51 protein-coding genes and 1 tRNA gene (2 of these 52 running past the window's edge) are annotated in these 57,671 nt (G+C 70.3%); 36 read left to right on the top strand and 16 right to left on the bottom strand.

The features are described from left to right. The 4 genes in view from AC4NN1_RS08340 to AC4NN1_RS08325 are tightly spaced (at most 37 nt apart) and all read left to right on the top strand, a layout consistent with a single transcriptional unit that may run on beyond the window. Positions 1-642, top strand: the 3' portion of a protein-coding gene (locus AC4NN1_RS08340) for a sulfite exporter TauE/SafE family protein (protein WP_018186919.1). It extends 156 nt beyond the left edge of the window; the window shows 642 of its 798 coding nt (coding positions 157-798); its start codon lies off the left edge, out of view; it ends in the stop codon at positions 640-642. Between the two features lie 37 nt (positions 643-679). Beyond that, complete coding sequence (locus tag AC4NN1_RS08335) at positions 680-1,126, top strand: FAS1-like dehydratase domain-containing protein (RefSeq protein WP_036324300.1); 447 nt, start codon at positions 680-682, stop codon at positions 1,124-1,126. Next, on the top strand, positions 1,123-1,530 hold the full coding sequence (locus AC4NN1_RS08330; RefSeq protein WP_018186921.1) for a MaoC/PaaZ C-terminal domain-containing protein: 408 nt from the start codon (positions 1,123-1,125) through the stop codon (positions 1,528-1,530). Before AC4NN1_RS08335 ends, AC4NN1_RS08330 begins: the two co-directional genes overlap by 4 nt. Beyond that, positions 1,530-2,666, top strand: a complete 1,137-nt coding sequence (locus AC4NN1_RS08325) for a UDP-N-acetylmuramate dehydrogenase (RefSeq protein ID WP_491955013.1) — start codon at positions 1,530-1,532, stop codon at positions 2,664-2,666. The genes AC4NN1_RS08330 and AC4NN1_RS08325 overlap by 1 nt, the downstream gene beginning before the upstream one ends. Before the next feature lie 101 nt (positions 2,667-2,767). On the opposite strand, the gene AC4NN1_RS08320 is transcribed toward AC4NN1_RS08325, so the two are convergent. The 5 genes from AC4NN1_RS08320 to AC4NN1_RS08300 are packed head-to-tail and all read right to left on the bottom strand — an operon-like array spanning position 2,768 to position 9,101. Next, positions 2,768-3,967: a pyridoxal phosphate-dependent aminotransferase gene (locus tag AC4NN1_RS08320; protein ID WP_491955012.1), complete on the bottom strand. Its 1,200-nt coding sequence runs from the start codon at positions 3,965-3,967 to the stop codon at positions 2,768-2,770. Between the two features lie 50 nt (positions 3,968-4,017). Then, positions 4,018-5,934, bottom strand: coding sequence for a glycoside hydrolase family 127 protein (locus AC4NN1_RS08315; protein ID WP_491955011.1), 1,917 nt, complete (start codon positions 5,932-5,934; stop codon positions 4,018-4,020). Positions 5,935-5,936: 2 nt separating this feature from the next. Further along, entirely contained in the window at positions 5,937-6,824 is an 888-nt protein-coding gene (locus AC4NN1_RS08310) for a carbohydrate ABC transporter permease (RefSeq protein ID WP_026302866.1), read from the bottom strand. Positions 6,825-6,834: 10 nt separating this feature from the next. Beyond that, the gene (locus AC4NN1_RS08305; RefSeq protein ID WP_491955010.1) at positions 6,835-7,806 is read right to left on the bottom strand and encodes a carbohydrate ABC transporter permease; all 972 of its coding nucleotides are present in this window, start codon (positions 7,804-7,806) and stop codon (positions 6,835-6,837) included. Beyond that, positions 7,803-9,101, bottom strand: coding sequence for an ABC transporter substrate-binding protein (locus tag AC4NN1_RS08300; RefSeq protein ID WP_018186927.1), 1,299 nt, complete (start codon positions 9,099-9,101; stop codon positions 7,803-7,805). The genes AC4NN1_RS08305 and AC4NN1_RS08300 overlap by 4 nt, the downstream gene beginning before the upstream one ends. 164 nt (positions 9,102-9,265) lie before the next feature. On the opposite strand from AC4NN1_RS08300, the gene AC4NN1_RS08295 reads away from it, so the two are divergent. Next, positions 9,266-10,291, top strand: coding sequence for a LacI family DNA-binding transcriptional regulator (locus tag AC4NN1_RS08295; protein ID WP_336126225.1), 1,026 nt, complete (start codon positions 9,266-9,268; stop codon positions 10,289-10,291). A gap of 3 nt (positions 10,292-10,294) precedes the next feature. Here the strand turns inward: AC4NN1_RS08295 and map are convergent, their stop codons facing one another. After that, positions 10,295-11,068 carry a type I methionyl aminopeptidase gene (gene map / locus AC4NN1_RS08290; RefSeq protein ID WP_020098103.1) on the bottom strand — a complete coding sequence of 258 codons (774 nt, stop codon included), beginning with the start codon at positions 11,066-11,068 and terminating at the stop codon, positions 10,295-10,297. A gap of 97 nt (positions 11,069-11,165) precedes the next feature. Between map and pnuC the strand changes: the two genes are divergently transcribed. Genes pnuC through AC4NN1_RS08240 form a run of 10 tightly spaced genes read left to right on the top strand, consistent with a single transcriptional unit; the run spans position 11,166 to position 20,709 of the window. Then, on the top strand, positions 11,166-11,771 hold the full coding sequence (gene pnuC / locus AC4NN1_RS08285; protein WP_491955009.1) for a nicotinamide riboside transporter PnuC: 606 nt from the start codon (positions 11,166-11,168) through the stop codon (positions 11,769-11,771). Then, entirely contained in the window at positions 11,764-12,846 is a 1,083-nt protein-coding gene (locus AC4NN1_RS08280) for an AAA family ATPase (RefSeq protein ID WP_491955008.1), read from the top strand. Before pnuC ends, AC4NN1_RS08280 begins: the two co-directional genes overlap by 8 nt. A gap of 9 nt (positions 12,847-12,855) precedes the next feature. Beyond that, positions 12,856-13,743, top strand: a complete 888-nt coding sequence (locus AC4NN1_RS08275) for a hypothetical protein (protein ID WP_491955007.1) — start codon at positions 12,856-12,858, stop codon at positions 13,741-13,743. Further along, positions 13,736-14,428, top strand: a complete 693-nt coding sequence (locus tag AC4NN1_RS08270; RefSeq protein ID WP_491955211.1) for a hypothetical protein — start codon at positions 13,736-13,738, stop codon at positions 14,426-14,428. Before AC4NN1_RS08275 ends, AC4NN1_RS08270 begins: the two co-directional genes overlap by 8 nt. Continuing rightward, positions 14,425-15,060 (top strand): potassium transporter Kef, encoded by a 636-nt coding sequence (locus tag AC4NN1_RS08265; protein ID WP_491955006.1) that lies wholly within the window; start codon positions 14,425-14,427, stop codon positions 15,058-15,060. The genes AC4NN1_RS08270 and AC4NN1_RS08265 overlap by 4 nt, the downstream gene beginning before the upstream one ends. Continuing rightward, positions 15,057-16,778: a VWA domain-containing protein gene (locus AC4NN1_RS08260; protein ID WP_491955005.1), complete on the top strand. Its 1,722-nt coding sequence runs from the start codon at positions 15,057-15,059 to the stop codon at positions 16,776-16,778. Before AC4NN1_RS08265 ends, AC4NN1_RS08260 begins: the two co-directional genes overlap by 4 nt. Further along, on the top strand, positions 16,712-16,921 hold the full coding sequence (locus tag AC4NN1_RS08255) for a hypothetical protein (protein WP_491955004.1): 210 nt from the start codon (positions 16,712-16,714) through the stop codon (positions 16,919-16,921). The genes AC4NN1_RS08260 and AC4NN1_RS08255 overlap by 67 nt, the downstream gene beginning before the upstream one ends. Beyond that, the gene (locus AC4NN1_RS08250; protein ID WP_491955003.1) at positions 16,914-17,525 is read left to right on the top strand and encodes a phosphohydrolase; all 612 of its coding nucleotides are present in this window, start codon (positions 16,914-16,916) and stop codon (positions 17,523-17,525) included. The genes AC4NN1_RS08255 and AC4NN1_RS08250 overlap by 8 nt, the downstream gene beginning before the upstream one ends. Beyond that, entirely contained in the window at positions 17,518-18,867 is a 1,350-nt protein-coding gene (locus AC4NN1_RS08245) for an AMP-binding protein (RefSeq protein WP_491955002.1), read from the top strand. The genes AC4NN1_RS08250 and AC4NN1_RS08245 overlap by 8 nt, the downstream gene beginning before the upstream one ends. Before the next feature lie 42 nt (positions 18,868-18,909). Next, positions 18,910-20,709, top strand: a complete 1,800-nt coding sequence (locus AC4NN1_RS08240; protein ID WP_020098110.1) for a DEAD/DEAH box helicase — start codon at positions 18,910-18,912, stop codon at positions 20,707-20,709. A gap of 356 nt (positions 20,710-21,065) precedes the next feature. Here AC4NN1_RS08240 and AC4NN1_RS08235 read toward each other — a convergent pair whose 3' ends face one another. After that, positions 21,066-22,877, bottom strand: coding sequence for a glycoside hydrolase family 2 protein (locus AC4NN1_RS08235; protein ID WP_491955001.1), 1,812 nt, complete (start codon positions 22,875-22,877; stop codon positions 21,066-21,068). Between the two features lie 48 nt (positions 22,878-22,925). Then, positions 22,926-23,897 carry a LacI family DNA-binding transcriptional regulator gene (locus tag AC4NN1_RS08230; protein ID WP_491955000.1) on the bottom strand — a complete coding sequence of 324 codons (972 nt, stop codon included), beginning with the start codon at positions 23,895-23,897 and terminating at the stop codon, positions 22,926-22,928. A 217-nt stretch (positions 23,898-24,114) separates the two neighbouring features. Between AC4NN1_RS08230 and AC4NN1_RS08225 the strand changes: the two genes are divergently transcribed. Genes AC4NN1_RS08225 through AC4NN1_RS08210 form a run of 4 tightly spaced genes read left to right on the top strand, consistent with a single transcriptional unit; the run spans position 24,115 to position 28,241 of the window. Beyond that, complete coding sequence (locus AC4NN1_RS08225) at positions 24,115-25,416, top strand: ABC transporter substrate-binding protein (RefSeq protein WP_311859128.1); 1,302 nt, start codon at positions 24,115-24,117, stop codon at positions 25,414-25,416. Then, entirely contained in the window at positions 25,406-26,386 is a 981-nt protein-coding gene (locus AC4NN1_RS08220; RefSeq protein WP_018186941.1) for a carbohydrate ABC transporter permease, read from the top strand. Before AC4NN1_RS08225 ends, AC4NN1_RS08220 begins: the two co-directional genes overlap by 11 nt. After that, on the top strand, positions 26,383-27,267 hold the full coding sequence (locus AC4NN1_RS08215; RefSeq protein ID WP_018186942.1) for a carbohydrate ABC transporter permease: 885 nt from the start codon (positions 26,383-26,385) through the stop codon (positions 27,265-27,267). Before AC4NN1_RS08220 ends, AC4NN1_RS08215 begins: the two co-directional genes overlap by 4 nt. A gap of 47 nt (positions 27,268-27,314) precedes the next feature. After that, entirely contained in the window at positions 27,315-28,241 is a 927-nt protein-coding gene (locus AC4NN1_RS08210) for a glycoside hydrolase family 43 protein (protein WP_231370957.1), read from the top strand. 19 nt (positions 28,242-28,260) lie between these two features. Here AC4NN1_RS08210 and aceB read toward each other — a convergent pair whose 3' ends face one another. Together aceB and aceA are read right to left on the bottom strand one after the other, a co-directional pair. Continuing rightward, positions 28,261-29,886, bottom strand: coding sequence for a malate synthase A (gene aceB, locus AC4NN1_RS08205; protein WP_491954999.1), 1,626 nt, complete (start codon positions 29,884-29,886; stop codon positions 28,261-28,263). Between the two features lie 43 nt (positions 29,887-29,929). Beyond that, a complete protein-coding gene (gene aceA / locus AC4NN1_RS08200) occupies positions 29,930-31,246 on the bottom strand; it encodes an isocitrate lyase (RefSeq protein ID WP_491954998.1) in 1,317 nt (438 codons plus the stop codon). A 123-nt stretch (positions 31,247-31,369) separates the two neighbouring features. On the opposite strand from aceA, the gene AC4NN1_RS08195 reads away from it, so the two are divergent. Then, positions 31,370-32,842 (top strand): helix-turn-helix domain-containing protein, encoded by a 1,473-nt coding sequence (locus AC4NN1_RS08195; RefSeq protein WP_311859136.1) that lies wholly within the window; start codon positions 31,370-31,372, stop codon positions 32,840-32,842. A gap of 94 nt (positions 32,843-32,936) precedes the next feature. On the opposite strand, the gene AC4NN1_RS08190 is transcribed toward AC4NN1_RS08195, so the two are convergent. Both AC4NN1_RS08190 and AC4NN1_RS08185 read right to left on the bottom strand, forming a co-directional pair. Then, complete coding sequence (locus AC4NN1_RS08190) at positions 32,937-33,761, bottom strand: endonuclease domain-containing protein (RefSeq protein WP_491954997.1); 825 nt, start codon at positions 33,759-33,761, stop codon at positions 32,937-32,939. A 215-nt stretch (positions 33,762-33,976) separates the two neighbouring features. Next, entirely contained in the window at positions 33,977-35,509 is a 1,533-nt protein-coding gene (locus tag AC4NN1_RS08185; protein WP_491955210.1) for a PucR family transcriptional regulator, read from the bottom strand. A 94-nt stretch (positions 35,510-35,603) separates the two neighbouring features. Between AC4NN1_RS08185 and gabT the strand changes: the two genes are divergently transcribed. The 7 genes from gabT to AC4NN1_RS08150 are packed head-to-tail and all read left to right on the top strand — an operon-like array spanning position 35,604 to position 45,118. Further along, positions 35,604-36,962: a 4-aminobutyrate--2-oxoglutarate transaminase gene (gene gabT / locus AC4NN1_RS08180; protein ID WP_491954996.1), complete on the top strand. Its 1,359-nt coding sequence runs from the start codon at positions 35,604-35,606 to the stop codon at positions 36,960-36,962. Between the two features lie 2 nt (positions 36,963-36,964). Further along, a complete protein-coding gene (locus AC4NN1_RS08175) occupies positions 36,965-38,446 on the top strand; it encodes an amino acid permease (protein WP_491954995.1) in 1,482 nt (493 codons plus the stop codon). After that, positions 38,439-39,797 (top strand): flavin monoamine oxidase family protein, encoded by a 1,359-nt coding sequence (locus AC4NN1_RS08170; protein ID WP_491954994.1) that lies wholly within the window; start codon positions 38,439-38,441, stop codon positions 39,795-39,797. Before AC4NN1_RS08175 ends, AC4NN1_RS08170 begins: the two co-directional genes overlap by 8 nt. Beyond that, positions 39,794-40,678 (top strand): universal stress protein, encoded by an 885-nt coding sequence (locus tag AC4NN1_RS08165; protein WP_018186952.1) that lies wholly within the window; start codon positions 39,794-39,796, stop codon positions 40,676-40,678. The genes AC4NN1_RS08170 and AC4NN1_RS08165 overlap by 4 nt, the downstream gene beginning before the upstream one ends. A gap of 17 nt (positions 40,679-40,695) precedes the next feature. Next, the gene (locus tag AC4NN1_RS08160; RefSeq protein WP_491954993.1) at positions 40,696-42,258 is read left to right on the top strand and encodes an APC family permease; all 1,563 of its coding nucleotides are present in this window, start codon (positions 40,696-40,698) and stop codon (positions 42,256-42,258) included. Next, a complete protein-coding gene (locus tag AC4NN1_RS08155) occupies positions 42,255-43,715 on the top strand; it encodes an NAD-dependent succinate-semialdehyde dehydrogenase (RefSeq protein ID WP_018186954.1) in 1,461 nt (486 codons plus the stop codon). Before AC4NN1_RS08160 ends, AC4NN1_RS08155 begins: the two co-directional genes overlap by 4 nt. Positions 43,716-43,753: 38 nt before the next feature. Next, a complete protein-coding gene (locus tag AC4NN1_RS08150; protein ID WP_116228244.1) occupies positions 43,754-45,118 on the top strand; it encodes an NAD-dependent succinate-semialdehyde dehydrogenase in 1,365 nt (454 codons plus the stop codon). Between the two features lie 52 nt (positions 45,119-45,170). Here the strand turns inward: AC4NN1_RS08150 and AC4NN1_RS08145 are convergent, their stop codons facing one another. Both AC4NN1_RS08145 and AC4NN1_RS08140 read right to left on the bottom strand, forming a co-directional pair. Next, positions 45,171-47,969, bottom strand: coding sequence for a hypothetical protein (locus AC4NN1_RS08145; RefSeq protein WP_491954992.1), 2,799 nt, complete (start codon positions 47,967-47,969; stop codon positions 45,171-45,173). Beyond that, on the bottom strand, positions 47,966-49,783 hold the full coding sequence (locus AC4NN1_RS08140; protein WP_491954991.1) for an HSP90 family protein: 1,818 nt from the start codon (positions 49,781-49,783) through the stop codon (positions 47,966-47,968). The genes AC4NN1_RS08145 and AC4NN1_RS08140 overlap by 4 nt, the downstream gene beginning before the upstream one ends. 220 nt (positions 49,784-50,003) lie before the next feature. Between AC4NN1_RS08140 and AC4NN1_RS08135 the strand changes: the two genes are divergently transcribed. The 9 genes from AC4NN1_RS08135 to AC4NN1_RS08095 all read left to right on the top strand — a co-directional run bounded on the left by AC4NN1_RS08135 (position 50,004) and on the right by AC4NN1_RS08095 (position 56,370). Next, a tRNA-Trp gene (locus tag AC4NN1_RS08135) sits at positions 50,004-50,076 on the top strand. 44 nt (positions 50,077-50,120) lie between these two features. Next, on the top strand, positions 50,121-50,387 hold the full coding sequence (gene secE, locus AC4NN1_RS08130; protein ID WP_018186958.1) for a preprotein translocase subunit SecE: 267 nt from the start codon (positions 50,121-50,123) through the stop codon (positions 50,385-50,387). A gap of 106 nt (positions 50,388-50,493) precedes the next feature. Next, the gene (gene nusG, locus AC4NN1_RS08125) at positions 50,494-51,501 is read left to right on the top strand and encodes a transcription termination/antitermination protein NusG (protein WP_026302872.1); all 1,008 of its coding nucleotides are present in this window, start codon (positions 50,494-50,496) and stop codon (positions 51,499-51,501) included. A 186-nt stretch (positions 51,502-51,687) separates the two neighbouring features. Continuing rightward, positions 51,688-52,119 carry a 50S ribosomal protein L11 gene (gene rplK, locus AC4NN1_RS08120; RefSeq protein WP_018186960.1) on the top strand — a complete coding sequence of 144 codons (432 nt, stop codon included), beginning with the start codon at positions 51,688-51,690 and terminating at the stop codon, positions 52,117-52,119. Positions 52,120-52,132: 13 nt separating this feature from the next. Next, positions 52,133-52,822: a 50S ribosomal protein L1 gene (rplA, locus tag AC4NN1_RS08115; protein ID WP_018186961.1), complete on the top strand. Its 690-nt coding sequence runs from the start codon at positions 52,133-52,135 to the stop codon at positions 52,820-52,822. A 73-nt stretch (positions 52,823-52,895) separates the two neighbouring features. Then, positions 52,896-53,945, top strand: a complete 1,050-nt coding sequence (locus AC4NN1_RS08110; RefSeq protein WP_018186962.1) for an NAD(P)H-dependent flavin oxidoreductase — start codon at positions 52,896-52,898, stop codon at positions 53,943-53,945. Between the two features lie 110 nt (positions 53,946-54,055). Continuing rightward, entirely contained in the window at positions 54,056-54,853 is a 798-nt protein-coding gene (locus tag AC4NN1_RS08105; protein WP_363457240.1) for an amino acid ABC transporter substrate-binding protein, read from the top strand. A 76-nt stretch (positions 54,854-54,929) separates the two neighbouring features. Continuing rightward, the gene (locus AC4NN1_RS08100) at positions 54,930-55,598 is read left to right on the top strand and encodes an amino acid ABC transporter permease (RefSeq protein WP_491954990.1); all 669 of its coding nucleotides are present in this window, start codon (positions 54,930-54,932) and stop codon (positions 55,596-55,598) included. Next, a complete protein-coding gene (locus AC4NN1_RS08095; protein WP_491954989.1) occupies positions 55,585-56,370 on the top strand; it encodes an amino acid ABC transporter ATP-binding protein in 786 nt (261 codons plus the stop codon). The genes AC4NN1_RS08100 and AC4NN1_RS08095 overlap by 14 nt, the downstream gene beginning before the upstream one ends. Before the next feature lie 3 nt (positions 56,371-56,373). On the opposite strand, the gene AC4NN1_RS08090 is transcribed toward AC4NN1_RS08095, so the two are convergent. Together AC4NN1_RS08090 and AC4NN1_RS08085 are read right to left on the bottom strand one after the other, a co-directional pair. Then, positions 56,374-56,652 carry an acylphosphatase gene (locus AC4NN1_RS08090; RefSeq protein WP_018186966.1) on the bottom strand — a complete coding sequence of 93 codons (279 nt, stop codon included), beginning with the start codon at positions 56,650-56,652 and terminating at the stop codon, positions 56,374-56,376. Continuing rightward, positions 56,652-57,671 carry the 3' portion of an NADP-dependent oxidoreductase gene (locus tag AC4NN1_RS08085; RefSeq protein ID WP_491954988.1) on the bottom strand. It continues 12 nt past the right edge of the window, so only the last 1,020 of its 1,032 coding nucleotides appear in the window; its start codon lies beyond the right edge, outside the window; it ends in the stop codon at positions 56,652-56,654. The genes AC4NN1_RS08090 and AC4NN1_RS08085 overlap by 1 nt, the downstream gene beginning before the upstream one ends.

Raw genomic sequence — 57,671 nt, 5'->3', positions numbered from 1 at the left:
CGCGCCGCAGGCACGTCGCTCGCCGCCATCGTCCCGACCGCCGCCGTCGGCGTCATCTCGTACGCCGCTGTCGGCGCGGTGGCGTGGATCCCCGCGCTCATCCTCGCCGCGGCCGCCGTCATCGGTGCGCAGGTCGGCACCTGGCTGCTCGCGCGGCTGCCGCAGAACGCGATCCGGTGGGGGTTCATCGCCTTCCTCGTCGTCGTGATCGTGATGCTGTTCATCGTGGTGCCGTCGCGTGATGCGGAGGTCCCCCTGACGTGGGGCACCGGCATCGGATTCGCCGTGCTCGGCGTCTTCACCGGGATCATGGCGGGGCTCCTCGGCGTGGGCGGCGGCGTCATCGTCGTGCCGGCGCTCATGTTCCTCTTCGGGACGAGCGACCTCGTCGCCAAGGGCACCTCGCTGCTGATGATGATCCCCACCGCCATCTCGGGCACGATCGGCAACCTGCGTCGCCACAACGTCGACCTCGTCGCGGCGGCGGTCATCGGCGTCGCGGCGTGCACGACCACGGCCCTCGGCGCCTGGCTCGCGACCCTCGTCGATCCCTTCACGGCGAACGTCCTCTTCGCGGTGTACCTCACGTTCATCGCGGTGCAGCTCGGGATCAAAGCGATCCGCGCCCACCGCGCCCGCTGACCGGACCCGCGGGAGGCCCGGACGGTAGGATCGTCCGGTGCCTGTGAATCCCGAGTTGCTCGGTCGAGCCTTCCCGCCGACCACCCCGTACCTCGTCGGACGCGAGAAGGTGCGCGAGTTCGCCCGTGCCGTCTTCGCGACCGACCCGCAGCACGACGACCCCGCCGCGGCTCAGGCCCTCGGCTACGCCGACGTCGTCGCGCCGCCCACCTTCGCGATGGTGATCCAGGACATCACGCTGCAGCAGCTGCTGGGCGAGCCCGACTCGGGCATCGTGCTCGAGCGCGTCGTCCACGCCGAGCAGCGCTTCCGGTACACGCGACCCATCGTCGCCGGCGACGAGCTGACCGGGCGTCTCACGGTCACCGGCATCCGTGCATTCGGCAAGGGTGCGATGGTGACGAGCGAAGCCGAGATCACGGATGCCGGTGGCGACCACGTCGTCACGGCGACGTCCGTTCTGCTGGTGGGAGGAGACGAATGATCCCCCTCGAGGTCGGCGCGGTCGTCGCCGAGCGCACCGTCCACCTGACGCGCGCGTCGCTCGTCCGGTACGCGGGAGCGTCGGGCGACTTCAACCCCATCCACTACAACGACGCCGTCGCCGAGCGCGTCGGCCTGCCCGGCGTCCTCGCCCACGGCATGCTGACGATGGGCCTCGCCGTCGAGACGATCGTCGAGTGGCTCGGCGACTCCGGTCGCATCCTCGAGTACGGCGTGCGCTTCACGCGCCCCGTCCTCGTCGACACCGAGGCCGGCGCGGACGTCACGGTCGTCGCGAAGGTCGGCGCGGTCGACGACGATGCCGTGCGTATCGATCTGACGGTCAGCCACGACGGCACGACCGTCCTCGGCAAGGCGCAGGTGCGCGTCCGCGCGGCATCCTGATGCCCGAGATCACGCCCGTCCCGCTCTCTCAGCTCACGACTCTCCGGGTCGGCGGGTCTCCGCAGCGGATGGTCGAGGCGACGACGGCCGACGAACTCGCCGACGCGCTCCGCGAGGTCTGGGCGGCGGGGGAGCCGTGGCTGGTCCTCGGCGGCGGATCGAACCTGCTCTTCTCCGATGAGGAGTTCGAAGGCACCGTGATCCTCGTCCGCTCGTCGGGCATCGAGCGGCTGCCCTCGCCGAACCCCGGTCACGTGCGCCTCAAGGTGCAGGCGGGTCACTCGTGGGACGACCTCGTCGCGCAGACGGTCGCGGCTGGGCTCAGCGGCATCGAGGCGATGGCCGGGATCCCCGGCACGACGGGCGCCGCGCCCATTCAGAACGTCGGTGCGTACGGTCAGGAGATCGTCGAGACGCTCGTCGAGGTCGAGCTCATCGACGAGGCGACCGGCGAGGTGTCGGTGGTCCCGGCATCCGATCTCGGTCTCGGTCTGCGCACCTCGGTGCTGAAGAAGCACTACGGGTCGGTGCCGGAGCGTTCGGCCGTCATCCTGTCGGTGACCCTCGAACTCGCCCAGGTCGGCCACGGCGCGGTGCCCGTCCGCGGTGCGCAGCTGCGGTCGGCGCTGGGACTCGACGCGGATGCCGAGGTCACCCTCGCGTGGATCCGCGAGACCGTCCTCGAGATCCGCGGACGCAAGGGCATGGTGCTCGAAGAGGACGACCACGACACGTGGAGTGCCGGGTCGTTCTTCCAGAACCCGGTCGTGTCGGCGCAGTTCGCCGCGACCCTCCCCGCGGAGGCGCCGCGGTGGTCGATGGCGCCCGCCCTCGAGGCGGATCGCGTCATCCCGCTCGACCGGTTCGACGGGTTCATCCCGCCGCGCGCCGGCGGACCCGCGCCCGTCAAGATCAGCGCCGCATGGCTCATCGAGCACGCAGGGATGCGCAAGGGCTTCCGCCTGCCCGGCTCGCAGGCATCGCTGTCGACCAAGCACGCGCTCGCGCTCACGAACCGGGGACGTGCGACGGCCGAAGAGGTCGCCGCCCTCGCTCGGCTCATCCAGCAGCGCGTGCAGTCCGAGTTCGGCGTGCTCCTGCAGCCCGAGCCGGTGCTCTTCGACGTCGAGCTCTGACCCGGGGCGTTCGTCGCCGAGGTCCCGATCCGGCCGGGAACAGCACGCTCATTCCCGGCCGGAAGGGGACCTCGGCGATCGTCGCCCGAGTCCGCCCTGCGTCAGGCGAAGAGGCGCTGAAGGCGCTGGACGCCCTCGAGCAGCTGGTCCTCGCCGAGCGCGTAGGACAGGCGCAGGTAGCCCGAGGGGCCGAAGGCCTCACCCGGGACGACGGCGACCTCGGCGCGCTCGAGGATGAAATCCGCCAGCTCGAGGGAGGTCTCGATGCGGACGCCGTCCCATTCGCGCCCGAGCAGGCCCGTCACGTCGGGGTAGACGTAGAACGCACCGAGCGGGTTCGGGACGGTGACGCCCGAGATCTTCGCGAGTTCGGCGACGATCAGCCCGCGACGACGGTCGAACGCCTGTCGCATCTTCTCGGCCTCGTCCTGCGGCCCGGTGAGGGCGGCGAGGGCCGCGCGCTGCGCGATGTTGTTGACGTTGGAGGACAGGTGCGACTGCAGGTTGCCGGCGACCTTGATGGCGTCGGCGGGGCCGACCATCCAGCCCACGCGCCAGCCGGTCATCGCGTACGTCTTCGCGACGCCGTTGACGAGGATCGTCTGGCCGGCGAGCTCCGGCACGGCCTCGACGATCGACTGGGCCCGCGCGCCCTCGTAGACGAGGTTCTGGTAGATCTCGTCGCTGATCACCCAGATGCCGTGGGCGAGGGCCCACTCGCCGATGGCCTTCGTCTCGTCGGGGGTGTAGACCGCGCCGGTCGGGTTCGACGGCGAGACGAACACGAGCACCGTGGTCTTGTCGGTGCGAGCGGCCTCGAGCTGGTCGACGGTGACCTTGTACTCCTGGTCGGCGCCGGCGAACACCTCGACGGGCACGCCGTCGGCGAGGGCGATCGCCTCGGGGTAGGTGGTCCAGTAGGGCGCGGGGAGGAGGACCTCGTCGCCGGGGTTCACGACCGCCTGGAAGGCCTGGTAGACGGACTGCTTGCCGCCGTTGGTGACGATGACCTGCGACGGCGCGACCTCGAGCCCGGAGTCGCGGAAGGTCTTCGCCGCGATCGCCTCACGGAGCACCGGGAGGCCGGCGGCGGGCGTGTAGCGGAAGTTGGCGGGGCCGCGCAGGGCCTCGGCCGCGGCATCCACGACGAACTGCGGCGTCGCGAAGTCGGGCTCTCCGGCCGCGTACGAGATCACCGGGCGACCGGCGGCCTGCAGGGCCTTGGCCTTGGCATCGACCTTGAGGGTCGCGGACTCGGCGATGGCGGTCAATTTGCGGGAGAGCGGGGCGCGTTCGGTCACCCTCCGAGCGTAGCGTCGCGGGGTGGGCACGCACAGCGCGTCGGCCCCTGTTACAGCGTCGTCGGGAGCCACACGCGCATCGTCGACGGTCCCCGGTCTCCCCAGTCGCGATATGGCACGAGCCTGACCTCGCGCGCCGCTGCGGCGGAGAGGTCAGCCGGGCCGTACGGCCACGTACGGGCGTCGTCGTCACGAATCCCGATGGGCAGCCAGACCTCGCCGTCGCGTTCGACCGGACGCGCCCCTCGATCGACGACGGCCCGGTCGACGGAAGCGCCGAGGTCGGTCGATTCGAGCGCGTAGACGACCGGACCGCGCTCTATCGCGACACTCCCGCGCACCGCGTCGATGAGCGGATGCGGATGCGTCACCCTGGCCTCCAAGGGCAGACGCAGCTCGATCACATCACCGGCACGGAAGACACGATGCACCGTCGCCATGCCCGGGGCGAGCGTCTGCACGTCTCGTCCGTCGGTCAGGGTCGCAGAGTCGGCCCAAGACGGCACCCGGAGACTCAAGGTCCACGGGTCCTCCGGCGACTCGGTGATGCGCACCCGGATGAGTCCGTCGTCCGGGTACGCCGTCTCGACGTGGAAGGCGATGACGTCTCCGAACGGCGCGGTGGTGCGGATCTCGGCATCGGCGTATTGGTGGACCTGGATGCCGCGATCGTCCGCCGTGGCGACGTAGGCGCCCAGCGCGGCGATCGTGCGTGCCAGATTCGGCGGACAGCACGAGACCTCGAACCACGGCGCACGCACCGACGACGAGGCGCGCGGCGACGTCGTCTCGGGATCGACGGGTTCGCCGGGGGTGCGCTGGTGGAGCGTGTTGGCATAGAAGAACGAGCGGCCGTCCGACCCGACGGCGGTGGCGACGACGTTGAAGAGCGTGCGCTCGATGAGGTCGGCGTGCGCAGGGTCGCCGTCGGCGAGCAGCAGCCGCCACGACAGCATCACGGAGGAGACTCCCGCGCACGTTTCGGAGTACGCGCGGTCTGGCGGCAGTTCCCAGTCCTCGCCGAAAGCTTCGTCCTGATGATGCGAGCCCTGGCCACCGGTCAGGTAGGTGCGCCGCGCGACGGCGTGCAAGGTCTGGCGGCGGACGGCATCCAGCAGCTCGTCGTCGCCCTGCTCGACGGCGACGTCAACGGCACCCGCGGCGAGGTAGTTCGCCCGAACGGCATGGCCGCGCAGAGAGTGCGCCTCCCGGACGGGCACATCGTCTTGGAAATAGGCGCGGCCCCACTCGATGTCGGCCAGCGTGCCGCGGCCGCGTCGCTCGATGAACAGTGCCGCTTGCGCGAGGTAGCCCGGCTCGCCGAGGGCGCGACCGAGTTCGGCGAGCCCGGTCTCGATCTCGGCGTGGCCGCAGACCCGCTCGATCCCGCCGGGTCCGAACACCCGGCAGACGAGGTCGGCTGCCCGCCGCGCGACCGCCACCAGGCCGTCGTCGGCGTCCGGTCGCGTGCGGTGCCGGGCGACGGCGGCCTGGAAGAGGTGACCCAGGCAGTACAGCTCGTGTCCCCACTCGAGTTCCGACCACCGGGGTGCCTGTCCCGTCCGTCCGAACATCGTGTTCAGGTATCCGTCCGACTCCTGCGCAGCCGAGACTCTTGCGACGACACGATGGAACGTCTCCTCCGCGGCCGCGTCGGGCCGGCGTCCCACCTCCCACGCGAGGGCCTCGAGGTACTTGTAGACCTCGGAGTCCGAGAACTCCCGCCCACGACGCCCCTCGGGGAGCTCGCCGCGCGCGGCGAGATCGAAGTTGCCGAGCCAGCCCTCGGACTCCAGCCGTGCATGGATGTGGGGGAGGGTCTCGGTGGCGTTGAGCCGCTGACGCTCGGCCCACAGCCCCCCCGTCACGGTGACCTCGGACAGGCCCAGCGGGCGCACACGCCCACGACTGGGGCTGGCAGGCGCGACGGGCGGAGTGATCGCAGTGTGCGGGAACAGAGGAGTCATGGTCATCCCTTGAAGGCGCCGGACATGAAGCCGCGGACGTAGTGGCGTTGCAGGATCAGGAAGAGCAGGATGCAGGGCAGTGCCAGCACGACGACCCCGGCCTCGGTGGCGCCGTAGTCGACGACTCCCTGGGCCTGACCGCGGAGGTTCGCGACGGCCAGGGGGAGGGTCATCCGGGCGGAGTCGTTGATGAGGATGAGCGGGGCGAAGAAGTCGTTCCACGCCGTCAGGAACGCGAACAGGCCGACCGTGATGAGACCCGGCTTGACCGCGGGGATGAGGACCCGCCACAGGGCACTCAGCGGTGTGCATCCGTCGACCATGGCGGCCTCGTCGAACTCGCGGGGGACCGACTCGAAGGAGACCCGCATCATGAACATCGAGAACGGCAACTGGAACATGGTGATGACCAGCGCCACGCCGACGAGCGAGTTCTGCAGCCCGACGGCGTTCAGCAGAACGTAGAGCGGGATCAGGAGGGTCGCGTAGGGCACCATCAGGATCGCCAGGACGAGCAGGAACAGGACGTTCTTCCCGGGGAAGTCGAAACGCGCGAACGCGTAGCCGCCCGTCAGCGAGAGCAGCAGTGTCAGGGTCACGGTCAGCAGTGAGACGAAGAGCGAGTTGCCGAGGTACACCCAGACGCCGGCTTGATAGTCGGCGAGAGCGAGGTAGTTGCCGAAGCCCCATCCGTCGGTCTGGCTGGTGCCGGCCCGCGGGCCGACGGACGAGATCGCCGTCCAGATGAGCGGGTACAGGAAGATGATCGCGAGGGCCGTCGTGAAGACGGCGGACGGGATGCCGAGCACCGCCCGTCGCGCACGGGACCGGCGGCGTCGGGGCGGCGTCGGGGCGGAGCCGGGGGCGATCAGGGTGCGGGTGGCGGTCATGGCCATCGCTTCAGCTTTCGTCGGGGCGGCGGAACGCGCGCAACTGGAAGATGTTGATGACGACGAGGGTGAGCAGCACGATCACCGAGAAGGCTCCGGCGACACCGAGGCTGTTCTGCCCTTGGAACGCGACGCTGTAGATGAGCTGCACGATGGTGACGGTGCTGTTGTCCGGGCCACCCTTGGTGAGGATGTAGAACTGCTCGAACGCCAGCAACGAGCCGGTGACGCACATCACGGTGGTGAGTGCGAAGGTGGGGCGCAGCAGCGGAACGGTGACGTCGCGGAACGTCTGCCATCGTGACGCGCCGTCGATGCGCGCCGCCTCGTACACCTCGTCCGGGATGCCCTGCAGCCCCACGAGCATCAGCAGCATGTAGAAGCCGGCGTAGCGCCACACGATGAGGAACACCGTCGACCACAGTGCGCCCTCGGGGGTGCCGAGGAAGGTGATGCCCCAGGCATCCATCAGGTCGGCGAAGGGGCCCGCGATCGGCGAGTAGAGCACGTAGAAGAGCAGCGACGCGGAGGCGAGACCGAGGGCGCTCGGTACCAGGAACGCCGTCCGCAGGAACCCTTTCCAGCGTGTGCTCTCTTGCACGATGAGGGCGAGTCCGAGGCCGAGGCCGAGGAGGAGGACCGTCGTGATCACGGTGTAGATCAGGGTGAACCGGATCGAGTCCCAGAACAAGCGGTGATCGACCGCATCGATGTAGTTCTCGGGGAAGTTCACTCCCCGGTTTCCCCCGAGCAGGGGCCAGTCGGAGACCGACATCTGGAGCACGAGCAGCAGGGGGATGACGAACAGGAAGATGACGAACAGCGCCGTCGGGGCGGCGAAGCCCCAGCCCTGAGCGGGTCCGCCGAGGGGGCGGGACCGCCGTCGGGTGCGCGGAAGGGGAGCGGTGACGACCATGTCGACCTTTCGTGCCGGGGTGGAAGCGGGGGTCGCATCGGTCGAGGCGACCCCCGCTCGGATCACTGCTGGAGGATCGCGGTGATCTCGTCGTTGTCGGCGTCGACCGAGTCGCCGTCGCCGAGGACAGCGTTTCGGACGAGGGTCAGCCACGGGCTTCCGGGTGCGTTGAACGCCTGCTGGAAGTTGAGCGCGACCGGGGTGTCGCCCTTGCCGGCGACCTCGTTGATGGTGACGAGTCGGGGGTCGGCGTCGGAGAACGTGTTCGACGCGAGGTCAGCCCTCGAGACGACGTCCTTGTTCTTCGCGAGGACACCCACCTGCGCGTCCTCGGACATCAGCCAGTTGAGGAAGTTCCATGCCTGCGGGGACTTCTTGGAATCCTTCGAGATGCCGATACCGTCACCGCCGACGAAGGTCGAGGCGCCGCCGTTCGGTCCCGCGATGCCAGCGACTCCGGCGTCGAAGGGCGTCGAGGACAGCAGGGTGGCCGGGTAGTACATGAGCCCGACCTTGCCTTCGGTGAATCCGGCCGTCCAGGTGGGACCCGTCTCGTCCTGCGAACTCGGAAGGACCGCGCCCGAGTCCCAGAGGTCTTTCCACGTGGAGTAGATCTCCTTCGCGGTGTCGCCGGCGAGCAGCGATTCGGTACCGTCCTCGCTGAGCACCTTCTCGCCGTCGGCCCAGATCGCGGGGAACCAGGTGAAGAGCAGGCAGCCGCCGCAGTTCAGGCCGGTCGCGGTTCCGTAGACACCGGGCTTGTCGAGGGCCTGGATCGCCTTGGCCGCCGCGGCGAACTCCTCGAGGTCGGCGGGGGCCTTGTCAGGGTCGAGGCCCGCCTCGGTGAAGAGCTCCTTGTTCCAGAAGAGCATCGACAGGTCGAGCACGAACGGGAGCACGTGCTCCTTGCCGTCGGAGGTTCCGGCGCTCAGGTGGCCCTGGTTGATCTGGTCCTTGAAGTCGAGCCCGTCGATCTGCGCGGAGATGTCCTGGAAGAGACCCTGCTCCACCCAATTCGGGACATAGACGATGTCGGCGGCGAACAGGTCGGGAAGGCCGTTCGAGCCGGCGGCCGCGCCCACTTTGGCGACGTAGTCGTCGTTCGGGACGACCGTCAATTCGACCTGGTTCTCGTGCGAGTCGTTGTACGCCTCAACGAGGAGCTTGGCCTGCTTCTCGAGCGGTGCGCGGGTCCACAGGGTCAGGGTCGATCCATCGTCGACGCCCTCCGCGGGGATGTCTGCGGGAGGTGTGGTGCCGGGCGAGCCGCCGGCGCAGGCCGCGAGCGAGCCGATGAGTGCTCCGGCTGCGAGCAAGGCCGTGAGTGTCCGCCGTCGGGAGCGGCGGGGGAAGGTGTTCATCGCGATGTCCTCTTACTCTCCGTCGAGTGAGTGTCGCGGCGGTCGCCGCAGGCACCAGGTGCTTCGGTCGGGCCTCGAAAATATCGAAACCCATTTCGGGACGATACTGCCGGTAGGGAGTAGGGTCAAGAGCGTCCACCGAAATGATTTCGAAAAGGGATCGCATGGCCAGTAACGACACGGGCGTCCGCACCACGACGCTCAGCGACGTCGCCCGACTCGCCGGGGTGTCGCTCGCGACCGCGTCGAAGGCGATGAACGGTCGCACCGACGTCGCGCCCGCGACTCGTCGGCGCGTGCTGGAGGCCGCCGAGGACCTCGCCTTCACCCCGAACGCCATGGCCAGAGGGCTGCTCGCCGGTCGGACGGGGACCGTCGGCCTGCTCACGAGCGACCTCGACGGTCGTTTCATGCTGCCGATCCTCATGGGCGCCGAAGACGCTTTCGGGGCCGGTCAGGTCAACGTCTTCCTCTGCGATGCGCGCGGCGACGCGATCCGCGAGCAGCACCACCTGCGCGCGCTGCTGAGTCGCCGGGTCGACGGCATCATCGTCGTCGGGCGCCAGACCGACCCGCGCCCGTCACTCGGGCAGGACATCCCGGTGCCCGTCGTCTACGCGTACGCTCCGTCGGACGACGACCGGGACCTCTCCCTCACCCCGGACAATCGCGCAGGCGGTCGCCTCGCCGTCGAGCACCTCCTCGCGTGCGGGCGGACCCGTATCGCCCACATCTCGGGCGACCCGACCTACGCCGCCGCACGCGAACGGCTCGACGGCGCCCGCTCAGCGCTCGCCGACGCCGGGCTCGACTTCGTCGGCGAGCCGCTCTCGGGCGATTGGTCCGAGCACTGGGGACGGGATGCCGCGGCCACCCTCCTCGGGCGCCACCCTGAGATCGACGCGGTGTTCGCGGCATCCGATCAGATCGCGCGGGGCGTCATCGATACGGCGCGCGATCTCGGGCGCTCCGTTCCCGACGACCTCGCCGTGATCGGATACGACAACTGGGAGCTCCTCGCGACGAACTCGCGCCCCGAGCTCACGAGTATCGACGCCAACCTGCAGCAACTCGGTCGTCGCGCGGCCCAGCGCGTGTTCGAGGCGATCGATGGAGCGGAGATGGGTGAGGGTGTCCGGCATCTGCCGGTCCGCCTGGTCATCCGCGGGTCGACGGTTCCCCGTCGCTGAGGCTCAGCGCGTGGGGCGCGTGAGGATCTCGTTGCCCGATTCGAGGATCGCGACCGTGTGCTCGGTGTGCGCGGTGCGGCATCCCGTCGCGCTCCGGAGCGTCCAGCCGTCGTCGTCGACCTTCAGCTCGTCGGTGTCGACCATGACCCACGGCTCGATCGCGAGCATGAGGCCGGGGCGCAGGCGGTAGCCACGGCCCGCGCGGCCGATGTTCGACACGTGCGGATCCTGGTGCATCGTCGTACCGATGCCGTGCCCGCCGAACTCGGTGTTGACGGGGTAGCCCGCGGCGGTGAGGACGTCGCCGATCGCGGCCGAGATGTCGCCGATCCGGGCGCCGGGCTGCGCCGCCTCGATGCCGGCGGCCAGGGCCTCCTGGGTCGCCGTGATGAGCGGGTCGTTCTCGGCGTGGGCGCCGCCCCCGACGGTGAAGCTGATCGCGGCGTCCGCGGCCACGCCGCTCGTCTTGATCGCGAGGTCTAGGGTCAGCAGGTCGCCCGCGACGACGCGCTGATCGCGCGGCCGACCGTGGAGGACGGCGTCGTTCACGGCCGTGCAGATGTAGTGGCCGAACGGGCCGCGACCGAACGACGGCGCGTAGTCGACGTAGCAGGATTCGGCACCCGCGCCGAGGATCATGTCCTTCGCCCACGCGTCGATCTCGAGGAGGTTCGTCCCCGGCTTCACGCGCTCCTTGATCCCGTGCAGGATGTCGCCGACGAGTCCACCCGTCGTGCGGGCGCGGTCGATCTGGTCGGGGGTGAGGATTTCGATCACGAGGCAGTCCGTTCGGTCATCAGGCGCAACGGACAATAATACGTCCGCGTGCCTCGCCGTGGTCGGGAGTCGCTCGACGCCCCTCTAGGCTCGTCGTGTGCTCGAGTGGATCCTGGCCGAATGGATGCAGATCGTCGGATTCGCGACGGGGGCCGCGTGCGTGTTCCTCGCCGCTCGCCGGAACATCTGGACCTACCCCCTCGGCATCGCCAACAACATCGTCTTCCTCGCCGTCTTCGTGCCGGCCGGGCTCTACGCCGCCGCAGCACTCCAGGTCGTCTACCTCGTGCTCGGGGTCCACGGCTGGGTGCGCTGGGGGCGCGGCGTCGAGCAGGACAAGGGCTACATCGCCCGCACGCCGCGCCGTGCCGTCCTGTGGCTCGTGGTCGCCGGCATCGGCGGCACGGCCGTGCTCGCCTGGTTCCTCGCGACCTTCACCGACTCGCAGGTGGCGGTGGCGGATGCCGCGACCACCGCGGCGAGCCTCGTCGCCCAGTACATGCTCAACCGCAAGTGGATCGAGAACTGGTTCGTCTGGATCGGGGTCGACATCGCCTTCGTCGCGCTGTCCATCGTGACCGGCCTGTGGATCGTCGCGGCCCTCTACGTCCTGTTCATCGGTCTGTGCGTCGGCGGCTACGCGGGCTGGCGGCGCGTCGAGCGGACGTCGGCCCCCGGCGAGGTCGCGGCCGCGCGTGTCTGACACGCGGTTCCGCCACGGCGTCGTGGTGGGGAAGTTCTACCCCCTGCACGCCGGGCACGCCCACCTCATCCGCTCCGCGGCGCGTCAGTGCGAACGGGTGACGGTCGAGGTCATCGCCGCGTCGGTCGAATCGATCCCGCTCGCCGAGCGCGCGGCCTGGATCCGCGAGGAGCACCCGACCGTCCGTGTTGTCGACCACCTCGACGACACCCCGGTCGACTTCGCCTCCGACACCGCGTGGCGGGCGCACACCGCGACGATCGCGGGCCTGCTCGACAGCCCGGCGGATGCGGTCTTCACGTCCGACGCCTACGGCGAGGAGCTCGCCCGACGCCTCGGCGCGACCTGGGTGCAGGTCGACCCGGGGCGCATCCACAACCCCATCTCGGGAACGGCGATCCGCGCCGACATCGCTGCGCACTGGCACGAACTCGCCCCCGCGGCCCGGGCGTCGCTTGCGGCCCGCATCGTCGTGCTCGGTGCCGAGTCGACCGGTTCGACGACCCTCGCCGCGGCGCTCGCCGAAGAGCTCGGGACGACGTGGGTGCCCGAGTACGGCCGCGAGTACTCCGAGATCCGTGACGGCGGCCTCGACGCCCCGTGGCGGAGCGACGAGTTCGATCTCGTCGTCGACCGCCAGATGGCGATGGAGGATGCCGCGCTCCGCCGCGTCCCCACGCCGGTGCTCGTCTGCGACACCGACGTGCTCGCCACGGCGCTCTGGCATGAGCGCTACGTCGGGCGCCCGGCCCGCGGCATCCGTCGTCGGGCGGACGGCCACCGGCCGGCGCTGTACGTCCTCACGGGGGACGAGATCCCGTTCGTGCAGGACGGCATGCGCGACGGCGAGCACATCCGGCACGCCATGCAGCGCCGGTTCCGCGAGGTGCTCGCCGAGCAGTCGGTGCCGTGGCTGGAGGTGCGCGGATCGGTCGCCGAGCGGGTCGCCGCCGTCCTGCCGGCCGTCCGCGAGGCGATCGTGCGGGCGACATCGTTCGCGGCTCCCCTCGAAGGGCGCCCGCTCGCCGAGCAGGAGGCCCTCCGCGGGCGCACCGCCGGCGACGCGTCCCGTTAGGCTGGCGCGATGGCGGACCGCTGGCACAAGCTCTCGGAATCACCCACGACGAGTGCAGCGGATGCCGGTGTCGCACCGCTCACCGCGGAGGATCTCTTCCGCGCACCCGCCCGCGCCGAGGCTCCCGCGCTCGATGAGAAGGCCCGTCGCGCCTATTACTGGATCGTCAACCGTGCCGTCATCTCGCCCTACTACGACATCGAGTTCTCCGACGGCGATCCGCTGACCTTCGGGGTGGGGGATGCCGGGGCGGAGATCACTCTGCCGACGCAGCCGTCCTTCTCATCGAACGTCCTCCTCCCGCTCCTGTCCTTCGTCGTCGGAGGCAAGTGCCTGCTGATCGGCGGACCCGGACGCGGCAAGACGACCGTCGCGGTCCTCATGGGCGTCCTCTCGGGGTCGACCGCCGAGGCGGTGCGCCGCGGAGTGCAGCAGGGGCAGCCGCAGCTCACGATCAGCGACCTCGTCGGCATCCCGCTGCCGCGCGACCTCGTGCAGGCGGGCTCGCTCGCCGAGATCGGCATCGCGTGGCGCGAGTGGCTCACGCGCCCCGTGAAGATCGTCGACGAGTACAACCGCATCCCGACCAAGACCCAGTCCGCGCTCCTGACGATGGTCGCCGAGGGCTATGTCGAGAGCCACGACCAAGATGCGGCGGACGGCGCCGGAGTCGGGCGTCGAGAGCTGGTTCTTCACCGCCAACGACGACGCCGGCGGCGGGACGTTCCCCGTCATCCAGGCGCTCCGCGACCGCATGGACGTCACCGTCCCGGCGGCGGGGTTCAACAGCCGGTTCTTCGACGAGCTCGTCGCCCGCGTCGAGGCGGGCGAGAAGCCGGAGGAGCACGTCCCCGACGAGCTCGTCTTCGACGGCGACGAGCAGCGTCGGATGCGTGACGAGGTGCGGGCGGTGCCCGTTCCCGACGCCGTGCGTCGCCGCCTGGAGTTCTTCTTCAGCCACTTCGAGTTCGTCCAGGGCGGCGGGCGGCGGTTCGAGTACCGGACGAAGGACACCGTCACGACGGCCGGCGGCCGGGTGCCCGAGGTCATCGAGTCGAACTCCGGCGCCGACCTCACTGCGGACCTCGGCGCCCAGACGATCAACGGGCTGTCGGTCCGGGCTCTCCAGACGCTCATCCTCTACGCGAAGGCGATGGCGTGGTTCCGCGGCCGGCCGACGGTCGAGATCGCCGACGTCGCCGCGATCCTGCCGTTCGTCCTGCGTGGCAAGCTGCTGCCGAACCCGACGCATCCGCGGTTCGACGTCGGCGCCGAACGCGAGCTCGCCACCGACCTGTCGAGCTGGCTGAGCGACATGTTCGCGGAGTCGTGCCGGCAGTACGAGGCGCTCGGCCGCGGGCAGGACGATCCGGTCCGGACGCTGCTGGCCGACCTCGACCGCGGGCTCGACGGCGTCAGCGCTGTGGACGCGTCGCGCCGCCTCACCGAGATCGAAGCGCGCATCCGCGCGATCGCGGCGACGGGCAAGGTCTACGGCCGCGACTTCGACGACCTCGTGACGCTCAAGTACCTCCACCAGCGCTACACGGCCTACCTGCGGTGGGCGGAGCGCCGCGCGTGATCCGGCGTCCCGGGCACCTCGCGGCTGCGCCCCCGTCCGCGCCGATGCCGCACGTCGAGGGCCTCGACGTCGATCTCGCCGCCCGGAACACGGCGGCAGCCGGGGGCGACCCCGCACGCTTCGCGGCGTCGTTCGCCGCCGGGTTCGCCGCGGCATCCGACGTCGACGCCGTCGACCTCGCCGGTGTCGCCGCCTGGCGAGCCGGCGCCCTCGCGCTCCGGGACGACGCCCTGCAGCGTCTCGCGCGGCTGTCGCAGACGCATCCGGATGCCGCGGCCGCAGCCCTCGGGCTCGATTCCGCCGACCTCGACGCGTTCCTCGAGGCGCAGCGGGACGACCGGTTCTGGTGGCCGGGGCGGGCGGCATCCCGCGGCTACGTATGCGCCGTCGGCGGCTTCGCCGGCCTCGGCGGGGCGTGGATCGCACCGCCCGTCGAAGCGGCTCCGCTCGGCGACCTGGGAGCCTTCGGCATCCGGACGGGCAAGCAGTGGTGGCGCCTCGACGCCGATGTGTGGGGGTCGCGGCTGCGCCCTCTCGACGACGCGCCCGAGGCGGCGGCCGGGGGAGCGGCGAGCATCGTGCTGTTCCCCGATTCCTACCTCGCCTGGATCCACGTGCGGGATGCCGCGTGAGCGCCCCGGCGACGGTCGTCCCGCTGGAGGGTGGGACGCGGGAGGCGTGGGAGAGCGCTCTCGGGCTCTGGGGTGTGCACCTGCGCGACGTGCGTCTCGCCCCCGGGGAGGGCGCCGCGAAGGGCACCGCTGCCTGGTTCTCGTTCCCGCCGTCGGTCACCGTCGACCCCGACATGATCCGCACGTGGGGCGTCGAACACGAGGCCGAGAGCCTGTTCGCCCATGAGATCGGCCATCACGTCGTCGCCCCGGCCACCCGGATGGATTCGCTGAAGATCCGCCATCAGCTCGCCCGCGCACTCGCCGCCGCGGGGGCGGACCCGGTCACGGCGGACGACCTCGCGCTCCTGTCGAACCTCTGGACCGACCTGCTCGTCAACGCCCGGGTCGCGCTGCTGCAACGCCGCCGCGGCGACACGGAGCCGGTCGGGATCGTGCGACTCGTGCAGGCGACGCTCCCCGCGCCCGAGAGCGCCGATCGCCTCTGGTGGGTCTACCTGCGGACCTTCGAACTCGTCTGGGGCCTCCCCGCCGGGCGACTCTGCCCGCCCGCGCCGCCGGCTCCGGCCCCACCGGCTCCGCCGCGCGGACGCTCCGACGCACCGTGGGAGGAGATCCCCGAGAAGCACCGCGAGCAGGAACGCGCGCTCCGCGAAGCGCGTCGCGAGCGCGAGCGCATCGCCGCCGAGCTCACGGGAGCGATCACGACGCGTCCCGAGGCGGATGCCGACCAGCTCGCCGGCGTCGTGCGCTCCTTCGCGCACGATCCGGTGCTCGGGGCGTTGCGGTTCGGAGTGCTCACGGCGCCCTACATCGTGGAGCGGCAGCGGTCGTCGCGACGGACACCGCCGGCCGGGCCGGGCCACGGCGCGGGCTGCGCTGCCGACGACGCGCCGGTGACCGCCGAGGAGCTCGGCCGCATCCTCTCCGACCGCCGGTTGCACGGCGGCATCCCGGCCCATCCCGGGTCGAGCGGCCCGGGTGCGATCGGCGAGGGCGGCGGGGGAACCGGCGCCGGCGGCGGTAACGGCCAGGCGCTCGGGCTCGCCCGCACCCTCGCGCTGTACGGGGCGAGCGACCCGGACGAGGTCATGGCCGCCTGGTACCGCGCCGAGGCGGCCGCGTGGGTGCGACCGTTGACGCAGCGGATGCCGGCGGTCCCCGCTCCGGAGCTGCCGGGGCCGCTCGAGGTCTGGGAGACGGGCGACGACCTCGCCGACCTCGACCTGCCCGCGACCCTGCAGGCCGGGACCACCGTCCTCCCCGGGGTCACGACGCGTCGGCGATCGTTCCTGCCCGACGAGCCGACGCCGCGTGAGGCGAGCATCGCGCTCGACGTCTTCATCGACTCGTCGGGCTCCATGCCGCGGCCGGGCCGCGGATCGTCGGCGGTCCTCGCCGGCATGATCGTCGCGCTGTCGGTGCTCCGCGGCGGGGGCCGCGTGCGCGTCACGAGCTTCTCGGGGCCGGGCCAGGTCGCCGGCTCAGACGACTACAGCGGACGGTCGGCGGCGTCGTCCGCGACCTCGCGTTCTTCTTCGGCGGCGGGACGACCTTCCCCCTCGACCTGCTCGAGCGCCGCTACGCAGGGCTCCGCCCACCCGCACCGGATGAGCGGCGGCACCTCCTCGTCCTCTCCGACGACGGTCTCGTGTCGATGTTCGGCGACGGCAATGCGGAGTACGCCGACGTCGCCGCGCGTGTGCGGCCGCTGCTGACGACGGCGACCCTCCTGCTCTCGGCGCGCTCGACGCGCGTCGACGCGCAGGCCGCGGCGGCCGGGTACGACGTCCTGCACGTCCAGACGATGGACGACGCCCCTGCTGCGTGCGCCCGATTGGCGGAGGCGCTCCGTGGCTGAGTCCGAAGAACTGCTGTCGGCATGGTCGGCATCGGCCCCGCCCGAGGACCGCGCGTGGGAGGCGACCGTTCCGGGTCCTTCTCTCGCTGCGGTCGCGGCACGAATGGCGAGCGTCCCGCGCTCCTTCCTCGACGCGCGGGTCTCGATCGCCGCGCTCGCCGGCGACGTGCTCCGTCCCCGGCTGCTCGCGGTGGCCCACGAGGACGACGACCGCGTGCGCCGCGGGGCCGCGGTCGGCCTCTGGCTCGTCGCGAGCGAAGACCTCGTCGAACCGTTCGCGCCCTCGGTGGCAGCGGCCCCGGGCATCGGGCGCGCCGTCGACGCCCTCGCGCTCCGTCTCTCCCCGGTCGTCGACCCGTGGGAGTGGCTGTCGGACGACGAGCGCCGCGAGGAGGCGGTCCGCACGTTCCTCCTGTGGGCGGGGCTGCGACCCGCCGGCGAGGACGTGACGACCGCCCGCAGTCTGCTCGAGGCACGGGATTCCCTGCGCCGGAACGCCGCCCTCGCGCAGGCCTACGCCGCGCACCGCCACCGCGACGAGATCGCCCGCCGGCTCGCCGAGGCGCGGGCGAAGGAGGCCGCCGCGAGGTACTCGAGTGAGTGACCCCGACGACTCCCTCGCCCTCGCCGAGTACACCCCGGGCTCGGCGGCCGTCCTGACCGACGCGGAGCGATGGCCGACGATGGATGCCGCCGGTGCCGCACGCCTGGACCGGTGGCGCCGGCATCCCGCCGCACCCGACTGGGTCCACGCGACCGGCGACCGGCTGACGGCCGAGATGGTCGAGCGCACCCGTCGGCCGCTGCCGACGGACGGCTGGCTCGAGGAGCACCTCGGGGCGGCGCGGAACCTGCTCGCGTACCGGGGGCTCGGCGACCTCGCCGCGCTCACGGACTTCCCGCCGATCACGCGGCAGCACCTCGTCGACGACCTCGCCGCGTTCGTCCCGCTCGACGCGGACCTCGACCGGATGCTACACGGCACGAGCTCGGGGTCGACCGGCGCCGCCCTCCTCATTCCCGACGACGTCGAAGAGGTCGCCCGCGGCTTCCACCTCATGGTCTCGCTCGTCCGGGCGCAGGGGATCGACTGGTCTCCGGACGGCGAGCGGTTCGCCGTGGCATCCGTCGTCTTCCAGCGGCAGGCGTTCACGTACGTCTCGCTCGTGAGCGGGTTCGCGCACCGGGCGATGGCGCGTCTGAACCTCGACACCGGCGCGTGGCGGCGACCGGGCGACCGTGTCGCGTTCCTGCGCGACGCCGATCCCCAGGTGATCACGGGGCACCCGACGAGCCTCGCCGAGTTGCTCCAGCCCGAGCTGCGGGGCGTCCTGCGTCCGCTCGCGCTGTTCTCGGGCGCGATGGCGCTGTCGGGGCCGCTCCGCGCCGACCTCGAAGAGGCCTACGGATGCCCCGTCTTCGACGTCTACGGTCTGCATGAGACCCGGCCGATCGCCGTCCGCACGGACGACGGACCGTTCCGTGTGCTCGACCGGCGCGTGCACCTCGAGGTCCTCGACGCAGAGGGAACCGTGGTGCCCGAGGGTGAGGTGGGGGAGATCACGGTGACGGCGGGGGAGAACCCGCTGCTGCCGCTCGTCCGCTACCGCACCGGTGACACCGGACGGTTGGTCCGCTTCGCCGACGGCGGGATCGGCATCGCGGACCTCGAGGGGCGGGAGAACACCGTGTTCCTCGCCGCCGACGGCCGGCGGATCCCGTGCGTCGATTTCACCCAGCAGTTGCAGACCCACGGGGCTCGGGGGTGGAGCATCGAGCAGGCGGCGGACGGGAGCATCGACGCGCGGATCGTCGGCGGCGATGCGGATGCCGTCGAGCGCGTCCTGTCGGCGCTGCTCGGTCGAGGCGTCGACGTGCGGCGGTACGAGCGGCTCATCGAGCTCGGCGAGGGCAAGCCGCGGCGCTACCGCAGCGCCGCCGGCTGACCGGCCCGGGCGCTTCTCAGCCCACTCCACTACGGTGGATAGGTGAGTGACCCCCAGACCCCGACCGAATCCGCTGAAACCCCCGCCCTCCCCGGCTTCGATGAACTCGGTTTGACCGGTCCCGTCCTCGCCGCCATCAAGGACCTCGGCTACGAGACGCCCTCCGCGATCCAGGCCGCGACCATCCCCGTCCTCCTCGGCGGCCGCGACGTCGTCGGCATGGCGCAGACCGGTACCGGCAAGACCGCCGCATTCGCCCTTCCCATCATGGAGAACCTGGATCTGACCCAGAAGACTCCGCAGGCGCTCGTTCTCGCCCCCACCCGCGAGCTCGCGCTCCAGGTGTGCGAGGCGTTCGAGTCCTACGCCGCCCGCATGAAGGGCGTCCACGTCCTCCCCGTCTACGGCGGGCAGGGCTACGGCGTGCAGCTGTCGGCCCTCCGCCGCGGCGTGCACATCGTCGTCGGCACCCCCGGCCGCATCATGGACCACCTCGAGAAGGGCACCCTCGACCTCTCGCAGCTCAAGAACCTCGTCCTCGACGAGGCCGACGAGATGCTGAAGATGGGGTTCGCCGAGGACGTCGAGCAGATCCTGGCGAAGACGCCCGCCGAGAAGCAGGTCGCCCTGTTCTCCGCGACGATGCCGCCGTCGATCCGCCGTCTCGCGCAGCAGTACCTTCGCGACCCGGAGGAGATCACGGTCAAGACCAAGACCTCCACCAACACGAACATCACGCAGCGCTACCTGATCGTGTCGTACCAGCAGAAGGTCGACGCGCTCACCCGGATCCTCGAGGTCGAGGACTTCGACGGGATGATCATCTTCGTCCGCACGAAGAACGAGACCGAGACCCTGGCTGAGAAGCTCCGCGCCCGCGGATTCAGCGCCGCACCCATCAACGGCGACATCCCGCAGCCGCAGCGTGAGCGGTCGATCTCGCAGCTCAAGGACGGCAAGCTCGACATCCTCGTCGCGACCGACGTCGCCGCTCGTGGTCTCGACGTGGAGCGCATCAGCCACGTCGTGAACTTCGACATCCCGACCGACACCGAGTCGTACGTGCACCGTATCGGCCGCACCGGCCGTGCCGGCCGCAAGGGCGACGCGATCAGCTTCGTGACGCCCCGCGAGCGCTACCTGCTCGCGCACATCGAGCGCGCGACGCGTCAGGCGCCCACGCAGATGCACCTGCCGACCACCGAGGACATCAACTCGACGCGACTCGCCCGCTTCGACGACGCGATCACCGCCGCGCTCGCCGAGACCGACCGCATCACCGGGTTCCGCGACGTGATCGCGCACTACGTGCGCAACCACGACGTGCCCGAGCAGGATGTCGCCGCCGCCCTCGCCGTCGTGGCACAGGGCGAGACGCCACTGCTGCTCGACCCCGCATCCGACCAGCTCGCGAAGACGCTGGCCGCCGACGCCGACCGTGGCAACCGCAGCAAGGACCGTCCGGCGCGCGAGCGTTCCGACGCTCCGCGCGAGCGTCGCGGCAAGGGCGACTTCACGACGTACCGCATCGCGGTCGGCCGTCGTCACCGTGTCGAGCCGCGTCAGATCGTCGGCGCGCTCGCGAACGAGGGCGGCCTCGGCCGTGACGACTTCGGCGCGATCACGATCCGGCCCGACTTCTCGCTCGTCGAGCTGCCGACGTCGATGGACTCGTCGGTCCTCGACCGTCTGAGCGGCACCCGCATCTCGGGCCAGCTCATCGAGATCCGCCCGGACCGCGGCCGTCCCGGTGGCGAGCGCCCGCAGCGCTCGTTCGACGACCGGCCGAAGCGTTCGTACGACGACCGCCCGGAGCGCAAGCCCCGCCACGGCCGCGACTGACGGCATCCGCCGACCGGGCGGCGTGCCGCGGCATCCGCTCGTTCGGCGATGCCCCGGCTCGCCGTTTCGCGGGCTGGACCGGTGACGTTCGTCGTCGTTCGCGGATGCAATGGATCGCGGGCGACGCGCCGTGCGCGGGCCGGATGCCGCGGCGTGTCGGGCCGAAACTATTGCATCCGCTGACGGTTCCAGGTCAGGCCTGGCCGGGCCCACGGGTACCCACTGACGAGCGGATGCCTCCGGCCGCCGTTCGCGGACGCAATGGATCGCGGGCGACACGCCGTGCACGGGCCGGATCCCGCGGCGGGTCGTGCCGAAACTATTGCATCCGCTGACGGCGCACCGGGCGCCGCGCCTCAGCCGGCGTGGCTCCCGATGATCGCCGCGCGGATGCGGTCGATCGGGATCTTCGGCGTGCGGTCGTCGGTGACGAGGCCGTTCGTCTCCTGCAGGGTGTCGGCGAGCTGGGTGTAGCAGAAGCCCGCGAGTGCCTCGCTCGCATGGACGGCTGCCATGAGCCCCTCGAAGCGTTCCGCGAAGCCGTCGGGCGAGGTCGCGGAGGAGTAGCCCCAGGCACCCTCGGCCGCGGCGGTGTCGAACGAGATGCCGCCGAACTCGGTGAGCATGACGGGCGCATCCGACACGTCGCCGCCGAGGACCAGGTCGCGACCCGCCGGTCCGGTCGCGTCGATGAGGCGACGGATGCCGGCATCCGTCGCATACCGCTCCCGCACGACCTCGGGCCGCCACTCGTAGTCGTGGATCGCGACGATGTCGGTGTCGACCTGCTCCCAGCCGTCGTTCGACACGACGGGTCGGGTCGGGTCGAGGGCCTTCGTGAGCGACACGAGAGCCCGGGCGAAGTGCTGCATCCGCGGATCCGTCGCGATGTGCTGCACGCCCCAGCTCTCGTTGAGCGGCACCCACGTGACGATCGACGGGTGGGATGCGTCGCGGCGAACGACCTCGAGCCACTCGCGCGTCGTGCGCTCGATGGCGGTCTGCGTGAACGTGTAGGTGCCGGGCGCCTCGCCCCAGACGAGCAGACCCAGTTGGTCGGCCGCGAGAAGAAAGCGCGGATCCTCGAACTTCTGGTGCACCCGCGTCGCGTTGAAGCCCATCGACAGGATGAGCTCCGCCTCCTCTCGCAGGGCAGCCGCCGACGGCGCGGCGAGGTGCGACTCGGGCCAGTACCCCTGGTTGAGCACGGAGCGCACATAGTAGGGACGGTCGTTCAGCCAGAACCGTCCGCGCGCGACATGAGCGGTGCGGATGCCGAGGTACGAGGCGACGACGTCGTCACCGACCCGCACCTCGGCGTCGATGAGGCGCGGATGCTCGGGAGACCACAGCAGCTCCTCGTAGGCCTGGCCGTTGCGGAGCTCGGCGATGGGCAGGACGACGGTCGCCTCGTTCTCGGTGACGACGGCGCGGACCGTCGCGAGCGTACGTCCGGCGAACGAGAGGGAGATCGCGGCATCCGTCCCTGACCGAGGTCGAGCGGATAGTTCGAGGTCGACCGTGACGATCCCGGCGCGCGGGTCCGTCGTCCATCGGAGCCCGGTGACGTGGAGGGGTGGCACGCTCTCGAGCCACACCGGCTGCCAGATCCCGGTCGTCCGGTGGTACCAGATGACGTGGGGATCCTCGCGCCAGTCCTGCTTTCCGCGGGGCTGAGCGATGTCGAGCGGGTCGTCCTCGACGCGGACGACCACACGGGACCCCGAGCGTGCAGCGCGGGTCACATCGAGGACGAACGGCGTGTGACCTCCCTCGTGCGAACCGACGAGTGATCCGTCGACCCAGACGTCGCAGCGGTAGTCGACGGCTCCGAAGTGCAGGAGGAGGCGCCGGCCCGACTCGTGACCGGCGGCCCGCAGGTCGGCGTCGGTGAGGTCGCGGGAGTACCAGACGATCGGGTGCATCCCGGTGTCCCCGACGCCCGACGCGGACGACTCGGGCGGGAACGGGACGACGATGTCCCGTTGGGCGACCCCGGATGCCGGCCACCCAGAGGCGACGCCCTCGTCGGCGTCGTCGTGGGCGAAGGCCCACGAGCCGCTCAGGTCTGCCCATGTCGACCGGACGAGCTGGGGCCGGGGGTAGGTGCCGTCTTGCGTGCTGGCACGCACGGCGCCGTGGTCGTCATCGATCATGGCGTCCAGCATGCCTCATGCTGTGCAGCGCTGTAAACCTGGAAGGTTCGATGGGCCTGTTCAGGGTGCAGGGATCGACGGCGCGCTCTCGCGGATGGCGATCCGATGGGGGGCGATCTCATGCCGCCCTGCGCCGTCATACCCCGCGACCCGCTCTAGGAGAAGCTCCATGGCACGGGTGAACAGTGCATCGACGTCGGGACTGACGCTCGTCAGGCTCGGGAACGTGACGGCGCTGAGGCGTGTGTCGTCCCACCCGGTGACCGCCACGTCCTCCGGCACGCGGATCCCGCGCTCGTGCAAGGCTCGAAGGGTGCCCATCGCGGCGAGGTCGTCGCGGCACACGACCGCGTCGACATCCCACCCCTCGCTCAGTGCCTGACGCACCGCGGCCGCCGTGTCGGCGGCATCTATGGACGCTGTGGCCACGAGCATCCGCGGGTCGGCCCGGACGCCCGCCCCCGTCAGGGCTTCCTGGTATCCGATGATGCGCTGGCGGGACGTCTCGCTGAGGGACGTCGTCTCGTGGCCGACGAAGCCGATCCGTCGTCTGCCTGAATCCAGCAGGTGTGTCGTGATCTCGCGCGCTGCGGCCACGTTGTCGATCATGACGTGGTCCATCGTCAGGGGCGCAGGCATCTCGCCGAGGAGCACGATGGGGATCTGCGAACGATGCTGGGCGATCTCGGAGGGGGTCATCTTCGACGGCTGGAAGAGCATGCCGTCGACGAGGCCCGCCTCGGAGCTCGCGATGAGGGCGCGCTCGCCCTCGATCGTGTCGTCGGTCTCTTCGAGGAGCACGCGGTAGTCGAAATCCCGAGCCCGTCGCGACGCCACGTGCGCGAGTTCGGCGAAATAGGGGATCGCGACATCGGCGAAGGCGACGGCGACGAAACCCGTTCGCCCGGTGGCCAAGCGTCGGGCGACGACGTTGGGCCGGTAGCCGAGTTCGTCGATCGCTCGCTGAACTCGCTCGCGCATCGCGGCCGAGACGTGTGGGTGGTTGCGGACGACGTTGGAAACGGTCTTCATCGACACGCCCGCCCGTTCTGCGACGTCCTGTAGGCGCGGTCCTCGCATGGAGATTCCCTTCAACGGCTCGCGGGCCACAGTACAGCGCTCGCCCGGTTCGCTCCGGCAGGCGGTGGCCGAGCCCGTTGACACCAAATTTCTAGCGCTGTAAGTTCGACGACACTCACACAGCGCGCCCGAGCTTCCGGGCGGGGAGTACTCAAAGGAGAGCAATCACATGACTACGCGACTTTCGCGGGGCCTCGGTCTCGGCGTCGCCACGGCGCTCGCCGTCACACTCAGCGCCTGCGGGGCATCGAACTCCAGCGAGGGCGGGGTGTCGGGCGAGGACTACGACGGTCCCGCCGTCGAAGTCACCTTCTGGCACGGCTGGACGGGCGGCGCCGCGCCGACCATCGTCCCCAAGCTGATCGACAAGTTCAACGCCGAGCACGACAACATCAAGGTCAAGAACGTCCCCCAGGAATGGGCGGACATCAACTCCAAGATGCCGCTCGCGGTGAAGGCGGGCAAGGGGCCCGATGTCGCCGTCCTCCACGGCGACGACCTGGCGACGTACGCCGCGCAGAACCTGCTGCAGCCCGCCGACGAGATCATCGAGGGGCTCGGTTACAGCGAGGGCGACTTCCCGCCCGACGTGTTCGGGATGGGGGACTTCCGCGACGCGCAGTACGCCGTGCCGTGGAGCGTCACGCCGCTCGGGATGTTCGCGAACAAGGACGTCATGAAGAAGGCCGACCTCACCGAGGTGCCGACGGACCGTCAGGGCTACCTCGACGCGCTCGAGAAGCTGAAGGCGGCCGGCGTCCAGGGCGAGTGGGTCGACGGCTACGTCTTCACGGGGACGTTCGAGTTCCAGAGCCTGCTCTGGCAGTTCGGCGGCGATCTGTACAACGACGACGTGACCGAGGCGACCTTCAACTCGGATGCCGGGGTCAAGGCGCTCACCTGGATGACCGACCTCGTCGACAAGGGCTACAGCCCGAAGAACGTCGCGCAGGACGGCAACATCAAGGCGCTCCTCGCCGGCGACACCGCCTTCAACTGGAACGGCGTGTGGCAGACCACCAACACCGCCTTCGGCGACCTCGATTGGGCAGCCGCCCCGGTGCCGCAGATCGGCGACGAGAAGGCCGTCTGGTCGAGCTCGACGCACTGGGTTTTCCCCGCGAACAAGGGACAGAGCGCTGACGAGACCTCGGCCGCCGCGACCTTCGTGAAGTGGATGAACGACAACTCGGCCGGCTGGGCGGAGACGGGCGAGCTCCCCGCGGCCAACACGGTCCGCGAGGACCCGGCCATCCTCGAGAAGTACCCCAACCTCGAGCCGTTCATGGAACAGCTCGATTACGCCCACTATGAGACCGTGTCGCCCGGCATCAACGAGGCCAACGCGCTCATCACCACCGCGATCAATGAGGCGCTGACCGGCAAGAAGACGCCGCAGGCTGCGCTCGACGATGCGAAGGCGAAGGCGGACGCGATCATCGAACAGAACCAGCAGAAGTATGGCGAGTGACCTCGCCGCCACGACGGCCGTCCCGGCCGACCGCATCGTCGGTCGGCCGGGCGGTCGTGGCCGTCGTCCGGCCGCACGCCGTCGGCGCACCCTCATCGCTTACCTGTTCCTCGCACCGTTCCTGGCGTTGTTCGTCACGTTCGTCATCGTGCCGGCCGTGTTCGGCGTGTGGATCAGCCTCACCAACTGGTCCCCGTTCCGCGACAGTCAGGACTTCATCGGCCTGAAGAACTACCTCGACCTCTTCACCGCGGGCTCGACCACGTCGGCGGACTTCTGGAACTCGATGCGGGCGACGGGGCTGTTCGTCGTCCTGAGCGTCCCGTTCCTCGTGGTCGTGCCGCTGTTCATCGCCGTCCTCCTGAACCGCAAGCTGCGGGGAGCCACCTTCTTCCGAACCGTTTTCTTCGCGCCGTACGTGCTCGGTGTCGCGATCGTCGGCGTGATCTGGAGCTACGTCTTCGACACGCAGTCCGGCATCCTGAACCACCTGCTTGGGCTGTTCGGCCTGCCGAGCGACACTCCGTGGGTGGTCGACACGCCCTGGGTGTGGGTCTCGCTGGTCGGTGTCACCGTCTGGTGGACCGCGGGGCTCAACACCGTCATCTTCCTGGCCGGTCTCAAGGGCATCAACACCGACCTCTATGAGGCCGCGGCGCTTGACGGCGCGGGAGCCGCCCGCACGTTCTTCAGCGTGACGCTGCCCGGACTGCGCCCAGTCATGATCTTCATCACGACGACGACGATCCTCGCCTCGGCGAACATGTTCGGACAGTCGTTCCTGTTGACGAACGGTGGTCCCGGCAACGAGACCCGCACCGCGATCATGTACATCGCCGACCAGGGCCTGTCCCAGAACAACATGGCGCCGGCCTCGGCGATGAGCTACGTGCTCTTCGCCTTCCTGGCGATCATCAGCGTCGTCAACTTCCGCCTGCAGCGCGAGCGCAGCGAGAAAGCCGCCTCATGACCGACACCGCCGTCCGTCCCGCCACGACGAAGCCGTCGCGCCCCGTGCGCCGCCGATCCCCCCGTCGAGCGGGGGACCTCACCGCATACGCCGTTCTCGGCGCCCTGGCGCTCGTCGTGATCTTCCCGCTCATCTGGATGCTGCTCACCTCGGTGAAGACCGACGCGGATGCCGTCCGCAACCCGTACGCCCTTCCTTCCCCGCCCTCGCTCGAGGCCTACCAGACGCTCCTGCTCAGCGGTCAGCAGCCGATCTTCCTCTGGCTGTGGAACAGCTTCGCCGCGGCGACGCTGCAGACCGTACTCATCCTGGTCACCGCGTCGATGGCCGCCTACGCCCTGGCCCGGCTCGATTTCGCAGGCCGGAACATCGTCTTCGGTCTCATCATCGCGACCTTGCTCGTGCCGCCGGTCGTCTTCCTGATCCCGAACTACCTGCTGGTCGAAAACTTCGGGTGGCTCGATTCGATCCTCGCGATCACGGTGCCGGGGGCGGCGAGCGCTTTCGGGGTCTTCTTCCTCCGCCAGTTCTTCCTCGGCATCCCTCCCGAGATCGAGGAGGCGGCCCGCATCGACGGTGCGGGGGACTTCCGAATCTTCTTCCAGGTCGCGCTCCCTCTCGCGCGGCCGGCTCTCGCGACCCTGGCCGTTCTCTCCTTCCTCGGCAACTGGAACGATTTCCTGTGGCCCGTGTACGTCCTGCTCTCGCCCGAGAACATGACGCTCCAGCCCGGACTCGCCATGCTTCAGGGCGCGTTCCGAACCCACTTCGGCATCGTCATGGCCGGCGCCGCGATCGCCTCGATTCCGGTCCTCATCCTCTTTGCTTTCGCACAGCGGCAGATCGTCGATTCGGTGGCCGGAGCGGCGGTGAAGGGATGAGACGCGCCCTAGAGCTGGCAGCGTTCACAATCGTGGGGGTGCTGGCGATGAGCGGTTGCGGCGCCGCGTCGCAGTCCGCGCCGGCGCCCTCCGCGGACTCGGCATCCGGAACGGGTTTCGTGCTCGACGAGGATTTCCCCGATCCCGACGTGGTGTCGACCGATTCCGGGTACGCCGCGTTCGCCACCGGGAGCCACGGATTGAACATCCGCGTCGCAACGTCGGCCGACCTCGAGAGCTGGACGGTCGAACGGCGCGATGCGCTGCCGACGCTGCCGGCGTGGGCGTCACCCGGGCGGACCTGGGCGCCCGAGGTGACGGCTCTCGGTGAGGAGTACGTCATGTACGTCACCGCAGAGCACGCTGCGTCGGGTCGGCAGTGCATCGGCGTCGCCGTCGCGCCGTCGCTCGACGAGCCCTTCGTCCCGGCATCCGACGAGCCGCTCGTGTGTCCCGTTGAGGAGGGCGGCGCGATCGACGCCGCCACCTTCGACGACCCGGACGGCACCCGCTACCTGCTGTGGAAAACGGACGGAAACTGCTGCGCCCTCGACACACGGCTCATGATGGCCCCGTTGGCGGCCGACGGGCTGTCGCTGGCCGCCGCGCCCGTCGCCCTCCTCGCGCAGGACCAGCCGTGGGAGGGGGCTCTCGTCGAAGCACCCACCCTGGTCGCCCGCGACGGGGGCTACGCCCTTCTCTACTCGGCGAATGACTACGGCGGCGACTCGTACGCCGTCGGTGCGGCCTGGTCGGACGAGCTCGAGGGCCCGTATCGGAAGCAGCCCGAGCCGATCCTGACGACCTCCGGCAGCGACGGAGCCTTCCGTGGTCCTGGAGGCCAGGACGTCGTGTCGACCGCCGACGGTGATGTGCTCGTCTTCCACGGCTGGGACGAGCAGTACATCTATCGCGGCCTGCACGTCGCGCCCATCCGCATCGCGTCCGGCGGGGTGGCCGTCGACCTCGGCTGACGGTCACCCCGACGGCGGGTCACTCCACGAGGAATCGCGCGTAGGCGCCGAGGGTGAGGAACGCCGGGAAGTCCTCGTCGAGCGCGACCTCGCGGAACACCTGTGCGGCGTCGTCGAACCGGTCGCCGTCGTGGCGGATCGCCTCGTCGAGCACCTGTGCGACGAGGTCCTCGACGTAGTCGCGCGTGATGCGCGTGCCGTCCTCGGTGGACAGGTCCTGGTGGATCCAGTGCCAGATCTGCGAACGGCTGATCTCGGCGGTCGCCGCATCCTCCATCAGTCCGTCGATCGCGACCGCCCCGAGGCCCCGCAGCCACGCCTCGATGTACCGGATCGCGACCGATACGTTGCCGTGGACACCGGCTGCGGTGATCGGCAACCCGATGTGGCAGTCGATGAGCTGTGCGGGCGACACGTGGACCTCGTCCCGTCGGCGATCGACCTGATTCGGGCGGTCGCCGAGGACGGCGTCGAACTCGGTCTGCGCCACCGGGATGAGGTCGGGGTGCGCCACCCAGGTGCCGTCGAACCCGTCGCCCGCCTCGCGCTTCTTGTCGGCGGCGACCTTCTCGAACGCGGTGCGGGTCGCCTCGGGGTCGCGCCGATTCGGGATGAAGGCACTCATGCCGCCGATCGCGAAGGCGCCCCGCTTGTGGCAGGTCTGGACGAGCAGTTCGGTGTAAGCCCGCATGAACGGCACGGTCATGGTCACCTGGCTGCGGTCCGGCAGGACGAAGCGCGCACCGCGGCCGCGGTAGTTCTTGATCATCGAGAAGATGTAGTCCCAGCGGCCGGCGTTCAGTCCCGCCGCGTGGTCGCGGAGCTCGAAGAGGATCTCCTCCATCTCGAACGCGGCGGGCAGCGTCTCGATCAGCACCGTCGCCCGGATCGTGCCGTGGGCGATCCCGAGGAACCGCTCGCTGAAGGTGAAGACGTCGTCCCACAGCTTCGCCTCCTCGGCCGACTCGATCTTCGGCAGATAGAAGTAGGGGCCGCGGCCGTCGGCGATCAGGCGTTCGGCGTTGTGGAAGACGTAGAGGCCGAAGTCGACGAGTGAACCGGATGCCGCGAGCGTCCGGCCCGAGCGGTCGGTGACGTCGATGTGCTTCTCGGGCAGGTGCCACCCGCGCGGACGCATGACGATCGTCGGCGTCCGTTCCGCGGTGACCTCGTAGATCTTCCCTTCGGGGCTCGTGAAGCGCAGCTCGCCGCGGATCGCGTCGCGGAGCGTCAGCTGCCCCTCGATCACGTTCTTCCAGGTGGGGCTCGTGGCGTCCTCCTGGTCGGCGAGCCACACGCGGGCACCCGAGTTCAGCGCGTTGATCGTCATCTTCGGGTCGGTGGGGCCGGTGATCTCGACGCGGCGGTCCTCGAGGCCGGGGCCGGCTCCGGCGACCTGCCAGTCCGGGTCGTCCCGGATGTGCGCGGTGTCGGAGCGGAAGGTCGGATCCTGACCGTTGCCGATCTCGAAACGGCGCCGCATCCGGTCGGCGAGACGGTCGTGGCGGCGTCCGCCGAACCGCTCGTGAAGCTGCGCGACGAAGTCGAGGGCGCCGGGCATGAGGATCTCCTCGTACCGCTCGCGCAGCGGTCCGCGGACGGTCAGGGCGGTCGTCGTGGGGGGAGGGGTGTCGATGAGGGTCATGTCGTACTCCTGAAGAAAGGGGATGCCGGGGCATCCGGTCGTGTCAGTGGAATTGCGCCGTCTCGGTCGATCCGACCAGGGCGAGGGTGGCGCTGTCGGGGTTGAGCGCCGTGGAGACGAGGTCGAAGTAGCCGGTTCCGGCTTCCCGCTGGTGCTTGGTGGCGGTGTAGCCGTGCTTCTCGGCGGCGAACTCCGCCTCCTGCAGGGCCACGTACGCGGTCATGCCGCTTTCCGCATAGCCCTTCGCGAGGTCGAACATCGAATGGTTGAGGGCGTGGAAGCCCGCGAGGGTGATGAACTGGAACGCGTAGCCCAGCTCGCCGAGGTCGCGCTGGAAGGTCGCGATCTGCTCGTCGTCGAGATGGCGTTTCCAGTTGAAGCTCGGCGAGCAGTTGTAGGCCAGCAGCTTGCCCGGGAAGCGCTCGTGGATCCCCGCCGCGAAGGCGCGGGCGAGCTCGATGTCGGGCTCGCCGGTCTCGACCCAGAGCAGGTCGGCGTACGGGGCGAAGGCGAGGCCGCGGCTGATGACGGCGTCGAGTCCGGGGCGCACCCGGTAGAAGCCCTCGGCCGTGCGCTCGCCCGTCGTGAATCCCTGATCGCGCGGGTCGACGTCGCTCGTGAGCAGGTCGGCGGCGAGCGCGTCGGTGCGGGCGATGATGATCGTCGGCACCCCCGCCACGTCGGCGGCGAGCCGGGCCGCGTTCAGCGTGCGGATGTGCTGCTGCGTCGGAACGAGCACCTTGCCACCGAGGTGGCCGCACTTCTTCTCGCTGGCGAGTTGGTCCTCCCAATGGATGCCGGCGGCCCCCGCCTGGATCATCGACAGCGCCAGCTCGTACGCGTTGAGGGGGCCGCCGAATCCGGCCTCGGCGTCGGCGACGATCGGAGCGAGCCAGTCGCGGGTCGCGCCGCCCTCGGCGTGCTCGATCTGGTCCTGCCGCGTCAGGGCATTGTTGATGCGGCGGACCACGGACGGCACCGAGTTGGCGGGGTACAGGCTCTGGTCGGGGTACGTCTGGCCCGCGAGGTTGCCGTCGGCGGCGACCTGCCACCCCGAGAGGTAGATCGCCTTCAGTCCGGCGCGCACCTGCTGGACGGCCTGGCCGCCGGTGTACGCGCCGAGCGCGTTCACGTAGTCCTCGGTGTGCAGCAGGTTCCACAGGTTCTCCGCGCCGCGACGGGCGAGGGTCGCCTCTTCGCGGACCGACCCGCGCAGCCGGATGACGTCCTCGGCGCTGTAGGTGCGTTCGACGCCGTCCCAGCGCGGGTCGGCGTCCCACTCGGCCTGCAGGTCGGCGGCGCTCTGCTTCTGATCTCCGGCGCGCATCGGATGGGCCAGCGGGGTGGTGGGGAAGGTCATGGCGTCCTCCTGAGGGGTCGGGAGCGGGTCGTGACACCACTGTGCGAGAAGAAGGCCGTACTGCGAGACGATTCGGGACGGGAAGATTGCGCGATCTTCTGCTGCCGTGACACACTCCCCGTCATGACGATCGATGAAGATCGGGCGGATGCGGCATCCGCTGATCACGGACCGGACGCGCTGAGCATCGGGCGGCGCGTGCGACAGGTGCGCACGGCGCGCGGGATGACCCTCGACGAGCTGGCGGCCGCCGTCTCGCGAGCGCCGAGCCAGCTGTCGATGATCGAGACCGGCAAGCGCGAGCCGAAGCTCTCACTGCTCCAGGCGATCGCCCGGGCCCTCGGCACGACGATCGACGCGCTCCTGACGGCAGAGCCGCTCGACGAGCGCGCGACCCTCGAGATCTCCCTCGAGCGCGCGATGAAGGGACCGACCTTCCAGGCTCTCGGCATCACGCCCTTCCGTATCGGGAAGTCCGTCCCCGACGGCGTCCTCGAGACGCTGCTGACACTCCACGGCGAGATCGAGCGGCTGAACGACGAGCGCTCCGCGACACCCGAAGAGGCACGTCGGGCGAACGTGGAGCTGCGGCACCTCATGCGCAGGCAGGACAACTACTTCGCCGAACTCGAGGAGCAGGCCGAAGCCATCCTCGCGGCCGTCGACCACCCCGGCGGGCCGCTCACGCAGCGGACCGCGTCCGAGATCGCGGCGCACCTCGGGTACTCGCTGCACTACGTGTCGGACCTGCCGGCATCCACCCGCTCCGTCGCCGACAACCGCACCGGGCGGCTGTACCTCTCGAGCACGATCCCAGGCCGCGGCGACTCGCGGACGCCGGTGCTGCAGGCGCTCGCCGGTCGCATCCTCGGGCAGGCGGAGCCGACCTCGTACGCCGAGTTCCTCCGCCAGCGCGTCGAGACCAATTACCTCGTCGGCGCGCTCATGGTGCCCGAGTCGCACGCGACGGCGTTCCTGCAGGACGCGAAGACGCGCCGCGCGATCTCGATCGAAGACCTGCGCGACGCGTACTCGGTCTCGTACGAGACCGCCGCGCACCGGTTCACCAACCTCGCGACCCGGCATCTCGGCATCCCGGTCCACTTCCTGAAGGTGCACGAATCGGGCACGATCACGAAGGCGTACGAGAACGACGACGTGAACTTCCCCGCCGACCGGTTCGGCTCGATCGAGGGGCAGCTGTGCTGCCGGCGGTGGACGAGCCGGGTCGTCTTCGACATCCCCGACAAGTTCAACCCGTACTACCAGTACACCGACACCGGCAACGGGACGTACTGGTGCACGGCCCGTGTGGAGTCCTCGAGCGACGGCGCTCACTCGGTCAGCGTCGGCGTCCGCTTCGACGACACGAAGTGGTTCATCGGGCGCGAGACGCCGAACCGCGGGGTGTCGCGCCACGGCGTCGAGGTCTGCTGCCGGCGTCCCCCGGTCGAGCTCGAGCGCACGTGGCGCGACCAGGCGTGGCCGAACGTCCGGACGCCCCGCACCCTGCTCGCGACCCTCCCGACCGGAGCCTTCCCCGGGGTCGACACGACCGACCTGTACGAGTTCCTCGAGGCGCACGCGCCGGAGTGAGGTTCGGGTCGCACGGCGGCGATCTGCGCGACGCGCCGCGGTGCGGCATCCGTTCTCCGGCGTGTCGGACCGGATCTCCGCCGTACGGCTCGAGTCAGGAGCGGTGGATGCCGGAGGCCAGGAGCCCGTCGACGGCGGCGCGCACCGTGTCCCCGTCGTGCACGATCATCGCGTAGTCGAAGCGGAGCGTGACGTAGCCCCAGGCTGCGGCATTCGCGTCGCGCAGCAGGTCGCGGTGCCGTGCGCTCTCCGAGGCATGGTGCTCCGCTCCGTCCGCCTCGAGGATCACGCGGTCGCCGAGGAGGAAGTCCACCCGGCCCACGCCGGCGACGTCGACTTGGGCGCGCAGGGAGACCCCGGTGCCCCGCAGGCGCCAACGCCGGAGCGATTCGAGGCCGCTCTCCGAATCGCTTCCGGCGAAGTCCAGCGCCACGCGGGCGCCGTCTCCGCAGGTACGGCGCAGCCACGCCCGACCCGCGGGCGTCAGCATCCCGAGATGCAGCGCGGACTCGACCGCCACGAAGAACTCCTCGACGCCGCGGCACAGCCAGGTCTGCCTCAGGATGCGGGGAACGGATGCCGCGGCGAGACGCCCGGCCGACGGTGCGGCATCCCAGTGGTCGAGGCACCGGCATCCGTCATGGGGAAGGCGGTGACCGTCGGCGCGCATCCAGACGTGGAGGTCCGTACCGGCCTCGAGCGTCCACAGGCCTCGGTGCCGCGCGGCGCTGACGCAGCCGAGGACGCCGCCGTGCCGCGCCGCCTCCCGCACGGGCACGCATGCTCCGCGTGCGGCATACGTGCCGCGGCGCATACGCGTGATCGTTCCAGCCCGCACTGCGGCAGCGATCGCCGCGGGGCTCAGCCCCGATCGCCGGAGTTCCGCCGTCGTCGTCAGCCCCGCCCCGTCCTCGCACACGACGGCACCCTCCCGCAGACCCACCGGCCGTGGCCATTCGTCCGCCGAGGTCGTGGACGGAGCAACCGCCGCCGCGGGGGTGGAGGACTCCCCGGTGCCACGAACGGCGGAGATCCAGCGGGACACGCCGCGCGCCGCCACGGCGAGCCCGGCGCGGCGCGAGATTCTCCGCCGTTCGGTCCCGCACCGCGCCACACGACATGCCCGCCCCGCCCTCACCGCCCGAGGTGCAAGGCCGCCCACAGCTCAGCGCGGGCGGCGAACGACGACAGGTCGACGCCGAGGATGCGCTCGGCGGCGGCGAGGCGCGTGCGGACGGTGTGCCGATGGACCCCGAGCGCGGTCGCGGCGGCGTCGTTCGAGCCGTCGGCGACGACCCAGGCCCGCAGGGTCTCCTCGAGCCGGGCGCCGTGCGAGCGATCGTGTTCGCGGAGCGGGTCGAGGTACGCCGCGGCGACCGTCGTCGCCTGTCCTGCCGACAGGGCTGAGAGGATGCCGCGGGCCTGCACCTCCTCGAACCTCACGATCCCCGGGCCCGAGGCGCGGCCCCGTGCCGCGCGGGCCTGGTCGAGGGCGCGCGCGAATTCGGCGTAGGGTGCCGGCTCCGACAGGCCGAGGCGCACGTCGAACCGTTCCGGGAACTCGTCGAGCACGGGCGCAGCGGATGCCGGGACCACGATCACGACGTCGTCGTCGACGCTGCCGAAGAACAGACCGCCGTGGCGCTCCTCGGCGCGCAGCTCGAGCAGGTCGAGGAGGGCGTCCGTGCGCCGACCGGCGGCATCCGTCACCGCGACCACGACCGGCGCGGGCGGAAGGGCGCCCCACACGTCGCGGGAGATCTGCCGGGCCAGGCCCGGGTCGCCGGTGAGCATCGAGCGCACCATCCCGGACCGTAGCGCCTTGCGGGCGCGCGACAGTCGTTGGTGCTGTTCGAGGGCGAGGCCCGCCATCGCGATGACGGCCGTGACGACGTCTCGGCCGGCGCGGTCGAGCTCGCCCGCCGCGATCGCGAGGACGCCGCGCAGCTCTCCGCCGCGCCCCAGGGTCTGCAGCGTGAACGCGTCGGAGTCGGAGCGCAACGACGAACCGGCGCGCGCTCCGCGTCGCAGCACCGCCCCGACTTCGGCTCGGAGTGCTCCCGCCGCTCCCTCCGAGAGGGCGCCGGCGGGGTGTTCGCGGACGAGCTCGCCGGCCGCGTCGTACATCCCCACCCACGTGTCGAGCTGACGGGCGAGCTCGGCGATCGTCGCGTCGAGTCCGTCGGGCCGGAGCGCCGCGAGGGCGATCGCGCGTTGCGCCGACAGCGCCCAGCTGCGCCGCGCGTACGCCTGGGCGGCGACGGCTTCGGCGTTGGCGCGCGCGACGGCGATGAACGGCGTGCTGTAGGGCACCTCGAACAGCGGCAGGTTCGCACGGCGGCAGGCGACGGCGAGTCCCGGCGGGATGCCGTCGCGCACCACTTCGGTCCCGAACCCGAGTGCGGCGACACCGCGGTCGACGAGTCTCCCCACGTAAGCGTCGAAGGGGTAGCGGATGCCGGTGGGGAACTGCGTCCCGGTCGTCAGGAGCACGAGATCCTCGGCGAGGAACGGGGTCGGATCGTCGAGGTCGGAGCTGTGCACCCACCGCGTCGCCCGGTCGAGGGCGCCCGGCGGCAGATCGGCCTCGGCGCCCGCGAGCCGTAGTCTCAGCTCCCCCCGACCGATGAGGGCGCGCAGGGTGGGATCGGCATCCCGTGCCACCATGTCGGCCTCTCCGGTGTACGACGCGTACAGTCCTGCGCCGAGAATAGACGCAATGGCGAGTGACCGCACGCGCGCACACCTCTACGCTCGCCGCATGAGTACCTCGATCGCTCCCGTCAGCACGCCCCTCGGTGGACCGTCCCTTCCGCAGGAACGCCGCCTCGAGACCGCGATCCCCGGCCCCCGTTCGCAGGAGCTCCTCGCACGCAAGGCCGAGGCCGTCGCCGCGGGCGTCGGTCACACCGTCCCGATCGCGGCCGTCGCCGCCGGCGGAGGCGTCGTCCTCGACGCCGACGGCAACTCGCTCATCGACCTCGGCTCCGGTATCGCCGTCACGACGGTGGGCAACGCCCACCCCAAGGTCGTCGAGGCGATCGCCGCGCAGGCCGCGCAGCTCACTCACACCTGCTTCATGATCTCGCCGTACGAGTCGTACGTCGAGGTCGCCGAGACCCTCAACCGGCTTACCCCCGGAGACCACGCCAAGAAGAGCGCGCTGTTCAACTCCGGCGCCGAGGCGGTCGAGAACGCGGTGAAGATCGCCCGCAAGTTCACCGGCAAGCAGGCCGTCGTCGCGTTCGACCACGCGTACCACGGCCGCACGAACCTCACGATGGCGCTGACCGCGAAGTCGATGCCCTACAAGAGCGGCTTCGGTCCGTTCGCCTCCGAGATCTACCGCGTGCCCGGTTCGTACCCGCTGCGCGACGGGCTGTCCGGGGCGGATGCCGCGGCCCGCGCGATCTCGATGATCGAGAAGCAGGTCGGTGCCGACAACCTGGCCGCCGTCATCATCGAACCCATCCAGGGCGAGGGCGGCTTCGTCGTCCCCGCCGACGGCTTCCTCTCGGCGGTCGTCGACTGGTGCCGCGAGAACGGCGTCGTCTTCATCGCCGACGAGGTGCAGTCCGGGTTCGCCCGCACCGGCGCCATGTTCGCGAGCGAACACTTCGGCATCGTGCCGGACCTGATCACCACGGCCAAGGGCATCGCTGGGGGAATGCCCTTGGCCGCGGTCACCGGACGCGCCGACATCATGGATGCCACGCACACCGGTGGCCTCGGCGGCACCTACGGCGGCAACCCCGTCGCCTGCGCCGCGGCTCTCGCCGCGATGGACGCGTTCGAGAACGACGGCCTCATCGGGCGGGCGCAGGAGATCGAGAAGGTCCTGACGACGCGGCTCCGCGAGCTTGCGGCATCCGATCCCCGCATCGGCGAGGTGCGCGGACTGGGCGCCATGATCGCCGCCGAGTTCGTCGATCCGACCACGGGCGCCCCCGACGCCGCGCTCACCGGGGCGATCGCGAAGGCATGCATCGCGGCGGGCGTCATCGTCCTGACCTGCGGCACCTACGGCAACGTCATCCGGTTCCTGCCGCCGCTGTCCATCTCGGACGAGCTCCTGGCGGAGGGCCTCGACGTCCTCGCAGAGGCGCTGGGGAAGGCCTGAGTATGGCGGGTACGGACAACTGGTCGAATCCCGTCTCGCCCGAGACCTCCGCGGGACTCGGAGCGGTCACCAAAGCGCGCTCGAACAAGCTCCGTTCGCGTCACGTGACGATGATCACCCTGGGCGGGATCATCGGCGCCAGTCTGTTCGTCGGCTCCGGCAACGTCATCCGGACGGTCGGTCCGGCCGCCGTCCTGTCCTACCTCGTCGGCGGCCTCCTGGTGTTCTTCGCCATGCGCATGCTCGGCGAGATGGCGGCATCCCGTCCCGCGATCGGCTCGTTCATGGAGTACGCCCGCGTCGGGCTCGGCGACTGGGCGGCCTACCTCGTGGGGTGGCTCTACTGGTACTTCTGGGTCGGCGTCCTCGCCTATGAGGCGGTCCTCGGGGGCGAGACGATGCAGACCTGGTTCCCCGCCGTGCCGTCGTGGGCGTGGTCCCTCATCCTCATCGCGATCTTCGTCGGCACGAACCTGATCTCCGTCCGCACCTTCGGTGAGGTCGAGTTCTGGCTGGCGAGCATCAAGGTCCTCGCCATCGTCGTGTTCCTCGGCGCCGGCCTCCTGTTCGCGCTCGGACTGTGGCCGAACGCGACCTTCTCGGTACCCAATCTCTGGGAGCACGGCGGGTTCGCCCCCAACGGCATCGGCGTCGCCTTCACGGGCGTCGCGCTCGTGATCTTCTCGTACTTCGGAACCGAGATCGCCGTCATGGCCGCCGCCGAGTCGGTCGATCCGGCCAAGGGCATCCGTCAGGCCACCAGCACGATCATCTGGCGCATCCTGCTCTTCTTCGTCGGCTCGGTCCTCGTCATCGTGGCGGTCGTCCCGTGGGATGAACTGCCCGTGCCGACCGACGTCGCCAACGCGCCGTTCACGATCGCGCTCGCCAAGTTCGGCATCCCCGGCGCCGACGTCATCATGCAGCTGGTGATCTTCACCGCCGTGCTCTCGGTGCTCAACTCCGGCCTGTATTCGGCGTCGCGCATGTTCGCCGCGCTCGCGGACAAGGGCTTCGCGCCGAAGGCCGTGACCACACGGTCCAAGACCGGCGTCCCGGTCGTCGCGCTTCTCGCCTCGACGATCGGCGGGCTCATCGCCACTCTCGTCAACTTCCTCGCCCCCGCCTCGGGCATCTTCGACTTCATCATGAACTCGGCCGGCCTCGTGGCCCTCTTCGTCTACGTCTTCATCGCCCTCACGCAGATGCGACTGCGCCAGAAGATGACGCCTGACGAGCTGGCGAAGCTGAAGCTCAAGGTGTGGTTCCACCCGTGGCTCAACATCCTCCTCATCGCGGCGATCGCCGCCGTGGTCGTCGTGATGCTGACGTCCGAATCGGGACGCTCCCAGGTGTGGACGAGTCTCATCGCCACCGGCGTCCTCCTCGTGTTCTGGCCGCTCGTCCGCCGCAACCTCCGTCGCCGTCCCGACCACGCGTCGAACGAGCGCATCCCCTCCAACGAAGGAGTCGTGAATGACTGAGATCACCCGAGACGTCGTCATCGTGGGCGCCGGCGCCGCCGGCCTCACCGCCGCGCACGAGCTGCGCAAGGCGGGCCTGTCTGTCGCGGTCCTCGAAGCGCGCGAGCGCGTCGGCGGGCGTCTGTGGACCGACGTCATCGACGGCGCCATGCTCGAGCTCGGCGGGCAGTGGGTCTCGCCCGACCAGGACGCGCTCATCGACACGGTCGCCGAGCTGGGTCTCGACACCTTCAGCCGCTACCGCGAAGGAGACAGCGTCTACGTCGGACCCGACGGCACCGTCTCGCGCTTCACGGGGGAGATGTTCCCCGTGAGCCCCGAGACCGAACGGACGATCGACGAGATCACCCGGCGTCTCGACGCGATGGTCGCCGAGATCGACCCCGACCGTCCCTTCGCGCACCCGAAGGCCGCCGAGTGGGACACGATCACGTGGGATGCGTGGCTGCGCCAGCAGACCGACGACGACGAGGCGGTCCGCAACCTCGCGTTCGCGACCGGATCCGCCATGCTCACCAAGCCCACGCACGCGTTCTCGCTGCTGCAGTCGCTGCTCATGGCGGCGAGCGCGGGCAGCTACTCGCACCTCGTCGACGCGGACTTCATCCTCGACAAGCGCGTCGTCGGAGGACTCCAGCAGGTTCCCGTCCTCCTGGCCGAGCGGCTCGGCGACGACGTCTTCCTGAACCGTCCCGTCCGCACCATCGAGTGGTCGGATGCCGGGGTCACGGCGCACGCGGACGGACTGACGGTCCGCGCCCGGAGCGCCGTCCTCGCCGTCGCACCCGTGCTCTACAACCGCATCTCCTTCGTCCCGCCGATGCCGCGCCTGCAGCACCAGATGCACCAGCACATCTCGATGGGCTTCGTCATCAAGGTCCACGCCGTGTACGAGACGCCGTTCTGGCGCGAGAAGGGGCTCTCGGGCACCGCGTTCAGCCCGTACGAGATCTGCCACGAGGCGTACGACAACACGAACCACGACGACCCGCGCGGGACGCTCGTGGGCTTCGTCTCGGACCGGAACGCCGACGACATGTTCCGCCTCAGCGCGGAGGAGCGCAAGGAACGGATCCTCGAGTCGCTGTCGCACTACTACGGTCCCGAGGCGAAGGACCCCGTCGTCTACTACGAGAGCGACTGGGGCACCGAGGAGTGGACCCGCGGCGCGTACGCGGCCAGCTTCGACCTCGGTGGTCTGCACCGCTACGGCGCCGACGTCCGCACCCCGGTAGGCCCGATCCAGTTCGCGTGCAGTGACATCGCCGGTGCCGGCTACCAGCACGTCGACGGCGCGATCCGCATGGGACGCCTGGCCGCGCGGAACGTCCTCGCGGACGGCCGAGTATGAGCAGCCGCATCGTCGTCGGGTACACCGCGACGAAGGCGGGCCGCGATGCGGTGGCCGTCGCGGGCGGGATCGCGGCGGCATCCGGATCCGAACTCGACATCGTCCTCGTCCTGCCGGGGGAGGGGCGGAGCGTCATCACCCCGCCCGACGCCTCGTACGATCGGTACCTGCTCGGTCAGGCGGAGTCCTGGCTCGCAGAGGCCGCCGCGTCGGTGCAGACGGGCGTCGTGCACCGTGAGCACGCGCGCTACGCCGAGTCGTTCGCCGAGGGGCTCGTCGAGGCCGCGGACGAGTTCGGTGCAACGCACCTCGTCGTCGGCGCGGCCGACGGCGGCGCCCGCGGACGACACCGGCTCGGTTCCACGACGAGCCAGCTCCTGCACTCCTCCGACGTGCCGGTCGTCCTCGTGCCGCGCGGTGCCCGCAAGCGGGTGACGGATGCCGGTGTCCCGCGCCTCACCGTCGCCGTCGGCACGCGCGCCGGAGCGGACGTCCTCCTCGAGGAGGCCGTCGCCCTCGCCTCGGCGACCGGTGCCTCGCTGCGGCTCGTCTCGCTCGTGACGGTCGACCTGCCGGCCTCCGTCGACACGGGTGTCATCCGCCTCGCCGGCGCGGCGCACGCCGAGCAGGTCCTCACCGATGTGCTCGCGGCGATCCCGGAAGGCGTCCGCGCCGACATCGTGACCGCCAAGGGCGACAGCATCGAGGACGCCGTCGCGCACCTCGACTGGCTGCCGGGCGAACTGATCCTCGTCGGGTCGAGCCGGCTCGCCCAGCCGCGCCGCCTCTTCCTCGGTTCCGTCGCCGCGAAGCTCCTGAGCGAGATCCCGGTCCCGATGGTCGTCGTCCCCCGTACCCGCACCACCGACCCGTCCCGCTGACCCGAAGGAGCTCGACGATGAGCCAGCACGCAGCAGAGAAGGCCCCCGTCGCCGACGGCGGCCTCTCGAAGAAGGGCCTCAGCGCCGGGACGATCGGCCTCATCGGGGCTGTCGTCATCGGCATCTCCTGCATCGCGCCGGCGTACACGTTCACGGCCGCCGTGGGGCCGACGGCCTCCGTCGTGGGCTCGCAGATCCCGGCGATCATCCTCGTGGGGTTCATCCCCATGCTGCTGGTGGCCTTCGGCTACCGCGAACTGAACAACCGGATGCCGGATGCCGGGACGTCGTTCACGTGGGCCACCCGCGCCTTCGGTCCGTGGATCGGATGGATGGCCGGCTGGGGCCTCGTCGTCGCGACGATCCTCGTGCTGTCGAACCTCGCCGGAGTCGCGGTGGAGTTCCTCTTCCTCCTGATCTCTCAGATCACCGGCAACCCGGGGATCGCCGACCTGGCGTTCATCCTGCCGATCAACATCGGCGTCTGTCTGCTGTTCATGCTCGCCGCCACGTGGATCTCGTACCGCGACATGCAGACGACGCAGAAGCTTCAGTACGTCCTCGTCACGTTCCAGATCGCCGTGCTCGTCCTGTTCGCGGTCGTCGCGATCGTCCAGGCGGTCAGCGGCGGCGGATTCGACCCGCAACCGTTCGACCTCGAATGGTTCAACCCGTTCGCGGTGTCCTCGTTCGGTGCCTTCGCCGCCGGGCTTTCGCTGTCGATCTTCATCTTCTGGGGGTGGGACGTCACCCTGACGATGAACGAGGAGACGAAGGACCCCGAGCGTACGCCCGGTCGCGCCGCCACTGTCACGGTCATCACCATCGTCTCGCTGTACCTGCTGCTGGCGGTGGCGATGATCATGTTCGCCGGCGTCGGCACGGGGGAGCTCGGCCTCGGCAACGAGGACATCCAGGCGAACGTGTTCTTCTTCCTGTCCGATCCGGTGCTCGGGCCGCTGGCCTTCCTCGTCTCCCTCGCCGTGCTCACGAGCTCCGCGTCCTCGCTGCAGTCCACGTTCGTGGGACCCGCGCGGACGCTCCTGGCGATGGGGCACTACGGCGCACTGCCGCCCTCGTTCGCGAAGGTCAGCCCGCGGTTCTTCACGCCGGGTTACGCCACCGTCGTCTCCGCGATCGTGGCCTCCGCCTTCTACGCCGTGATGCGCATCGTCAGCGAGGACACGTTGTGGGACACGATCCTCACCCTCGGCATGATGATCTGCTTCTACTACGGCATCACGGCCTTCGCGTGCGTCTGGTACTTCCGCAAGCAGTGGTTCGACTCGGTGAGGAACGTGTTCTTCACGTTCCTCTTCCCGCTGATCGGCGGCCTGATCCTCGCGGTGCTGTTCGTGACGACCCTCGTCGACTCGATGGACCCCGCGTACGGGTCCGGTTCGCAGATCGCCGGCGTCGGGATCGTCTTCATCCTCGGCATGCTGATCATCGTCGTCGGGATCGTCACGATGATCTGGCAGTCGATCCGTCGTCCCGCGTTCTTCCGTGGCCAGACCCTGTCCCTCGACGCACCCCCCAGCGCGCGAAAGCTGCGCGCAGAAAGTGAGACCCTCCGATGACCTCCCGCGAATCCGACCTCCTGTCCCGCATCCCGAACCAGCTCTTCATCGGCGGGGAGTGGGTGGATGCCGAGGGCGGCAAGACGCTCGACGTGGTCGACCCGTCGACGGGCGAGGTCATCCGCAGCATCGCGGACGCGTCCCCGGCCGACGGCATCCGCGCCCTCGACGCCGCCGTCGCCGCGCAGGAGGCCTGGGCGGCGACCGCCCCGCGCCAGCGGAGCGAGATCCTCCGCCGGGCGTTCGACCTGGTGCAGGAGCGCAAGGAGGACCTCGCGCTCCTCATGACGCTCGAGATGGGCAAGCCGCTCGCCGAGTCCCGCGGCGAGGTCGCCTACGGCGGCGAGTTCCTCCGCTGGTTCAGCGAAGAAGCGGTCCGAATCTCGGGCCGGTACGGCATGAACCCCGAAGGGACCGGGCGCATCGTCGTCTCGCAGCGTCCCGTCGGGCCGTCGTTCTTCATCACCCCGTGGAACTTCCCGCTCGCGATGGCGACCCGCAAGATCGCCCCGGCGCTCGCCGCCGGCTGCACCGTCGTGATCAAGCCCGCCGAACTCACGCCTCTGACGACGCTGTTCTTCGTCGAACTGCTCGCCGAAGCCGGCGTCCCCGCCGGTGTCGTCAACGTCATCACCACGGCATCGTCGGGCGCGGTCTCCGGGCCGATCATCGCCGACCCGCGACTGCGGAAGCTGTCCTTCACCGGATCGACACCGGTGGGCCAGAAGCTCATCGCGCAGGCCGCCGAGGGTGTCCTCCGCGTCTCGATGGAACTCGGCGGCAACGCCCCATTCGTCGTGTTCGACGACGCCGACCTCGACAAGGCGGTGGACGGCGCCATGCTCGCGAAGTTCCGCAACATCGGCCAGGCCTGCACGGCGGCGAACCGCTTCATCGTGCACGAGTCGGTGGCCGCCGAGTTCTCGCGCCGCGTCGCCGACCGGGTCCGCGAGATGACCGTGGGTCGCGGTACCGAGGAGGGCGTGCAGATCGGACCCCTCATCGACGACCGTGCGGTGTCGAAGGCGAAGGACCTCGTCGGCGACGCCGTCGAGCGGGGGGCCCGCATCGTCGTCGGCGGCAACGCCCTGGAAGGACCCGGCACGTTCTACGAGCCGACCGTCGTCGAGGGCGTCGTCCCCGGCAGTGCGATCCTCCGCGAGGAGATCTTCGGGCCGGTCCTCGCCATCAGCACGTTCTCGGACGAGGACGAGGCCGTGCGCCTCGCGAACGACACCGAGTACGGCCTCGTCTCGTACGTCTTCACCCAGGACCTCGCCCGCGGGCACCGCATGATCGACCGCCTCGAGACGGGGATGATGGGGCTCAACGTCGGTGTCGTCTCGAACGCGGCAGCGCCCTTCGGCGGCGTGAAGCAGTCGGGCATCGGCCGCGAGGGTGGCCTCGAAGGCATCCACGAGTACCTGAACGTGAAGTACACCCTGATCCCGGCCTGACCGGATCCCCTGACCGACCGGAATCACTGGAGAGAATCATGAGCGACTACGCCGTCATCGACCCCGCCACCGGCGAGACCCACGCGACGTACCCCACCGCCACCGCCGACGAGGTGGAGCGCGCCCTCGGGGCCGCCGACGAGGCCGCCCGGGGGTGGGGGCGGACCTCAACTCCCACCGAGCGCGCCGACCTCCTGCGCCGTGCGGCGCAGCTGCACCGCGAGCGGCGCGAGGACCTCGCGAAGATCATCGTCCGCGAGATGGGCAAGCAGATCGACGGTGCCCTCGGCGAGGTCGACTTCGCCGCCGACATCACCGAGTACTACGCCGACCACATCGACGAGATCACCGCCGACGCGCCGATCCCGATCGAGGGGGAGGGGACCGCCGTCATCCGCAAGGCGCCCCTCGGCGTGCTGCTGGGCGTCATGCCGTGGAACTTCCCGTACTACCAGGTGGCCCGGTTCGCCGCCCCCAACATCGCGGTCGGCAACACGATCCTGCTCAAGCACGCACCGCAGTGTCCCGAGTCGGCGGCCGCCATCGAGGCGATCTACCGCGATGCGGGCTTCCCGGCGGGGGTCTACACGAACGTGTACCTCACGAACGAGCAGGCCGCCGACGTGATCGCGGACCCGCGTGTGCACGGTGCATCGGTGACGGGGTCGGAGCGCGCCGGCGCCGCCGTCGCCGAGGTCGCCGGACGCAACCTCAAGAAGGTCGCCCTCGAGCTCGGTGGCTCGGACCCGTTCATCGTGCTGTCGGCCGACGACATCGACGCGGTTGCGCAGGCCGCCGTCGACGCGCGTCTCGACAACACGGGCCAGTCCTGCAACGGCGCGAAGCGCTTCATCGTCGTCGACGGCCTGTACGACGCGTTCGTCGAGGCGTTCACAGCGAAGATGTCGGCGGCATCGGTGGGCGACCCGTGGAGCACCGACACCGTCCTCGGCCCGCTCTCGTCGGTCGCTGCGGCCGAGCGTCTCGAGAAGCAGATCCAGGATGCCGCGGCCCAGGGCGCGACGATCGTCACCGGCGGCACGCGCGACGGGGCGTTCTTCGCGCCGACCGTCCTGACGGACGTCACCCCCGAGATGGACGTCTACCGCGAGGAGCTGTTCGGTCCCGCCGGCGTCGTCTACCGCGTGGCCGATGAGGACGAGGCGGTCCGCGTCGCCAACGACACCCCGTTCGGCCTCGGGTCCTACGTCTACACGACCGACCCCGAGCAGGCGACCCGCGTCGCCGACCGGATCGAGGCGGGCATGGTCTACGTCAACCTCGTCCTCGCCGACGAGCCGGGCCTGCCCTTCGGCGGCATCAAGCGCAGCGGCACCGGCCGTGAGCTGGGCCTGCTGGCAGCCGACGAGTTCGTCAACAAGAAGCTCGTCCGCATCGGCTGAACGAGTGACGAGGGGCGGCATCCGATCGGATGCCGCCCCTCGTCGTTCCCGCTCAGGCCGAGGTCGTCGCGCGGACCTCCGCAGCGTCGCCGTGGCGACCGAGTCCCTCGTAGACGTCGCCGAGTTCCAGCGCCGCCTGCTGGCGGAGCGGCTCGTTCTCGCTCGCGGTCGCGTGTTCGATGGCGGCCCGGTAGAGCGGGACGGCATCGGCCGGTCGCTCCGCGCCGACGAGCAGCCGGGCGGCGAGGAGTTCCGACCCCGCGCCCGAGCCGGCGTCGCCGGCCTGAGCGAACCCGTCCGCGGCCTGGAGTGCGGTCGCGACCGCTTCGTCGGTGCGCTGGCGCGCGGCCAGCAGGCGGGCGCGGGTGTCGAGCACGTCGGCGACGTACCAGTGCGCCTCGTTGGCGCGACCGAGCGCCAGCGCCTGGTCGATGACGTCGAACGCGTCCTCGTCGCCGCGCTGCATCTTCGCCTGCGCGAGCAGGTGGAGCGCCTCGGCGTGCAGGCCGATCTGCTCCTCGCGGCCGGCGATCAGTGCGATGGCGGTGTCGAGCGCGATCACGGAGTCGTCGTACTCGCCGAAGTTGCCGAGGTGGCGGCCCTGCGCCACCAGCGCGAAGGCCTGGCCCTCGGCCTCGCCCGCCTCTTCGTGGAGGTCGGCGGCGAAGCCCCACGCTCCGACGGCGTTCCCGAAGTCGCGGGCGCCCTCGTAGGCCCGGGCAAGAAGCCCCACCGTGATCGCGCGCGATCCGGCGGGCACCTCAGCGGCGGTCTCGTCCGAGAGGACCTGGTGGAGCGCGTCGACCGCCTCCTCCGGCATCCCGGCGGAGATCATGGCCCGGCCCAGCCGGTACCGCGGATCGGCCGTGGGAGCACCCGCGGATTCGAAACGCTCGACGGCGGATCGGTAGCGACCCGCGGCGAGGGAAGCGGCTCCCGCATCCTCGTGCAGGGCGCCGGCCAGGACGAAGGCCTCGCCGACGCGCAGGTCGTCCGCGCCCAGCGAGAGGAGCAGTCTCACCGCTTCGTCTGCGGCGGCCGCGCCCTCGGCGAACTCCTCGGCCACGCCGTGCAGGCGGGCCTTCGCCGCGAGAGCCCGCGCCCGACGGCCGTCGCTGATCGGTTCCGAGAGCAGTGCGTCCAGATCGGCCCGGGCATCGTCGAAGAGCGACGCGGATGCCGCGGCGTCGACCGCGAGCAGTCGCACGCCCTGCGCGCGCACCGCGTCGCCGGCCTCGAGAAACAGGCGCACGCCCTCGCGCGCGTCGTCGCGGGCCTCTGCGAACGATCCCTCGTACATCTTCGCGACCGCCAGCGTCGCGACCAGGTCGGCCCGGACCGCGGGGGGAGCGCCGACAGCGGCGGCCGCCTCGGCTCGGAGGGCGTCGCCGGCCTCCGCCAGATCCTTCCCGAAGAGGACCAGGCCGAGGCGGTCCTCGAGATCGGCCTGCTCGGCGTGGCCGGCAGCGCGCAGGATGGCCAGGCGCTCGGGGAGGAACGCCTCGGCCTCGTCGATCCGATCGGTGGCGACGAGGCCGCCCAGCAGGTGGGACGACAGTGTCACGCGCTCAGCGGGATCGGCATCCGTCAACAGGTCGCGGAGCGGGTCGATCGCGGCGGACGAGCCGGCGTGTGCGAGCGCGACGGCGCGCGCGACCCGGTCCTCCCGCGTGAGGACGGGAGCTGCCGCGACCACCGTCGAGAAGTCATGCGAGCGGATCGGCACGTCGTAGCGCTCCGTGCCGATCTCGCGCAGGCGCTCGAGGTTCCGGGTGTGGGCATCCGTGCCGTTGCGGCGGTCGAAGGCGTCGGCGATCGAGCCCGCGGCGGCCCAGGCGGCAGACGCGAGGTCGTCGACGCGCCACGGGCCGTCGTGTTCGCCGAAGACGGGGACCAGGTTCTCCGCGCCCGACCCGCGGACGGTGAGCTCCGGGTGGCCGGCCGCAGCGACGGCGTCGAGGGCCAGTGCGAACGCACCGAGGGCCGTGCCGTGTCCGTCGGCATCGAGACCGTCGTGGACGAGCCACGGCAGGTGGCGCTCGACGAGGGCGAGGGCGCGCGCCTCGTTGCCGGTGACGGCGCAGAACACGACGTTCTTCGCGACGATCGCGAGGTTGTCGGGGTTGTCCTTCGCGATGCGGTAGCTGCGCAGGTGCGCGGTTCGGGCCTCGTCGAGCATCCCCGCGTGCAGGTAGGGGAGGAGGATGCGCGCCAGCGCGTGCTCGGGCTCTTCGCCGCACGAGAAGCCGTTCTCGATCATCTCGCCGACGAGACGGATGGCGTCCTCCTCGCGGCCGGTCTCGATGAAGAACCCGGCGAACTGGCTGCGCACGCACGCGTCGCAGTGGCTGTAGTCGTCGCGGGGGGTCGCCTCGAGCGTCCGCTGCAGCTCCGTCGCCTCGTCGATGCGCCCCGCGGCCCAGGCATCCTCGAATCGGGCCATGAGCACCCCGCTGGGACCGACGCCCGCGCGCTGATAGTGGGCTTCCATGTCGTCGAGCACGGCGGCGATCTGCTCGGAGGGGAACTCCGGCGAGTTGCCGAGGGCGCTCGCCATCCACTTGTACTGCCACAGCACGTCGCCGGCGCCGTCGACCTCGGCGGGGAACCGCTCCGGGTCGGCGTCGTGGTGGGCCAGGCACCACGCGAACGACGTCAGCATGAGGTCGGTGTCGCCGCCCATGTTGGCGCTCGAGGTCTGTCGCAGGCGGGCCTCGTACTCCAGGCGCTCGTCGCCGCTCTCCTGGGCCAGCGCGACCGCCTGTGCGACGAGGGCCTGCTCCTGCGGGCCCCACGGGGTGTTGTCGATCTCGTCGAAGAGGGATCGGATGCGGGTGGCATAGCCGGTCATGAGGCTCCTTCTGTCGCGGGCGGGATGTCGGTGTCGATCGCGCGGTCGACCAGCTCCGAGAGTGCGGTCGACATCATCGTGCGGTCGCGGGGTCCGAGGGGGTGGTGGCCCGCGAGCAGCGACTGCACGTACAGCAGCTGCACGCTCAGGTCGAACACGCGACCCGCCGGGGTCGCGGCGAGCTTGCGGATCACCGGGTTCGTCCAGTTGAGGCAGAGTCGCGCGGCAGGCTCCTCCGCCCCGCGGCCCGACACGACGCTCGCGGCCCGGTCGAGGACGCCGCCCCACAGGGCTCCACCGGCGCTGCGTGCCCGGCCGCGATCGAGTGCGCGCAGGACTTCGGGGTCGGCGACGAACAGCCCCGGGAGCTCCGGACGCTCGAAGGTGCGGACGGCGACGTCCACGTCCTTGAGTGCGGCCCGGGCCCGGTCTTCGAGAGCGGTCGCCGCAGCGCGGTCGTCGAGCGGCGCCAGATCGAGACGGTCGATCTCGCCGACGACGTCGACGCGCTCCACCTCGACACCGGGGAACAGCTCCGGGATGCGGCGGACGAGGTCCGCGTCGTAGAGGTAGCCGCCGTTGACGAGGATGCCGCCGGCAGAGGTCATGCTGGCGACCTGGCGGAACTCGTCGACGCTCTCGGCATAGCGCACCAGCGGGAAGCGGCGGGCGATCTCCTCGATGCGCAGCCGCCCGGCGGTCGTGTCGACCGACAGCCACCGCACGATGAACCGGGCGAGTTCGTCGTCGTGGCGAACGAGCGATTTGAGGGCCACCTCGTGGATCGACACGAACTGCGACAGCCGCAGGGGGTCCTGCAGCGCTGCGTCGAGGATCCAGCGGCGGATCGCCTCGCCTATCTCCTGCCGGGTCTGCTCGAGCGCGTCGTCGTCGACGAGCGACTCCCGACTCGCGGTCGGGTGCAGGGAGCCGGAGTCGACGACGGCCCGGGCGAAGAACGCCCAGGCGGGCAGCAGCTCGTCGGCGCGCTCGGTCAGCAGCATCCGCCGCAGGTAGACACGGGTGCTCTGACGTGCCGTCGGGGGAGGGGCGAAGGGCAGGACGAAGGCCACGCCCCGCGTCTGCGTTCCCGGCACGTGCAGCGGGATGACGTCGAGAGGCTCGGCGCCGATGAGCTCGCGGCCGTAGGCGAGCTGTCGCTCCATGTCGCCGTCGAGGAAGGGCGCCGGTTCGGTCACGGTCGTCTCGCCGCCGCCGGGAAGGTCGACGACCACCGTGTGCGGCAGGTACCGGCCGAACGTCTCGGCGAGTTCCATGACGGTGCTCGTGCCGAGGAGCGCTCGGGTGTCGGCGCGCGGAGTCAGGTGCACGCTCGTTCCGACCGGGATGTCCTGGGCGTACGCCGCGACCGTGAAGGTGCCGTCCGAGTGGCCGGTCCACTCGACGGCAGCCGATCCGGCGGCGCTCCGTGAGCGGATGACGATCGTGTCGCACACCATGAAGCACGACAGCATCCCGATGCCGAACTGCCCCAGGAAGTCGCCGCGCGGCAGATCGAAGATGTCACGTTTCGAGCTGCGTCCCACTGTCGCGAGCAGGTCCGCGACCTCGGTCTCGGTGAGACCCACGCCGTCGTCGCGCATCACGAACTCCGTCGACCCGTCGCTGACGGGCGTGATGCGGATGCGGCCGCCGCCCCCGTCGAGCGCCCGTCGCGCCGCGATCGCGTCGACGGCGTTCTGGAGCAGTTCGCGCAGGAACACCCGCGGGCTCGAGTAGATGTGGCGGCTCAGCAGGTCGATGACTCCGCGGAGGTCGACCTGGAACTGTTGGGCGGCAGTACTGTCGGTCACCGCGCTCCTCGGTAGTCGTCGTTCGTCCGATGCCGCACCCCCCGATGCACCGGCTGCGGGACGGCCGGTCAAGCCTACCGACGGCGCCCGACGGCGACGAGGGATGCCGCGCGTTCGCCACCCTCCGAGCCATGCCGTATGCTTGTCCACGCAGTTGTCTGCATTCTTTTGCCGTGCCCATGGGCCCGGCAGGATGCGGATTCCCGGGTCGCAAGACCTTAGGGCGGTAGCTCAATTGGCAGAGCAGCGGTCTCCAAAACCGCAGGTTGCAGGTTCGATTCCTGTCCGCCCTGCGCGTCAGCGTCAGCTGACTCGAACCGAGCAACAGGTGGGTTGAATGGTCCAGGATGAGCCGAACGGCGAGGTCGTCGCTGCCAGCAGCGGCGCCACCCGTGAGAAGAAGCTCAACTTCTTCCAGCGAATCGCCCTCTTCATCCGCCAGGTGGTCGCCGAGCTTCGCAAGGTCGTCACGCCGACTCGCCAGGAGCTGGTCAAGTTCACGCTCGTCGTCCTGGGCTTCGTCGTGGTGGTGATGGCCATCGTGTACGGCCTCGACCTGCTCTTCACCTGGGTCGTCGACGTCGTCTTCGGCGTACCGAGCTGACGACCGGACGACCATCCGTCGCGGTGACGGGCGGCATCCCGGGCAACCGGACGCACCCGCTGTCGCCGCTGAACATCGAAGCCGAACCTGCAGGGAAGTGAATCACGTGACCGAGAGATATGTGGACGACGCCGACTGGTCGACCGCCGCAGAGCAGTCCAGCGAGGACGACGAAGCCCAGGAGGGCAACGTCCTGGCGAGCCAGGAGCGTTCCGCCGAGTCCGCCGAGCACGCCGCCCTGCACATCGAGGATGACGAGCCCGTCGAGGACGAGCCGACCGGAGAGGATGCCGTCGTGATCGAAGACCCCGAGGCAGACCGCATCGTCAACGACGCGCTCGAGATCGACCAGGCCGACGAGGCCGAGGCCGCCGCCGAGGTGCTCACCGAGTCACTCGCCGACGAAGAGGAAGAGCGCGCCGCGGCAGCCGCCGACGAGGTGGCTCCGTACGACGGTCCCGAGCTCGGCGACGACGAGGACGAGACCTCCGACGACCCGTACGAGGCGTTCCGCCAGGAGCTCCGCTCCCTCGAGGGCAAGTGGTACGTCATCCACTCCTACGCCGGCTTCGAGCGCAAGGTGAAGGCCAACATCGAGCAGCGCAAGTCCACGCTCGAGGTCGAGGACGACATCTACCAGGTCGAGGTCCCCATGGAGGACGTCGTCGAGATCAAGAACGGCCAGCGCAAGATGGTCAACCGCGTGCGGATCCCCGGCTACGTGCTGGTCCGCATGGAGCTCAATGAGGACACCTGGTCCGTCGTGCGTCACACCCCCGGTGTCACCGGCTTCGTGGGCAACGCCCACAACCCGACGCCGCTGCGTTTCGAAGAGGCCTTCAACATGCTGAAGCCGCTCGTCGAGGCCAAGGAGGTCGCGCCTGCCAAGGGTGGCGCCGCCACGAAGGGCTCCGCCACGCAGGCCCGCTCGGTCATCACCGAGGTCGACTTCGAGATCGGCGAGACCATCACGATCAAGGAGGGTTCGTTCGCGGGCCTGCCCGGATCGATCTCCGAGATCAAGCCCGAGAGCGGCAAGCTCACCGTCCTCGTCTCGCTCTTCGAGCGCGAGACGCCGGTCGAGCTGTCGTTCGATCAGGTCACCAAGCAGTAAGCGCAGCATCGCGCGATGCGAGGGCCCCGCTCCGGCGGGGCCTTCGTCATGCCGGGGGATGCTGGATGCGGTAGACTCATGTGGTTTGTGCGCCGTTTCGTCGTGCGCGCAGACATCACCACGACCCGGATCCGCCGGGACCGTGGGAGAACGAGGCATCCGCCTCGCTCGTGAAAGGAAGAGGAAATGGCACCGAAGAAGAAGGTGACCGGCCTGATCAAGCTTCAGATCAACGCCGGTGCAGCCAACCCGGCGCCGCCGATCGGCCCCGCGCTCGGTCAGCATGGCGTCAACATCATGGAGTTCTGCAAGGCGTACAACGCCGCGACCGAGTCGCAGCGCGGCAACGTCATCCCCGTCGAGATCACCGTCTACGAGGACCGCAGCTTCACGTTCATCCTGAAGACCCCGCCCGCCGCGGAGCTCATCAAGAAGGCCGCCGGTGTGGCCAAGGGTTCTGCGACCCCGCACACCACCAAGGTCGCGAAGCTCACCAAGGATCAGGTTCGCCAGATCGCCGAGACGAAGATGCCCGACCTGAACGCCAACGACATCGAGGCCGCCTCGCTGATCATCGCCGGCACCGCCCGTTCCATGGGCATCACGGTCGAGAGCTGAGGGGAACAGAACAATGGCTAAGTCCAAGGCTTACGAAGCAGCAGCGGCCAAGATCGACCGCTCCACGTTCTACTCCTCCGAGCAGGCTGTCGCCCTCGCCAAGGAGACCGGTTCGGCCAAGTTCGACTCGACCGTCGAGGTCGCGCTGAAGCTCGCCGTCGACCCGCGCAAGGCGGACCAGATGGTCCGTGGCACGGTCATCCTGCCCCACGGCACCGGCAAGACCGCCCGCGTCATCGTGTTCGCGACCGGTCCCGCCGCTGAAGCCGCTCTCGCCGCTGGTGCGGACGAGGTCGGTGGCGCCGAGCTCATCGAGAAGGTCGCCGGTGGCTACACCGCGTTCGACTCGGCAGTCTCGACCCCCGAGCTCATGGGCCAGGTCGGTCGCCTCGGAAAGGTCCTCGGACCCCGTGGCCTCATGCCGAACCCGAAGACCGGCACCGTGACCCCCAACCCGGCCAAGGCCGTCGAGGAGATCAAGGGCGGAAAGATCGAGTTCCGCGTCGACAAGCACGCCAACGTGCACTTCGTCGTCGGCAAGGCGTCCTTCTCGGAGGACCAGCTCAACGAGAACTTCAACGCCGCTCTCGAAGAGATCGTGCGTCTGAAGCCCTCGAGCTCGAAGGGCCGTTACATCCAGAAGGGCGCCATCTCGACCACGTTCGGTCCTGGCATCCCGCTGGACGTCAACGCTCTCGTCTGAGTCGTCCAGACAGTAAGGGGCTCCACCTCCGGGTGGGGCCCCTTCGTCGTTCCCGCCTTGATAGCGTCGTCGCGTGACCCGCGACATCCCGACGCTGTTCGGCATCGACGCCCCCATCGTGCTCGGGCCGTTCGGCGGTCTGTCCTCGGTCGCGCTGACCGCGGCAGTCAGCGACGCCGGAGGTCTCGGCTCGTTCGGGCTCTACGGCTACTCCGGCGCCCGCATCCGCGAGACGGCGTCCGCTCTCCGCGCCGCGACGAACCGCCCGTTCGCACTGAACCTCTGGCTCCCGACGGGTGACGAGGTCTCGCCCGCTGAGACGGACCTCGATGCCGCCCGGGTCGCCGTGGCGCCGCTTCTGGCGGCGGCGGGTGCGGCGGCGCCCGTCCTCCCCGATACCTTCCTCCCCGACCTCGGCGAGCAGCTCGAGGCCGTGTGGGATGCCGCCCCCGCAGTGCTCAGCGTCGTGTTCGGCGTGCCGGCGGCCGAGATCGTCGACGAGGCGCATCGCCGCGGCATCCGTGTCGTGGGAACCGCCACCTCGGTCGCCGAGGCCGCCGCGCTGGCGGAGGGGGGAGTGGATGCGGTCGTCGCCAGCGGCGCGGAAGCCGCCGGTCACCGGGTGAGCTTCCTGCGCCGGGCGGAGGAATCGCTCGTCGGCACGTTCGCGCTCGTGCCGCAGGTGGTGGACGCTGTGGACGTACCCGTCATCGCGGCCGGCGGCGTCGCCGACCGACGGGGCGTCGCGGCCGCGTTCGCGCTCGGTGCGGCCGGCGTCCAGGTGGGGAGCGCGTTCCTGCAGACGCGGCAGTCTGCGGCCTCCGACGCGCATCGGACGGCGCTGCGCGCAGCGGCCGATACGGACACCGTGCTGACGCGGGCGATGAGCGGGCGGTTGGCCCGCGGCATCCCGAATCGGGCCGTCCGGACCATCGAGGCTGCGGGCGCGATCGCACCCTTCCCGGCACAGAACTGGCTGACGGCCGCGTTCCGCACCGCTGCGCCTCACGACGCGGACCTCATCTCGCTCTGGGCCGGTCAGGCCGCGGGGTTGTCGCACCGGGGTGACGTGGGCGAGGTCTTCGCCGAACTCGCCGCGGGGCTTCCGCCGGCATCCCGCTGACACAGACCGTCACCTGCGGGAATCATCCACGCGGATGCGTGTTGTACTGAGGGGCCTGCGCGGGCCACAGCCTTCGCGCGCCTTCCCCTTCCCCCTCACCAAGGAGACCCATGTCCCGTCGTCGTACCGCCGCACTCGGAGCCCTCGCCCTCAGCGCCGTCCTGGCGCTGACCGCCTGCTCCTCGAGCTCGAACGGGACGGACGCCGCAGGCGACGACCTCGGTCTCGCCAAGGGCGGCACGCTGACGGTCGCCACCGAGGGCACGTACCGCCCGTTCACGTACCACGACGAGAGCGGCAAGCTCGTCGGCTACGACGTCGAGATCATCGAGGCGGTCGCGAAGAAGCTCGACCTGAACATCGAGTTCCAGGAGACCCAGTGGGACGGCATCTTCGCCGGTCTCGATGCGGGTCGCGTCGACGTGATCGCCAACCAGGTCTCGATCAACCCGGAGCGCGAAGCGAAGTACCTCTTCAGTGAGCCGTACACGGTGTCGCCGAGCGTCGTGGTCGTCAAGGACAGCGACGACTCGATCTCGAGCTTCGCCGACCTCAAGGGCAAGAAGACCGCGCAGTCGCTCACGAGCAACTTCTTCACGCTCGCCGAGGAGGCCGGCGCCGACGTCACCCCGATCGAGGGTTGGGCGCAGGCCGTCGAGCTGCTGCGTCAGGACCGCGTCGAGGCGACCGTCAATGACAAGCTGACGTTCCTCGACTACGAGAAGACCGACGGTCCGACCGGCCTCAAGATCGCCGCCGAGACCGATCCCGCCGAGACCGCCGTCGTCACGACGAAGGACAAGAAGGCGCTCATCGAGAAGATCGACGGCGCGCTGGACGACCTGCGCGAAGATGGAACCCTCGCGAAGATCAGCGAGAAGTACTTCGGAGCCGACGTCACCGAGTGACACCCGTCCCGACGGGCTCGGCGCGGCGCGGTGACGCGACCGCCGAGCCCGTTCCCCGTTCTGCGAAAGGATGCCGGTGGACACCGACACATGGCAGCTGATCCTGACCTCGTTCTGGCCGATGTTCAGCGCCGGGATCACGGCCACGATCCCGCTCGCCCTGATCTCGTTCGTGATCGGGCTGCTCCTCGCGATCACCGCCGCCCTCATGCGGATCTCGGGCAACCGGATCCTGTCGGGGATCGCTCGTGTCTACATCTCCGCCATCCGCGGCACGCCGCTGCTCGTGCAGATCTTCGTGATCTTCTACGGTCTGCCGCAGATCGGCGTGCGGATCGATGCGTACCTCGCGGCGGTCATCGCCCTGTCGCTGAACGTGGGCGGATATGCCGCCGAGGTCGTCCGGGCGGCGATCCTGTCGGTGCCGAAGGGGCAGTGGGAGGCCGGCTTCACCGTCGGACTCTCGCGGGCCACGGCGCTGCGGCGGATCATCCTCCCGCAGGCGGCCCGCGTGTCGGTGCCGCCGCTGTCGAACACGTTCATCTCACTCGTGAAGGACACGTCGCTGGTCGCCCAGATCACCGTCGCGGAGCTTTTCCTCGCGGCGCAGCGCATCGCCGCGTTCAGTTCTGAGTTCCTCGTCGTCTACATCGAGGCGGCCTTCATCTACTGGCTCTTCTGCCTCGTCCTGTCCTTCGGCCAGGACCGCATCGAACGGAGGCTCGACCGCCGTGTCGCACACTGACGCACCCCTTCTCGCCGTCACCGGGCTCCGCAAGTCGTTCGGGGAGAACGTCGTCCTCGACGGCGTCGACTTCTCCGTCGCGCCCGGGCAGGTCGTCTGCCTGATCGGCCCCAGCGGTTCGGGCAAGACGACGGTCCTCCGCTGCCTCAACGGCCTCGAGACGCCCGACGCCGGTGTCGTCGCCTTCTCCGACGGTCAGCGTCACGACTTCGCACAGCCTCTGAAGGGCCGTGCGGCCAAGCTCGACCGCGCGGCCCTTCGCGACCGGTCCGCCATGGTGTTCCAGCAGAACAACCTGTTCCCGCATCTCACCGTGCTCGAGAACGTGATCGAAGGTCCCGTGCACGCCCACGGTGCGTCGAAGGATGCCGCGACCGCCGAGGCCGAGCGGTTGCTGGGTCGCGTGGGACTCGCCGAGAAGCGCGATGCGTACCCGCACGAGCTCTCCGGCGGTCAGCAGCAGCGTGTCGGCATCGTCCGGGCGCTCGCCCTCGCGCCCGACGTGCTCCTGTTCGACGAGCCGACGAGCGCGCTCGACCCCGAGCTGGTCGGCGAGGTGCTCCTCGTCCTGAAGGAGCTCGCCGAGGAGGGGTGGACGATGGTCATCGTCACGCACGAGCTGGCCTTCGCGCGGCAGGTCGCGGACGAGGTCGTGTTCTTCGACGACGGCGTCATCGTCGAGCGCGGGCACCCGCGCGACATCTTCACCGCGCCGACGAACGAGCGCACGCGGCGATTCCTCGACCGCATCCTGCGTCCACTCGAGGACTGAGCCTCAGGCGTCGCGCCGGATCTCAAACCCGTCCTCGTCCGTGACCGGCGTCAGCTCGGTCATCGCGACGTGGTCCACGACCGCTCCGCGCGGGCCGGTCGCCGCCCACTCCACCACGGACTCGACGGCGGCGGCATCCCCCTGCACCTCGGCTTCGACGGAGCCGCCTGCGAGGTTCCTGACCCATCCCGTCGCGCCCGCGCCGCGAGCGATGTGCTGCAGGGAGTAGCGGAACCCGACGCCCTGGACGATGCCGCGGACGACCAGACGGATGCGCCGCATCACGCCTCCGTCACGCTGAGGACGACTTTGCCGCGAACGTGACCCCGCTCGACCTCGCGATGCGCGTCCGCGGCGTGGGCGAGGTCGAAGACCTTGTCGATGTAGACCTGGATCGCGCCCGAGTCGAGCAGCCGACCGAGCGTCGCCAGCACCGACCCGTCGGGCACGACCTTGTACGTCGTCGCGCGCACGCCGGCCGAGGCGGCGGCATCCGCGTAGCCGTCCCATCCGCCCGTCGGGACCATGATGTACAGGCCCCCGGGTCGCAGGACGCCGAGAGAGCGGGCGCCCGTGTCATCGTGGGCGTTGCCGACGAGGTCGATCACGACGTCCACGTCGCCGACCACGTCCTCGAACCGCGTCGTCGCGTAATCGATGGCGACCGACGCCCCGAGTTCACGCAGCCACCCGAGGTTGCCGTCTGATCCCGTCGCGGTCACATGGGCTCCGAAGTAGGCGGCCAGCTGCACGGCGAAGTGGCCGACTCCGCCGGAGCCTGCGTGGATGAGCACCCGCTGGCCCTCATGCGCGTGAGCTGTCTCGACGACCAGCCCCCAGGCCGTCAACGCGGCCAGGGGTACCCCCGCGGCCTCGACGTGCGACAGTGACGCGGGTTTGCGTGCGACGGAGAGCGTCGGCACGACAACGTACTCGGCGTAGGTGCCGCCCGACCGCGGGAACGGGACCATGCCGAAGACCTGATCACCCGGTTGCAGGGGGTGAGCTTCGAAGGGGCTCTTCACGACGATGCCGCTGAAGTCGAACCCGAGGGTCGAGGGGTATTCCGGGATCTGCCCCGAGACACCCCGGCCGGAACGCGTCTTCGCATCGATGGGGTTCGCGCCGGCCGCGACCACGCGCACGAGGAGCTCGCTGAGCGCAGGCTCGGGGACCGGGATGTCGGCTTCGCGCAGGACCCCGGCCTCGCCAGGGCCGTCGTAGACGACGGCGCGCATGGCAGCGGGTGGTGCGGTCACCTCCACGACGTCGCTCGCGGTGGGGGCTGCGGATCGCAGTGG

The sequence above is a fragment of the Microbacterium sp. MDV22-iso44 genome (genome assembly GCF_058629135.1).
This window is presented reverse-complemented; position numbering and strand designations above follow the sequence as displayed.

Coding starts and splice junctions, on each gene's coding strand:
- AC4NN1_RS08330 (WP_018186921.1), top strand. CDS start 1,123: ATGATCCCCCTCGAGGTCGGCGCGGTCGTCGCCGAGCGCACCGTCCAC.
- AC4NN1_RS08325 (WP_491955013.1), top strand. CDS start 1,530: ATGCCCGAGATCACGCCCGTCCCGCTCTCTCAGCTCACGACTCTCCGG.
- AC4NN1_RS08315 (WP_491955011.1), bottom strand. CDS start 5,934: ATGACTCCTCTGTTCCCGCACACTGCGATCACTCCGCCCGTCGCGCCT.
- AC4NN1_RS08310 (WP_026302866.1), bottom strand. CDS start 6,824: ATGACCGCCACCCGCACCCTGATCGCCCCCGGCTCCGCCCCGACGCCG.
- AC4NN1_RS08300 (WP_018186927.1), bottom strand. CDS start 9,101: ATGAACACCTTCCCCCGCCGCTCCCGACGGCGGACACTCACGGCCTTG.
- AC4NN1_RS08295 (WP_336126225.1), top strand. CDS start 9,266: ATGGCCAGTAACGACACGGGCGTCCGCACCACGACGCTCAGCGACGTC.
- AC4NN1_RS08275 (WP_491955007.1), top strand. CDS start 12,856: ATGGCGGACCGCTGGCACAAGCTCTCGGAATCACCCACGACGAGTGCA.
- AC4NN1_RS08270 (WP_491955211.1), top strand. CDS start 13,736: ATGCGTGACGAGGTGCGGGCGGTGCCCGTTCCCGACGCCGTGCGTCGC.
- AC4NN1_RS08235 (WP_491955001.1), bottom strand. CDS start 22,877: ATGCTGGACGCCATGATCGATGACGACCACGGCGCCGTGCGTGCCAGC.
- AC4NN1_RS08230 (WP_491955000.1), bottom strand. CDS start 23,897: ATGAAGACCGTTTCCAACGTCGTCCGCAACCACCCACACGTCTCGGCC.
- AC4NN1_RS08225 (WP_311859128.1), top strand. CDS start 24,115: ATGACTACGCGACTTTCGCGGGGCCTCGGTCTCGGCGTCGCCACGGCG.
- AC4NN1_RS08220 (WP_018186941.1), top strand. CDS start 25,406: ATGGCGAGTGACCTCGCCGCCACGACGGCCGTCCCGGCCGACCGCATC.
- AC4NN1_RS08215 (WP_018186942.1), top strand. CDS start 26,383: ATGACCGACACCGCCGTCCGTCCCGCCACGACGAAGCCGTCGCGCCCC.
- AC4NN1_RS08210 (WP_231370957.1), top strand. CDS start 27,315: ATGAGCGGTTGCGGCGCCGCGTCGCAGTCCGCGCCGGCGCCCTCCGCG.
- aceB (WP_491954999.1), bottom strand. CDS start 29,886: ATGACCCTCATCGACACCCCTCCCCCCACGACGACCGCCCTGACCGTC.
- aceA (WP_491954998.1), bottom strand. CDS start 31,246: ATGACCTTCCCCACCACCCCGCTGGCCCATCCGATGCGCGCCGGAGAT.
- AC4NN1_RS08195 (WP_311859136.1), top strand. CDS start 31,370: ATGACGATCGATGAAGATCGGGCGGATGCGGCATCCGCTGATCACGGA.
- AC4NN1_RS08185 (WP_491955210.1), bottom strand. CDS start 35,509: ATGGTGGCACGGGATGCCGATCCCACCCTGCGCGCCCTCATCGGTCGG.
- gabT (WP_491954996.1), top strand. CDS start 35,604: ATGAGTACCTCGATCGCTCCCGTCAGCACGCCCCTCGGTGGACCGTCC.
- AC4NN1_RS08175 (WP_491954995.1), top strand. CDS start 36,965: ATGGCGGGTACGGACAACTGGTCGAATCCCGTCTCGCCCGAGACCTCC.
- AC4NN1_RS08170 (WP_491954994.1), top strand. CDS start 38,439: ATGACTGAGATCACCCGAGACGTCGTCATCGTGGGCGCCGGCGCCGCC.
- AC4NN1_RS08165 (WP_018186952.1), top strand. CDS start 39,794: ATGAGCAGCCGCATCGTCGTCGGGTACACCGCGACGAAGGCGGGCCGC.
- AC4NN1_RS08160 (WP_491954993.1), top strand. CDS start 40,696: ATGAGCCAGCACGCAGCAGAGAAGGCCCCCGTCGCCGACGGCGGCCTC.
- AC4NN1_RS08155 (WP_018186954.1), top strand. CDS start 42,255: ATGACCTCCCGCGAATCCGACCTCCTGTCCCGCATCCCGAACCAGCTC.
- AC4NN1_RS08150 (WP_116228244.1), top strand. CDS start 43,754: ATGAGCGACTACGCCGTCATCGACCCCGCCACCGGCGAGACCCACGCG.
- AC4NN1_RS08145 (WP_491954992.1), bottom strand. CDS start 47,969: ATGACCGGCTATGCCACCCGCATCCGATCCCTCTTCGACGAGATCGAC.
- secE (WP_018186958.1), top strand. CDS start 50,121: ATGGTCCAGGATGAGCCGAACGGCGAGGTCGTCGCTGCCAGCAGCGGC.
- rplK (WP_018186960.1), top strand. CDS start 51,688: ATGGCACCGAAGAAGAAGGTGACCGGCCTGATCAAGCTTCAGATCAAC.
- rplA (WP_018186961.1), top strand. CDS start 52,133: ATGGCTAAGTCCAAGGCTTACGAAGCAGCAGCGGCCAAGATCGACCGC.
- AC4NN1_RS08105 (WP_363457240.1), top strand. CDS start 54,056: ATGTCCCGTCGTCGTACCGCCGCACTCGGAGCCCTCGCCCTCAGCGCC.
- AC4NN1_RS08090 (WP_018186966.1), bottom strand. CDS start 56,652: ATGCGGCGCATCCGTCTGGTCGTCCGCGGCATCGTCCAGGGCGTCGGG.